Annotated in this window: 51 protein-coding genes (2 of these 51 only partly in view); 33 read left to right on the top strand and 18 right to left on the bottom strand. The window is 72.7% G+C overall.

Annotation, left to right across the window (positions count from 1 at the left end):
* The 10 genes from AOA12_RS20495 to AOA12_RS20450 all read left to right on the top strand — a co-directional run.
* On the top strand, positions 1-523 hold the 3' end of the coding sequence (locus tag AOA12_RS20495) for an amidohydrolase family protein (protein ID WP_054686601.1). 740 nt of this gene lie to the left of the window's left edge; only the last 523 of its 1263 coding nucleotides appear in the window; the start codon falls outside the window, past its left edge; its stop codon occupies positions 521-523.
* The gene (locus AOA12_RS20490) at positions 520-1299 is read left to right on the top strand and encodes an ABC transporter ATP-binding protein (protein WP_054686600.1); all 780 of its coding nucleotides are present in this window, start codon (positions 520-522) and stop codon (positions 1297-1299) included. The genes AOA12_RS20495 and AOA12_RS20490 overlap by 4 nt, the downstream gene beginning before the upstream one ends.
* The gene (locus AOA12_RS20485) at positions 1299-2180 is read left to right on the top strand and encodes an ABC transporter permease (RefSeq protein WP_054686599.1); all 882 of its coding nucleotides are present in this window, start codon (positions 1299-1301) and stop codon (positions 2178-2180) included. The genes AOA12_RS20490 and AOA12_RS20485 overlap by 1 nt, the downstream gene beginning before the upstream one ends.
* Positions 2181-2230: 50 nt before the next feature.
* Positions 2231-3415 carry a DUF1806 family protein gene (locus tag AOA12_RS20480; protein WP_054686598.1) on the top strand — a complete coding sequence of 395 codons (1185 nt, stop codon included), beginning with the start codon at positions 2231-2233 and terminating at the stop codon, positions 3413-3415.
* A 64-nt stretch (positions 3416-3479) separates the two neighbouring features.
* Complete coding sequence (locus AOA12_RS20475; protein ID WP_054686597.1) at positions 3480-4241, top strand: SDR family NAD(P)-dependent oxidoreductase; 762 nt, start codon at positions 3480-3482, stop codon at positions 4239-4241.
* Between the two features lie 462 nt (positions 4242-4703).
* The gene (locus AOA12_RS20470; protein WP_054686596.1) at positions 4704-6035 is read left to right on the top strand and encodes an FAD-binding oxidoreductase; all 1332 of its coding nucleotides are present in this window, start codon (positions 4704-4706) and stop codon (positions 6033-6035) included.
* Positions 6032-6820: a creatininase family protein gene (locus AOA12_RS20465; RefSeq protein ID WP_054686595.1), complete on the top strand. Its 789-nt coding sequence runs from the start codon at positions 6032-6034 to the stop codon at positions 6818-6820. Before AOA12_RS20470 ends, AOA12_RS20465 begins: the two co-directional genes overlap by 4 nt.
* 127 nt (positions 6821-6947) lie before the next feature.
* Positions 6948-7529 (top strand): pyridoxamine 5'-phosphate oxidase family protein, encoded by a 582-nt coding sequence (locus tag AOA12_RS20460; RefSeq protein WP_054686594.1) that lies wholly within the window; start codon positions 6948-6950, stop codon positions 7527-7529.
* Positions 7530-7757: 228 nt separating this feature from the next.
* Complete coding sequence (locus AOA12_RS20455; protein WP_082406427.1) at positions 7758-8813, top strand: methylenetetrahydrofolate reductase C-terminal domain-containing protein; 1056 nt, start codon at positions 7758-7760, stop codon at positions 8811-8813.
* Between the two features lie 235 nt (positions 8814-9048).
* Positions 9049-10347: an amidohydrolase family protein gene (locus tag AOA12_RS20450; protein ID WP_054686593.1), complete on the top strand. Its 1299-nt coding sequence runs from the start codon at positions 9049-9051 to the stop codon at positions 10345-10347.
* 174 nt (positions 10348-10521) lie between these two features.
* Here the strand turns inward: AOA12_RS20450 and AOA12_RS20445 are convergent, their stop codons facing one another.
* From AOA12_RS20445 to AOA12_RS20435, 3 genes are read right to left on the bottom strand one after another with little or no spacing between them, the layout of a single operon-like run.
* The gene (locus tag AOA12_RS20445; RefSeq protein ID WP_054686592.1) at positions 10522-10977 is read right to left on the bottom strand and encodes a nucleoside deaminase; all 456 of its coding nucleotides are present in this window, start codon (positions 10975-10977) and stop codon (positions 10522-10524) included.
* Complete coding sequence (locus AOA12_RS20440) at positions 10974-11903, bottom strand: isopenicillin N synthase family dioxygenase (RefSeq protein WP_054686591.1); 930 nt, start codon at positions 11901-11903, stop codon at positions 10974-10976. The genes AOA12_RS20445 and AOA12_RS20440 overlap by 4 nt, the downstream gene beginning before the upstream one ends.
* A gap of 59 nt (positions 11904-11962) precedes the next feature.
* Complete coding sequence (locus AOA12_RS20435; RefSeq protein WP_054686590.1) at positions 11963-13141, bottom strand: glycerol-3-phosphate dehydrogenase/oxidase; 1179 nt, start codon at positions 13139-13141, stop codon at positions 11963-11965.
* A 153-nt stretch (positions 13142-13294) separates the two neighbouring features.
* Here AOA12_RS20435 and AOA12_RS20430 point away from each other — a divergent pair, with 153 nt between their 5' ends.
* Positions 13295-13873 carry a helix-turn-helix domain-containing protein gene (locus AOA12_RS20430; protein ID WP_054686589.1) on the top strand — a complete coding sequence of 193 codons (579 nt, stop codon included), beginning with the start codon at positions 13295-13297 and terminating at the stop codon, positions 13871-13873.
* A gap of 10 nt (positions 13874-13883) precedes the next feature.
* On the opposite strand, the gene AOA12_RS20425 is transcribed toward AOA12_RS20430, so the two are convergent.
* The 5 genes from AOA12_RS20425 to AOA12_RS20405 all read right to left on the bottom strand — a co-directional run bounded on the left by AOA12_RS20425 (position 13884) and on the right by AOA12_RS20405 (position 20533).
* Positions 13884-15260: a sensor histidine kinase gene (locus AOA12_RS20425; RefSeq protein WP_197281006.1), complete on the bottom strand. Its 1377-nt coding sequence runs from the start codon at positions 15258-15260 to the stop codon at positions 13884-13886.
* Between the two features lie 2 nt (positions 15261-15262).
* The gene (locus AOA12_RS20420) at positions 15263-15952 is read right to left on the bottom strand and encodes a response regulator transcription factor (RefSeq protein WP_054686587.1); all 690 of its coding nucleotides are present in this window, start codon (positions 15950-15952) and stop codon (positions 15263-15265) included.
* A 72-nt stretch (positions 15953-16024) separates the two neighbouring features.
* On the bottom strand, positions 16025-16639 hold the full coding sequence (locus AOA12_RS20415; RefSeq protein WP_082406424.1) for a GNAT family N-acetyltransferase: 615 nt from the start codon (positions 16637-16639) through the stop codon (positions 16025-16027).
* Between the two features lie 283 nt (positions 16640-16922).
* Positions 16923-19688 (bottom strand): molybdopterin-dependent oxidoreductase, encoded by a 2766-nt coding sequence (locus tag AOA12_RS20410; protein ID WP_054686586.1) that lies wholly within the window; start codon positions 19686-19688, stop codon positions 16923-16925.
* Complete coding sequence (locus AOA12_RS20405) at positions 19685-20533, bottom strand: FAD binding domain-containing protein (protein ID WP_054686585.1); 849 nt, start codon at positions 20531-20533, stop codon at positions 19685-19687. Before AOA12_RS20405 ends, AOA12_RS20410 begins: the two co-directional genes overlap by 4 nt.
* A gap of 123 nt (positions 20534-20656) precedes the next feature.
* Between AOA12_RS20405 and AOA12_RS20400 the strand changes: the two genes are divergently transcribed.
* Together AOA12_RS20400 and AOA12_RS20395 are read left to right on the top strand one after the other, a co-directional pair.
* Entirely contained in the window at positions 20657-21898 is a 1242-nt protein-coding gene (locus AOA12_RS20400; protein WP_054686584.1) for an XdhC family protein, read from the top strand.
* On the top strand, positions 21895-22455 hold the full coding sequence (locus AOA12_RS20395; protein ID WP_054686583.1) for a nucleotidyltransferase family protein: 561 nt from the start codon (positions 21895-21897) through the stop codon (positions 22453-22455). Before AOA12_RS20400 ends, AOA12_RS20395 begins: the two co-directional genes overlap by 4 nt.
* 430 nt (positions 22456-22885) lie before the next feature.
* On the opposite strand, the gene AOA12_RS20390 is transcribed toward AOA12_RS20395, so the two are convergent.
* The 3 genes from AOA12_RS20390 to AOA12_RS20380 all read right to left on the bottom strand — a co-directional run bounded on the left by AOA12_RS20390 (position 22886) and on the right by AOA12_RS20380 (position 25950).
* Positions 22886-24082, bottom strand: coding sequence for a Bcr/CflA family efflux MFS transporter (locus tag AOA12_RS20390; RefSeq protein ID WP_054686582.1), 1197 nt, complete (start codon positions 24080-24082; stop codon positions 22886-22888).
* Entirely contained in the window at positions 24079-25152 is a 1074-nt protein-coding gene (locus tag AOA12_RS20385; RefSeq protein ID WP_054686581.1) for an NAD(P)H-dependent flavin oxidoreductase, read from the bottom strand. Before AOA12_RS20385 ends, AOA12_RS20390 begins: the two co-directional genes overlap by 4 nt.
* Before the next feature lie 102 nt (positions 25153-25254).
* Positions 25255-25950, bottom strand: a complete 696-nt coding sequence (locus AOA12_RS20380; RefSeq protein WP_054686580.1) for a GntR family transcriptional regulator — start codon at positions 25948-25950, stop codon at positions 25255-25257.
* Positions 25951-26154: 204 nt separating this feature from the next.
* Between AOA12_RS20380 and AOA12_RS20375 the strand changes: the two genes are divergently transcribed.
* Genes AOA12_RS20375 through AOA12_RS20355 form a run of 5 tightly spaced genes read left to right on the top strand, consistent with a single transcriptional unit; the run spans position 26155 to position 31468 of the window.
* A complete protein-coding gene (locus AOA12_RS20375; protein WP_054686579.1) occupies positions 26155-27498 on the top strand; it encodes a phenylacetate--CoA ligase family protein in 1344 nt (447 codons plus the stop codon).
* A gap of 47 nt (positions 27499-27545) precedes the next feature.
* Positions 27546-28781 carry a thiolase family protein gene (locus tag AOA12_RS20370; RefSeq protein ID WP_054686578.1) on the top strand — a complete coding sequence of 412 codons (1236 nt, stop codon included), beginning with the start codon at positions 27546-27548 and terminating at the stop codon, positions 28779-28781.
* On the top strand, positions 28781-29206 hold the full coding sequence (locus AOA12_RS20365; RefSeq protein WP_054686577.1) for a Zn-ribbon domain-containing OB-fold protein: 426 nt from the start codon (positions 28781-28783) through the stop codon (positions 29204-29206). Before AOA12_RS20370 ends, AOA12_RS20365 begins: the two co-directional genes overlap by 1 nt.
* A gap of 2 nt (positions 29207-29208) precedes the next feature.
* Positions 29209-30678, top strand: a complete 1470-nt coding sequence (locus tag AOA12_RS20360; RefSeq protein ID WP_054686576.1) for an aldehyde dehydrogenase family protein — start codon at positions 29209-29211, stop codon at positions 30676-30678.
* A gap of 19 nt (positions 30679-30697) precedes the next feature.
* The gene (locus AOA12_RS20355) at positions 30698-31468 is read left to right on the top strand and encodes an SDR family NAD(P)-dependent oxidoreductase (RefSeq protein WP_054686575.1); all 771 of its coding nucleotides are present in this window, start codon (positions 30698-30700) and stop codon (positions 31466-31468) included.
* Between the two features lie 115 nt (positions 31469-31583).
* On the opposite strand, the gene purQ is transcribed toward AOA12_RS20355, so the two are convergent.
* Positions 31584-32291: a phosphoribosylformylglycinamidine synthase subunit PurQ gene (gene purQ, locus AOA12_RS20350; protein ID WP_054686574.1), complete on the bottom strand. Its 708-nt coding sequence runs from the start codon at positions 32289-32291 to the stop codon at positions 31584-31586.
* On the bottom strand, positions 32288-32533 hold the full coding sequence (gene purS / locus AOA12_RS20345) for a phosphoribosylformylglycinamidine synthase subunit PurS (protein WP_054686573.1): 246 nt from the start codon (positions 32531-32533) through the stop codon (positions 32288-32290). Before purS ends, purQ begins: the two co-directional genes overlap by 4 nt.
* A gap of 132 nt (positions 32534-32665) precedes the next feature.
* On the opposite strand from purS, the gene AOA12_RS20340 reads away from it, so the two are divergent.
* Positions 32666-34099 (top strand): GH1 family beta-glucosidase, encoded by a 1434-nt coding sequence (locus tag AOA12_RS20340; protein WP_054686572.1) that lies wholly within the window; start codon positions 32666-32668, stop codon positions 34097-34099.
* 171 nt (positions 34100-34270) lie between these two features.
* Here the strand turns inward: AOA12_RS20340 and AOA12_RS20335 are convergent, their stop codons facing one another.
* Both AOA12_RS20335 and AOA12_RS20330 read right to left on the bottom strand, forming a co-directional pair.
* On the bottom strand, positions 34271-35617 hold the full coding sequence (locus tag AOA12_RS20335; protein WP_054686571.1) for a uracil-xanthine permease family protein: 1347 nt from the start codon (positions 35615-35617) through the stop codon (positions 34271-34273).
* Between the two features lie 248 nt (positions 35618-35865).
* Entirely contained in the window at positions 35866-36744 is an 879-nt protein-coding gene (locus tag AOA12_RS20330; RefSeq protein WP_054686570.1) for a phosphoribosylaminoimidazolesuccinocarboxamide synthase, read from the bottom strand.
* Positions 36745-36972: 228 nt separating this feature from the next.
* On the opposite strand from AOA12_RS20330, the gene AOA12_RS20325 reads away from it, so the two are divergent.
* The 3 genes from AOA12_RS20325 (at position 36973) to AOA12_RS20315 (ending at position 39631) form a co-directional block, all read left to right on the top strand.
* Positions 36973-37602: a PadR family transcriptional regulator gene (locus AOA12_RS20325; protein WP_054686569.1), complete on the top strand. Its 630-nt coding sequence runs from the start codon at positions 36973-36975 to the stop codon at positions 37600-37602.
* A 122-nt stretch (positions 37603-37724) separates the two neighbouring features.
* Positions 37725-39116, top strand: a complete 1392-nt coding sequence (locus tag AOA12_RS20320; RefSeq protein ID WP_231637264.1) for a DHA2 family efflux MFS transporter permease subunit — start codon at positions 37725-37727, stop codon at positions 39114-39116.
* A 158-nt stretch (positions 39117-39274) separates the two neighbouring features.
* Positions 39275-39631: a hypothetical protein gene (locus AOA12_RS20315; RefSeq protein ID WP_054686568.1), complete on the top strand. Its 357-nt coding sequence runs from the start codon at positions 39275-39277 to the stop codon at positions 39629-39631.
* Positions 39632-40100: 469 nt separating this feature from the next.
* On the opposite strand, the gene AOA12_RS20310 is transcribed toward AOA12_RS20315, so the two are convergent.
* Complete coding sequence (locus tag AOA12_RS20310) at positions 40101-41303, bottom strand: ROK family protein (protein ID WP_054686567.1); 1203 nt, start codon at positions 41301-41303, stop codon at positions 40101-40103.
* A gap of 114 nt (positions 41304-41417) precedes the next feature.
* Here AOA12_RS20310 and AOA12_RS20305 point away from each other — a divergent pair, with 114 nt between their 5' ends.
* From AOA12_RS20305 to AOA12_RS20290, 4 genes are read left to right on the top strand one after another with little or no spacing between them, the layout of a single operon-like run.
* Positions 41418-42704: an ABC transporter substrate-binding protein gene (locus tag AOA12_RS20305; RefSeq protein WP_054686566.1), complete on the top strand. Its 1287-nt coding sequence runs from the start codon at positions 41418-41420 to the stop codon at positions 42702-42704.
* A 20-nt stretch (positions 42705-42724) separates the two neighbouring features.
* Positions 42725-43630, top strand: a complete 906-nt coding sequence (locus AOA12_RS20300; protein ID WP_054686565.1) for a carbohydrate ABC transporter permease — start codon at positions 42725-42727, stop codon at positions 43628-43630.
* Positions 43630-44520 carry a carbohydrate ABC transporter permease gene (locus AOA12_RS20295; protein ID WP_054686564.1) on the top strand — a complete coding sequence of 297 codons (891 nt, stop codon included), beginning with the start codon at positions 43630-43632 and terminating at the stop codon, positions 44518-44520. Before AOA12_RS20300 ends, AOA12_RS20295 begins: the two co-directional genes overlap by 1 nt.
* A 1-nt stretch (position 44521) precedes the next feature.
* Complete coding sequence (locus AOA12_RS20290; RefSeq protein WP_054686563.1) at positions 44522-46177, top strand: glycoside hydrolase family 13 protein; 1656 nt, start codon at positions 44522-44524, stop codon at positions 46175-46177.
* Positions 46178-46591: 414 nt separating this feature from the next.
* On the opposite strand, the gene purD is transcribed toward AOA12_RS20290, so the two are convergent.
* On the bottom strand, positions 46592-47863 hold the full coding sequence (gene purD, locus AOA12_RS20285; RefSeq protein ID WP_054686562.1) for a phosphoribosylamine--glycine ligase: 1272 nt from the start codon (positions 47861-47863) through the stop codon (positions 46592-46594).
* A 274-nt stretch (positions 47864-48137) separates the two neighbouring features.
* Positions 48138-48797 carry an NUDIX hydrolase gene (locus tag AOA12_RS20280; protein ID WP_054686561.1) on the bottom strand — a complete coding sequence of 220 codons (660 nt, stop codon included), beginning with the start codon at positions 48795-48797 and terminating at the stop codon, positions 48138-48140.
* A 339-nt stretch (positions 48798-49136) separates the two neighbouring features.
* Here AOA12_RS20280 and AOA12_RS20275 point away from each other — a divergent pair, with 339 nt between their 5' ends.
* From AOA12_RS20275 to AOA12_RS23745, 7 genes are all read left to right on the top strand, one after another.
* On the top strand, positions 49137-49715 hold the full coding sequence (locus AOA12_RS20275; protein WP_156366618.1) for a hypothetical protein: 579 nt from the start codon (positions 49137-49139) through the stop codon (positions 49713-49715).
* A 437-nt stretch (positions 49716-50152) separates the two neighbouring features.
* Positions 50153-50509 (top strand): sterol carrier family protein, encoded by a 357-nt coding sequence (locus AOA12_RS20270; protein ID WP_054686559.1) that lies wholly within the window; start codon positions 50153-50155, stop codon positions 50507-50509.
* Positions 50510-50611: 102 nt separating this feature from the next.
* Positions 50612-51508, top strand: coding sequence for an HtaA domain-containing protein (locus tag AOA12_RS20265; protein ID WP_082406421.1), 897 nt, complete (start codon positions 50612-50614; stop codon positions 51506-51508).
* Entirely contained in the window at positions 51508-52629 is a 1122-nt protein-coding gene (locus AOA12_RS20260) for a heme/hemin ABC transporter substrate-binding protein (protein WP_054686557.1), read from the top strand. Before AOA12_RS20265 ends, AOA12_RS20260 begins: the two co-directional genes overlap by 1 nt.
* A gap of 43 nt (positions 52630-52672) precedes the next feature.
* A complete protein-coding gene (locus AOA12_RS20255; protein ID WP_054686556.1) occupies positions 52673-53725 on the top strand; it encodes a FecCD family ABC transporter permease in 1053 nt (350 codons plus the stop codon).
* On the top strand, positions 53722-54495 hold the full coding sequence (locus AOA12_RS20250; protein ID WP_054686555.1) for a heme ABC transporter ATP-binding protein: 774 nt from the start codon (positions 53722-53724) through the stop codon (positions 54493-54495). The genes AOA12_RS20255 and AOA12_RS20250 overlap by 4 nt, the downstream gene beginning before the upstream one ends.
* Before the next feature lie 218 nt (positions 54496-54713).
* Positions 54714-57041: the 5' portion of an HtaA domain-containing protein gene (locus AOA12_RS23745; protein WP_054686554.1), read on the top strand. Its footprint extends 1842 nt past the window's final position; only the first 2328 of its 4170 coding nucleotides appear in the window; it begins with the start codon at positions 54714-54716; its stop codon lies off the right edge, out of view.

Raw genomic sequence — 57041 nt, 5'->3', positions numbered from 1 at the left:
CCTGGGCACGCTGCCCGCGGAGGAGCGGGATGCCGCGATCTCCGACGTTCTCGCGGCCGATCTCGGCATCATCACCCTGCCGATCACGAACCTCTACCTGCAGGGCTGGGGGCACCCCGTCTCCACGCCCCGCGGGCTCACCGCCGTGCGCGCGCTGCTCGACGCGGGCGCACGGCTGGGCGCGGGCGCCGACAACGTGCGCGACCCGTTCAACCCGCTCGGCCGCTGCGACCCGTTCGAGACGGTGTCGCTGCTCGTCACCGCGGCGCACACGACCGTCGACGAGGCCTATCGGCTCGTCAGCACGGGCGCCCGCGACGTCATGCGGCTGCCCGCGGCCGGCCCCGTCGTGGGCGGTCGCGCCGAGCTGCTCGCCGTGCGCGGCAGCTCCCTCCACGACGTCGCGGCGACGGCCGACCCGAGCCGCCACGTCATCCATCGCGGGCGCCTCGTCGCCTCGACGGTCTGCACCGTCAGCGTCGCCGCGCCCGCACCCGCCCCGACAGATCGGGTTCTCGCATGACCACTCCCACCACCGCCTCCGCGGCCCGCGCGTCTGCGGCCACGGGCACCCTGCTCGACTTCCGCAACGTCGAGATGACCTTTCCCGGCGGCACCGTCGCGCTGCGCGGCGTCGACCTCACGGTCGACCGCGGCGAGTTCGTCACGGTCGTCGGCCCCTCGGGCTGCGGCAAGTCGACGCTGCTGCGCATCGCCTCGGGGCTGGAGACGGCGAGCGACGGCGTCGCCACCATGGCGACCGACCGCATCGGCTACGTCTTCCAGGACGCCACGCTGCTGCCCTGGCGCACCGTGCAGGAGAACGTCGAGCTGCTCGCCGAGCTCAACTGGCAGACCAAGGCGCAGCGGCGCAAGAAGGCGAGCGAGACGATCGAGCTCGTCGGCCTGAAGGGCTTCGAGAGCCACCTGCCCCGGCAGCTCTCGGGCGGCATGCGCATGCGCGCCTCGCTCGCCCGCTCGCTGACGCTCGAGCCCGAGCTGTTCCTGTTCGACGAGCCGTTCGGGGCACTCGACGAGATCACCCGGGAGAACCTCAACGACGAGCTGATCCGGCTCTTCGCCGCGACCCGGTTCGCGGGCCTGTTCATCACCCACTCGGTCTCGGAGGCCGTCTACATCTCCACCAAGGTCGTCGTGATGTCGGGCCGCCCGGGCCGCATCGTCGACCAGTTCGAGGTGCCGTTCGACATGCCCCGTGACCCCGAGATCCGCTACACGGGCGAGTTCGCCCGCCTCGTCGGCGAGGTCTCCCACGCCCTGCGGGAAGGACACCACTGATGACCTCCACCGAGCCGGCCGCGACCGGCACCCCGATCGCGGGCGCCGCGTCGCCGGCATCCGCGCCCCCGCCGGTCGAGCCGCCGCCCGCGGCATCCCGGCCCCGTCCGAAGTGGATGCGGCCGAGCCTGTGGATCCCGCCGATCGCGCTGCTCGCGGTCATCGTCGCCGCCGTCTACGTCATCAACGCGGCCCTCGGCACGCGCGGGTTCCTCATGCCGCGGCCCGAGCAGGTGCTCGCGGTCTACTTCGACCCGAAGACCGGCCCCGAGATCTTCGCGGCGCTCTGGGTCTCGGCCCAGGTCGCGCTCGTCGGCCTCGTCTTCGCGATCATCCTCGGCGTGCTGTGGGCGATCACGATGAACCTCGCCAAGTGGGTCGAGCGCACCACCTTCCCGTACGCCGTGATCCTGCAGTCCATCCCGATCCTCGCGGTCGTGCCGCTCATCGGCTTCTGGTTCGGCTACGACTTCTTCGCCCGCGTCGTCGTGTGCGTGCTCATCGCCCTGTTCCCGATGGTGTCGACGACGCTGTTCGGCCTGCAGTCGGTCGACCGCGGCATGCGCGAGCTGTTCCAGCTGCAGAAGGCGTCGCGCTGGATCGTGCTGAGCAAGCTCGAGCTGCCCGCCGCGCTGCCCTCGATGTTCCTCGGCATGCGCACCTCGGCGGGCCTCGCGGTGGTCGGCGCCGTCGTCGGCGACTTCTTCTTCCAGCGCGGCGAGCGCGGCATCGGCGGCCTCATCGCGACCTACCAGTCGCGGCTGCAGGCGCCCGAGCTGTTCGCCTCGATCCTCGTGGCGTCGCTGTTCGGCGTCGTCATCTTCCTGTTCTTCGGCTGGCTCGGTCGCCGGGCCGTCGGCAAGTGGTACGACTTCGGCTGAGCCGCGGCGTTCCGACCCACAGCATCCATCCCACACACCAAGGAGACCCCATGCGCAGCTACCGCAAGGCCAGCGCCGTCGGCGTGGTCGCGATCGGCGCCCTCGCCCTCGCCGCGTGCTCGTCGAGCACCCCCGCCGCACCGTCCGAGTCCGCCGAGTCGAGCACGGCGGATGCCGGTGTCGAGATCGGCGCCGTCGACCTCGCCGCGGCGGGCTGCCCCGCCGACATCCGCATCCAGACCGACTGGAACCCCGAGTCGGAGCACGGCCACCTCTACGCGCTGCTCGGCGACGACTACGAGGTCGACGGGCAGAACAAGTCGGTGACCGGGCCGCTCCTGGCATCCGGCGAGTACACCGGCGTCGACGTGACGATCCTCTCGGGCGGCCCGGCGACCGGCTTCACGCAGCCGAACGCCCAGATGTACAACGACCCGTCGATCTTCCTCGCCTACGTCGGCACCGACGAGGCGATCGCGCACTCGGGCGACCTGCCCACCGTCAGCGTCTTCGCGCCGCTGCAGAAGGACCCGCAGATGATCATGTGGGATCCGACCGTCTACCCGAACGCGAAGACGATCGCCGACCTCGGCACCGAGGGCGTCTCGATCCGCGTCTTCCCCGGCGGCACCTACATGGACTACTTCGTCGGCAGCGGCGTGCTCACCGCCGACCAGGTGGATGCCACCTACGATGGCACGCCGGCCGTGTTCGTCTCGGAGCAGGGCAAGATCGCGCAGCAGGGCTTCGCGTCGGCCGAGCCCTACATCTACGAGAACGAGATCGCCGAGTGGGGCAAGCCCGTCGCCTACCAGCTGATCAACGACGCCGGCTACCCGAAGTACGCGGCGATGATGAGCGTCATCCCCGAGAATGTCGAGAAGTACCGCGACTGCCTCACCGAGCTCGTGCCCGTGCTGCAGCAGGCGACCGTCGACTTCTACGCGTCGCCCGCCGCGACGATCGACCTCATCCTCGAGCTCGTCGAGGCGTACAACACCGGCTGGGTCTACAGCCAGGGCGTCGCCGAGTTCTCGGTCGACAAGCAGCTCGAGGAGGGCCTCGCCGGCAACGACGCGAACGGCCAGATGGGCGTGGCCGACGACGCGCGGGTGCAGGAGCTGTTCGACATCGTCGAGCCGATCTACCGCGAGCAGGGCCTGCCCGTGAAGGACGGCCTGAAGCCGACCGACCTGTACACGAACGAGTTCATCGACACGACGATCACGTTCTGACCCCCGCGCCGCGCCGGCCGGCCCGGCGCGGCGACCCCCTTGACACCGAGACGGAGAACCGACGATGACCACCGCCCCTCCCTTGATCCGCACCCGTCGCTTGCACGGCGTGCGTGCCATCGTCACGGGAGGGGCGCGGGGCATCGGCGAGGCGATCGCGCGGCGGATGACCGCCGACGGAGCGATCGTCGCGATCCTCGACCGGCTGCAGGCCGAGGGCATCAGCGTGGCCTCCGAGCTCGGCGGGCCGTACGTGCGCGTCGACCTCGCCGACCCCGACGACACCCGCGCGCAGATCGCCGCGGCGGCGTCGACGCTCGGCGGGGTCGACGTGCTCGTCAACTCGGCGGGGGTGTTCCGGCTCGTCGACCTGCTCGACATCGAGATCGACGAGTGGGACCGGATGATGGACATCAACGCCCGCGCGATCCTCGTCACGATGCAGGCCGTCGCCCCGGCGATGATCGCGCAGGGGCGGGGCCGCATCATCAACATCTCCAGCATGGCGGCCAAGGCCGGCGGCGCGCACGAGGGGCACTACGCGGCGTCGAAGGCGGCCGTCGTGGCGCTCACCCGCGCTGCGGCGCTGGAGTGGGGAGGGCACGGCATCACCGTGAACGCCGTGTGCCCCGGCTACGTGCTCACCGACATGGGCGAGGACTCCCGCACGCCCGAGCAGATCGCCGAGTGGTCGGCGCGGTCGCCGCTCGGCCGGCTCGCGACGCCGCAGGACGTCGCCGCGGTCGTCTCGCACCTCGCCTCGTCCGACGCCGCGTACGTCACCGGCGAGGCCCTCAACGTGACGGGCGGCATGATCATGCACTGAGCTCTGGCATCCGCCCCCGTCGGTCGGACCGCCCGCGGGCACCCGCCCCCGCCGGTTTCGCCCTCCGCTGGTCGAGCAGCCGCCGCAGGCGGCGTGACCTCCGCTGGTTGAGCAGCCGCCGTAGGCGGCGTATCGAAACCCGTGTATCGGTCCGTTACCCGGATCTCGATACACCCGCGGCTCCGCCGCGGGCACTCGATCAGCGGGGGTGATACACCCACCCGCTCGATCGGCGGGGGTGACACCCGCCCCGCAGGTTTCACCATCCGCTGGTTGAGTAGCCGCCGCAGGCGGCGTATCGAAACCCATCCCACGGTCCGTTACCCGGATCTCGATACACCCGCGGCTCCGCCGCGGGCACTCGATCAGCGGGGGTGACATCCACCCGCTCGATCAGCGGGGTGACACCCACCCGCTCGATCGGCGGGATCGTCTCCGCAACACCCCGAAAGGACCCCTCCCATGTCTGTCACCGTCGTCGACCCGGCGCGCATCGACGCGTTCACCCTCGAGCTGCGGGAGCTCCTTCCCGACGCGGTGAGCACCGACGACGGCGACCTCGAGCGCGCCTCGACCGACGGCTCGCACCTCTCGCCCGTGATCGCGGCGCAGCTGCCGCTCGGCCGGGCGCAGGTCGTCGTGACCCCGGCATCCGTCGACGACATCCCCGCGATCGTGCGCGCCGCGGTGCGCCACGGCGTGCCGATCACCCCGCGCGGCAAGGGCACCGCGAACTACGGCCAGACCCTGCCGATGGCGGGCGGCGCCGTGCTCGACCTGTCGCGGCTGCGCCGGGTCGTCGAGGTCGGCGACGGATGGCTCACCGCCGAGGCCGGGGCGCCCATGATCGCCGTGGAGCAGGCGGCGAACCGCGCGGGCCAGCAGGTGCTGATGTACCCGTCGACGGCCCAGTCGTCCATCGGCGGCTTCGTCTCGGGCGGGTCGGGCGGCACCGGCTCGATCAAGCACGGCATGCTGCACACGGGCTTCGTCACGGCGCTCGACGTCGTGCACGCGACGGAGGACGCCGAGCTCGTGCGCGTCGAGGGCGCGGACACCGAGAAGTACCTGCACAAGTACGGCACCGTCGCGATCATCGCGCGGGTGACCGTGCGGCTCGAGCCGCTGCAGGACTGGCGCGCGTTCTTCGCGAGCTTCGACGACTACCACGACCTGCTCGGCGTCATCCGGCAGATCGGCCGGCTCGAGCCGACGCCGCGCCTCGTCTCGGGCGACGGCCCCGTGCTCGCGGGCGCGCTGCCCGCCGACCCCGCCATCCTGCCCGGAAAGGCGAGCCTGCGGGCGATCCTCGACGAGGCGTCGGTGGCCGAGGCCACGGCGCTCGTCGAGGCCGCGGGCGGCACCGTCGTCGACGTGCGCACGGGGGCGCCGGCGTGCATCAAGCTGTCGATGACGAGCTACAACCACCCCATCGAATGGCTGCAGAAGGCCTATCCGAACACGTACTTCCACGTCGAGGTCATCGGCGACGGCCTCGTCGAGCGCATCGACGAGCTCGAGGCGGTCTACCCCGGCGGGATGCTGCACGTCGAGGCGCAGCAGGGCCGGCCGATCGGCATGCTCGCGGGCCGCTACTCGTCGCCCGAGGAGGTCTACGCCGGCTTCCCGCGCATCGAGGCGCTCGGCGTCGGCTACCACAACCCGCACCAGTGGTTCGTCGACTACGAGCCCGAGGCGACGCGCGAGCTCGCCGCGCAGACCGACCCCACCGGCATCCTGAACCCCGGAAAACTCGACGTCGCCGCCACGGTCGACACGGGCAGCCAGCTATGAGGCGTCTCGACCACCTCAGCGGGCCCGAGGCCGGGCGGGTACTGGACGCCTCGTCGATCCTCGTGCTGCCGACCGGCGCGATCGAGCACCACGGCGAGCATCTGCCGCTCGCGACGGATGCGATCATGGCCGAGCGCATCGCGGCGCGCATCGTGGATGCCGCGGCCGCCGACGGGCACGACGTGTGGCTGCTGCCGACCCTCGCCTACACGAAGTCGGACGAGCACGCGTGGGCGCCCGGCACGATGACGCTGTCGAGCGCGACGTTCCTCGCGACGCTCGTCGATCTGGGGAGATCGATCGCGCGCACGCCCGCGCGCACCGTGCTCTTCTACAACGGGCACGGCGGCAACGTCGCGCCGCTCGGCGTCGCGCTGCGCGAGTTGCGCCGCCGGTTCGGTCTGCGCACGTTCGCCGAGGGGATCCGGGTGCCCGTCGGCGACGGCGCCGAAGGACCGGACGAACGCGGGTTCGGCATCCACGGCGGGCACGGCGAGACCTCGCTCATGCTGCACCTCGCCCCCGAGCTCGTGTCGCTGTCGCGCGGCGTGCGAGCCGTGCCCGACGCGCTCGCGGCGTTCTCGCGCATCGGCTTCGCGGGCGCGCCTGTGCAGTTCGGCTGGCTGTCCGACGACTTCGGCACCGGCGGTGTGCTCGGCGACCCGACGGCGGCGACGGCGGCGGAGGGTGAGCGGCTCGCCGCCGAGCTCGTCGAGGCCGGCCGCGCGTCGATCGCCGAGATCGCCCGCTGGCCGATCGGCCCGCGCGAGGGAGACGACTGGTGAGCGGGGTGAGGTCGCCCATGGCTCGCATCCCCCATTCCGTTCAACCGCGGCGAAGTGCGGGTACGGGGCGTGAGGACCCACACTTCACCGCGGTTGAACGGGCGTGGGGTGGGGAGGTGATGACGTGATGGAGTTGATCGCGGGGGCACCGGCCGATCCGTTCGTGCTGGCGCGGGAGTGGATTCCGGCATCCGCGCATCCGGGGCCGCTGATGACGCTCGCGACGATCGACGAGGGCGGGCTGCCCGACGCGCGGTCGGTGCTGCTGAGCGAGCTGGATGCCACGGGCTTCCACTTCCACACCGACGTCGCGTCGCGCAAGGTCGCGCAGCTGCGCGCGGGCGCGGGCGTCGCGCTGTGCATCCCGCTCGTCGACGACGCGCGGCAGCTCACGGTGCAGGGCTGGGCGCGCGAGGCCGACGCCGAGGAGCTGGCGCGCGCGTACGCGGCGCGGTCGCCCTACCTGCAGGAGCTCGCGTGGCTCAACACGCACGAGTTCGCCGCGCTGCCGCAGGCCGAGCGCATCGTGCGCTGGTCGTCGTTCGCGGCGGCGCGGGCCGACGGCTTCGCGCAGGCGCCGAGCTGGACCGGGTTCGTCGTCGAACCGGTGCGCATGACGTTCTGGTTCGGCAGCACCCAGACCGCGAGCCGCCGCCTGGAGTACCGTCGCGTCGGCGATGGATGGGACCGCCATGTCCGCGCCGGCTGAGGCACCGGGCGGTGGCGGGTTCGGCGTGCGAGGCGGGTTCGGCGCCCGCGGGTGGGCTCGGCGCCGAGATGGTGGGTTCTGTGCCGAGATGGTGGGTTTCTCGGCGAGATGGCGGGGCACATTCTCGGCGAGAAACCCACCGTCTCGGCGAGGAGGGTACCCGGTCGGCGAGAAACCCACCGGCTCGGCGCCGAGGGCATCCGGTCGGCGAGTGGGGGCGGTGAGGGCATGAGCGACGTGGCGGTGCGGGAGTCCGTGTGGGCGGCGGCGACGGCGCAGTGCCCCAAGCACATGGAGTACGGGCCGTGCGGCGGCGTCGGCTTCGACGGGTCGTGCGAGGTGGATGCCGCACTGCCGTGCGCGTTCGCGGCATCCGCCCCCCGGGAATGGCGCGGAGGAGAGGCATCGGCCGCGCGCGAGAGCGCTGGTGCCGTCGCCATGCGCGCGCTGCTGGCGACGCGTGCCGTCGTCGTCGCCGACTTCCCCGCGCGGGCGCTCGACGCGCGCTCGATCGCGGAGTGCGCCGAGGCGCTGCGCGGCAGCGTGGATGCCGTGCTCGCCGGCGACCACGGCTCGGCGCGCGTGCAGTTCTCGCCGACGTACCGTGCGCACCTGATCGCGCGTGAGGGGATCGCGCCGATGATCGGGCTGAACTGCCGCGACCGCAACCGCGTCGCGCTGGAGGGCGAGCTGGCGGGACTCGCCGACGTCGGGGTCGCGGCCGTGCACTGCATCACGGGAGATCACACGCAGACCGGTTCGCGACCCGACGCCCAGCCCGTGTTCGACCTCGACAGCACGGAGCTGGCCGCGCTCGCGCGCGCCACAGGGCATCTCGTCACGGTCGCCGAGGCGCCCACGACGCCGCCCGTCGCGCACCGTCCCGCACGGCTCGTGCAGAAGGAGCGCGCGGGCGCCGAGCTGTGCTTCGTGAACCACTGCGGCGGGGCGGAGCCCGTGCGCAGGTTCATCGCGGCGGCGCGGGCGCTCGGGTCGCGGGCGGGGTTCGTCCCGTGCCTGCCGATCGTGCTCGACGAGGGGAGTGCGGCGCTGCTGCGCTCGTTCACGACGCTGGCGCTGCCGCCGGGATACGTCGACGGCATCCTCTCGCAGCGCGACGTGCGGTCGGCCGGCATCGCCGCGGCCGTCGCGCTGGGACGTGAGCTGCTCGCGGTCGACGGCGTCGTGGGCGTCGACCTCTCGGGCGGCGCCGCCCCCGGCGAGGAGTGCGCCTACGCCGGCGCCGTCGCCGAGATCGGCCGCGAGCTCGGCGGTGCCCGGTGACCCCGCGCAGCGCGGCCTCCCTCGCCCGGACGGTGGGTTTCTCGCCGAGCACGCCCCTTTCCCGTCGAGATGGCGGGTTTCTCGCCGAAAGGGTGGGGCACCGTGTCGGCGAGAAACCCACCATCTCGCTGCAGAAGGCACCGTCTCGGCGAGAAACCCGCCGTCTCGGGGCGGGCGCCGGGGCGGGGCGGGAGCCGAGCGGCGAGGGGGATGAGGGCGTGAAGGGGGCGCGGGGATGAGCGGGATCAGGCTGGTGGGCGCGCGGGCGGTCGTGCGGCCCGGGGGGCTCGAGGACGGTGCCGATCTGGTGCTGCGCGACGGGGTGATCGCGGAGGCCGCGCGCGGCGACGAGCGGGTGCTCGACGTCTCGGGCTGCGTCGTGACCGCGGGGCTCGTCAACGCCCACCATCACCTGCTGCAGTCCGCGTTCCGCACGCTGCCGGGCACGCGCAGCGTGCCGATGTCGCAGTGGCTGCCGACGATGGCGGCGGCCTACTCCCGGGTCGGCGTGGATGCCGAGCTGGCGGGCACCGCGGCATCCGTCGGGCTCGCGGAATCGCTGCTGAGCGGCGTCACGACCGTCGCCGACCACCATCTCACGTGGCCGTCCGGCGACGGCGTCGACATCGTGCGCGCCGTCGTCGACGCCGCGGCCGGGCTCGGCGCACGGCTCGTGTTCGTGCGCGGCTCGGCGCGCGACGACCCGCAGGAGGCCGCGGCGAGCGCCGACGCGATCGCGCGGGCCTTCGTGCCGCGCGGCGGGGTCACGCACGGCGGCATGCTGCAGATCGCGGTCGGTCCCGCGGGCGTGCACTCCGATGCGCCGGAGACGTTCGCGCTGATGGCGGAGGTCGCGGAGCGGCACGGCCTGCGCCGCCGCACGCAGTCGAACGAGCAGGTCGACGTCGCGATCGCGGCGGAGAAGTACGGGCGCCGTCCGCTCGACCTGCTCGACGAGTGGGGATGGCTCGCACCCGACGTCACGCTCGCGCACCTGTGCGAGCTCGTGCCGGGCGAGATCGAGCGGATCGCTCGGGCCGGCGTCACCGCGACCCACGCCCCCGGGTGCGACGTGCCGATGGGCTGGGGCATCGCCCCCGTCGCCGAGCTGCGGGATGCCGGGATCGCCGTCGGCCTCGGCACGAGCGGCGGCGGCTCGAACGACGCGGGGCATCTGCTCGCCGATGCGCGGCTCGCGATGCAGGTGTCGGGCCTGCGCGGGCCGGCGCTCGCCGCCCGCACGGTGCTGGAGATGGCGACCGCGGGATCGGCGCGCGGCCTCGGCCGCCCCGAGCTGGGCACGCTCGCGGTCGGCGCCGCGGCCGACGTGTGCGTGTGGGACGTGTCGGGCGTCGCCGACGCCGGCGTCACCGATCCCGTCGCGGGTCTGCTGTGGGCCTCGCCCGGGCGCCGCCCGCGTCACGTCTTCGTCGCGGGCGAGCCGGTCGTGATCGGCGGCCGCCTCGCCGCCGCCGACGAGCACGGCCTCGCCGACGCCCTCACCGCCCTGCTCGCCGCCCGCACGGCGGAGTGACCTGGCGGGTGCCCGGCCCGAACTCCTCCGATCCGGTGGGGTCGGCGCGCTGCACCCGCGCCGTTCCGCGGCTGCGGCGACGCGCACCCGGCAGATTGGAGGAGTTCGGGCGCCTGCCCCGCGGCGCCCCGCCCACAGTCGCCGCCCTACGAACCGCTCGCCGGGTCGTCCGGCCTACCCCCGCCACCCGCCGAGCACGGCGGCCGCGGCGTCGAGGGGGACGAGCGTGCGGGTGAGGGGGAGGCGGGCCCAGTCGACGCTCTCCGGCGGGAAGAGCCCGTCGATCGGATAACGGGTGAGCGCGGTGATCGGGGCCGCGTAGACGACCTCGTCGATGCCCGCCCAGATCGCCGCGGACGCGCACATCAGGCACGGCTCGCACGAGGAGTAGAGGAGGGCGCCCGACAGGTCGGGCGTGCCCAGCGCGCGGCAGGCCCGGCGGATGGCGCACACCTCGGCGTGCGCCGTCGGGTCGCCCGTGCGGCCCACCTGGTTCGCCGTCAGCGCGACGACGACGTCGTCGCGCACGACCGCCGCGCCGAAGGGGGCGTTCCCCTCCGCCGCGGCGGCCGTGGCGAGCGCGACCGTGTCGCGCAGGACCTCCAGGCCCCGGTGCGCTCTCGCGCTCACGCAGGGACCCTCATCGCCTCGATCTTCGCGACGAAGTGCTCCCCCGAGGTGATGGGCCCGTATTTCGCGGGCGAGACCGCGTCGAGCGACTCGATCAGCGCGTCGGCGTTCGGCTGGTGGAAGAACGCGACCGACAGGCGGTCCTCGTCCCAGGCGCCGTCGACGGGGTTCGCGACGCGGTGCAGCGTGGAGTTCCAGACGTCGTTCGTCCACCGCTGGAGCAGGTCGCCGAGATTGATGACGAAGGTGCCCTCCACGACGGGCACGGGCTCCCAGCCCTCGCCCGTCCAGACCTCCAGACCCTCGACCGACGGCGTGGCGTAGAGCACCGTGACGCCGCCGAAGTCGGTGTGCGCGCCCCCGCGCAGCTGTCCGGGGAGCGGCGCGCTCTGCATCGGCGGGTAGTGGAAGACGCCGAGGTTGCTGTCGTGCCGGTGGGTGAACTGCTCGAAGTAGCGCCGTTCTCGTCCGAGGGCGACGGCGAAGATCTGCATGAGCGTGTCGGCGACGCCGTTCATCGCGAAGTAGTAGTCGACGAGGGCCAGGCGGAAGGCCGGGTCGGCGGGATCGCCGCCCCAGACGGGCGACGCGGCGTCGAGCAGGTCGCTCCTGTTGACCGTGAACCCCTCGCGCAGGTCGGCGGGCACGGCGTCGCCCAGCGACTGCCCGAGGGACATGTTGGCGAACTCGTGGTATCCGCCCGAGTGCCCCTCGCCGTGGTGACGTGACTTCTCGTCGGTCGGCTGGGCGAAGAAGGCGGACATCGCGGCGACCCCGCGGTCGAGGATGTGCTGCGGGACGCCGTGTCCGGTGATCACGAGGAATCCCAGGTCGCGGCAGGCCGCGTCGATCTCGGCGACGACGCGGTCGGGGTCGGTGCCGTCGATGAACGGCGCGATGTCGATGACGGGTACGGAGCGTGGCATGGCTCTCTCCTTCTGAACGGGCTGATGAGCGGGCTGATGAACGGGCTGGACGGGAGGCGTCATTCGGCGGGCAGACCGATGGCGGGGTCGATGTAGGCGTTGGTGTAGAGGTCCGCCGCGGTGAGGCCCTCGGCCGGGGTGAGCCCCGCGTCGACGGCGATCGGCCGCACGATGCCGAGGAGCTCTTCGACCCGGGCCGGGTCGAAGTCGCCCACGGCGTCGTCGGCGCCGTTGGACACGACGCCGTCCTCGATCACGCTGCTCACGCCGAACTCGGCGCTGCCGCGGGTGTAGACGATCCCGTTGTCGTAGGCCTCGACGGCCTCGAGGATCAGGTCGATGACGGGCTCGGGCTGCGCGTAGAAGTCGACGAGCGCCTGCTGCATGACGGGGACGAGCAGGGTGAGGCAGGCGTCCAGCTCCGCGAGCGCGTCGGCCCGCACGGCGAGCGCCGCCGTGTAGTTCGGGTAGCCGGCATCCGCGACGAGCTGATACGCCACCGGACGCGCCCACTGCGCGATCTCGTGCTCGTAGATGTACGGCTCGCTGCTGGAGAAGCCCTGCTGGGCGTCGGCGCCGCCGCTCGCGACGAACGTCGCGGGGGTGCCGTCGTAGCCGCCGTCGGTCCTGTCCCGCTGCAGCAGGCCGGCGCCGATGAGGTACTCCATGTAGGGCGAGCCCGCGTAGTACCGCACGACGGCGTCGGTCTTGCCGATGTCGGCGATGGTCGTCGCGTCGGGATAGGTCTCGGGATCCCACATGATGATCTGCGGGCTCACCTCCAGCGGCGCCATCACGGCGACCGTGGGCAGGGTCGCGGATGCCACGATCTGGCCGTCGGTCTGGACGTACCCCAGGGTGATGTCCTGGTCCTGGTACATCTGGCTCGACACGGTCTGGAAGCCGATGGCGGGGCCGCCCGCGCGGATCTCCAGCTCGACGCCCGTGTAGCCGCCCGCGGCGACCAGCGGGCCGGTGACGGCCTTCTTGCGGGTGTCGATCGCCGGGTCGTCGCCGAGCATCTGATAGAGATGTCCGTGCTCCGACGTGGGGTTCCAGTCGGTCTGCACGACGATGGGCGAGGGACAGACGGACGACAGGTCGATCGGCCCGATCCGCCCGGTCGCGGGCTCGGTCGTCGTCGGCGGCTCGGGGGCCGGTGACGAGCATCCGGCTGCGAGCAGTCCGAGGACGATCGCGCCGGCCGTCGCCGTCGTGATGCGGGTGTTCTTGTGCATGAGCGCTCCCTTGGTCAGGGTCTCGGCCGTGCGGCGTGGGAGAATGCCGTGAGGGCCGCGAGGGGAATATAACCAATAGGAATATTGAAAGGGCAGGCCGTTTCGGCGTCGTTTCGCTGGGATTGCCGTGTTGTACCAAACGTGGAGAAGCGAGTGACCGACGCTGCCGAGGCCGACGAGGCGGCGCTCGGACGGACGGTCGGGGAACGCATCCGGGCGGCCCGCCGCAGCCGGCGGCTGTCGATGGTGGAGCTCGCGGCGCGCGCGGAGATCAGCCAGCCGTTCCTCAGCAAGGTCGAGCGGGGGATCACGACGCCGTCGCTGCACACGCTGTACCGGTTGGGGAGCGCGCTGGGCGTCATGCCCTCCGAGCTCATGCCGCAGCCCGAGCCGGCCGCCGTGACCGTCGTCCGCGCGGCCGCGGGTGCCGCGGTGACCGCGGTGGACGATCCCGGCTCGCCGACCGGCCGGCTGCTGCGCGGCGGCGAGGGAAGCCGGATCGAGCTCTTCGACTATCGCGTCGACGCGCACCGCAACGTCGACGAGTGGTTCGAGTACACGGGCGAGGCGGCGCTGGTGCTGCTCTCGGGCCGGCTCGACGTCGAGGTCGAGGAGCGCGGCACCTGGAGCCTCGAGGAGCGTGACGTCCTGTTCCTCCGCGGGCGTTTCCGCACGCGCTGGACGGCGACGGGCACCGAGCAGGCGTCCGTCCTGCTCTTCTCGGCGCAGTAGCCGGTTCCGGCTATCCGCCGCCCGCCGGCAGGGTGATGGTGGCGGCGAGGCCGCCGAGCGCGCTCTCCCCGAGCGTGAGGGTGCCGCCGTGCAGCGCGGCCTGCTGCTGCACGAGGGCGAGGCCGAGGCCCGAGCCCTCGCCGACCGCGCCGGGTCCGCGCACGAACCGCTCCGTCGCGCGCTCGCGCTGGTCGGCCGCGATGCCGGGCCCGTCGTCGGAGACCACGATCCGCAGCGTGTCGTCGGTGCACGACAGGTCGACGCGCACGTGGCCCCGGGCGCCGCCGTGCGTCGCGGCGTTCGTGAGCAGGTTGTCCACCGCGAGGCGCAGGCCCTCGGGCCAGCCGTCGATCGTCCCCTCGCTGTCGAGCACGGTGCTGTGCAGGGTGAGCTCGAGCGACGGATGCCGGCGCCGCGCCCGCGCGACGGCGTCGCTCACGAGGTCGACGAGGTCGACGGCATCCTTCGCCGGCAGGGACGCCGCGTCGCCGCGCGCGAGGGTCTGCAGTCCCTCGAGCAGCCGCACGATGCGCTGATGCTCGGCGCCGGCCGAGCCGAGCAGCTCCGCGCGGCGGGCCGGATCGAGGGCGGGATTGCGCTCCAGGATCTCCAGATAGGTGCCGAGGCTCGCGAGCGGCGTGCGCAGCTCGTGTCCGGCATCCGCCGTGAACCGCCGCGTCGCGAGCATGCTGCGCTGCAGCCGCTCGAGCATGTCGTTGAGGGTGTCGGACAGCTGCGCGACCTCGCGGGGCGTCGTCACGGCGGGCAGGCGGAACTCTGCCGGATGGTCGGCGCGGATCGTCGCCGCGCCGTGCGACAGGCGTGCCACCGGCTGCAGCACGAAACGCGCGATCAGCCACGCCCCGAGCGTCGCGATCGCGACGGCGACGAGCGTGACGAGCGAGACCAGCAGCACGTTCGACTCGAAGCGCTGCTGGATGGGCGCGAGGCTCTGCAGCACCTCGACGCGGATGCCGGTGGCGGGATCGGTGCCGGCCAGCGAGCGCCACGGCTCGTCGTCGATCGTCACGGTGGAGAAGCCGTCGGCCGTGGGCAGCGGCGGCTGCTCGAGCGGGAGCTCGCCCTTGAGTGCGATCACCTCGGTGCCGTCGATGAGCCGGAAGAACGTCTCGCTGCCGCTCCACGGCCCGCCGAACACGCCACCGGTGTCGAGACGCGGGTCGCGCGGAGAGTTCTCCGACGAGCGCTCGAGCGTCTTGGGGATGTCGTCGAGCTCGCGCGAGAGGCGCCCCTGCAGCTTGCCGTCGAGCGTCTCGCGGTCGTGGGCATCCATCTGCAGCACGATGATGAGCCCCGAGAGGGCGGAGATGATGAGGATCAGCACCGCGGATGCCACCGCGAGCTGCGACCGGAGACTGCGCAACATCCTCACGTCCTCAGCACGAACCCGACGCCGCGCACGGTGTGGATGATCCGGGGCTCGCCGTCGGCCTCGAGCTTCTTGCGCAGGTAGCCCACGAACACGTCGACGACGTTGCTGTCGACCTCCCACGTGTAGCCCCAGACCTGCTCGAGCAGCTGGTCGCGGCTGAGGATCTGGTTCGGATGCCGGGCGAACGACGCCGCGAGCTCGAACTCGCGCGTCGTCACGCCGATGTCGCGCGTGCCGCGGCGCACCGTGCGGCGCTCGAAGTCGACGGTGAGGTCGCCGACACGCAACGGCCGGTCGAACCGGGCGCGGTGCAGGCGCACGAGCGCGTGCAGGCGCGCGGCGAGCTCGCCGATCGAGAACGGCTTGACGACGTAGTCGTCGGCACCCGCGGCGAGGCCCTCGACCCGGTCGTCGACGTCGTCGCGCGCGGAGAGGATGCACACGGGCAGGGCGCGGCCGGTGCGGCGCAGCTCGTGCACGACGTCCACCCCGCTCATCCCGGGGAGGCCCACGTCGAGCAGCAGCACGTCGGGCGAGGCCCGGTCGAGGGCGTCGAGGGCCGCCTCGCCCGTGCCGACCTCGTGCACCGTGAACCCCTCCAGGCTGAGGCCCTGCACGAGCGCGTCGCGCACGCCCGGGTCGTCGTCGACGATGAGCACGTCGGGGATGCTGAGCTGACCGTCCATCCTCCGCGACCTCCTCTCTCGCCCGGGTTCCCGCGTCTGTGCCGGCATCGGTGCGCGTCGGCGGGCGCGCGCCTACGCGGACTGCCGGCGGCGGTACTGCGAGGATCTCATGTCGGCGTGTGCCTGCGCCGTGAGCACGAGCACGGTGGACTCCTCGCCGCGCGACGCGGGAACGAACGACAGCCGCTCGGCGAGGGCGATCGACGGCGTGTTGCGGTTGTTGGCGACCGCCATCACGAGCTTCGCGCGCAGCGCCCCGAAGGCGAGGTCGAGCATCGCGTTCGCGGCCTCCGACGTGTAGCCGTTGTGGCCGTAGGCCGGGTCGACGACCCAGCCGATCTCGGCCGTGCGGCTGTCGGGGTAGGCGGTGCGCAGGTGCAGGGAGACGTCGCCGATGAGCGTGCCGTCGAGCTCGATCGCGAGCGCGAGGAAGTCGTTCTCCTGCCACAGCCGCGTGTGCCGGGTGCGGTCGCGCAGGTGCCGGCGCGACGCGCGGCGGTCGCGCTCCGGCCAGCGCAGGTAGCGGATCACCTGCGGATCGGACTGCAGCCGGTACCACTGCTCGGCGTCGTCGAGCCGGTGCGGTCGCAGCACGAGGCGCTTCGTGCGCAGGGTCGGCGCGTCGACCGGTTCGTCGATGTAGATCCCGCGCAAGGCGCGGGGGCGGCGTCCGATCGTGAGAGGCATGTCACCAGCGTGCTCCCCGATTTTGTGGCGCGATTAAGAGACACCCGGATGCGGCACATCCCGCCACCCACCCCGCGAGGGTGCCTGCAGTTCTCGCGAAGGTGCCACTTGTCTTCGCGAGGGTGCCTGCAGTTCTCGCGAGGGTGCCACTTGTCTTCGCGAGGGTGCCACTTATTCTCGCGAGATCAATTGGCACCCTCGCGGAAATAACGGGCACCCTCGCGAAGACCAACCGGCACCCTCGGCGACGGCGCACCGGCTCTGCACGACACCGGCCCGGCGGTCAGCGCTGCAGCAGGCGCCAGACGCGGTCGCGGGAGAACGGCTGCTCGAACGGGCGGCGGCCGATCGCCCGGGCGATCGCGTTGCCGATCGCGGGGGCGACCGGGTTGTAGGGCGACTCGCTCATCGACTTCGCGCCGAACGGCCCGAGGTCGTCGGCCGTGTCGGCGAAGTACACCTCGGTCTCGGGCACGTCGGCGAACTGCGGCACCCGGTACGTGCGGAACACCGGCGTCTCCACGGCGCCCTCCGGCCCCACCATGACCTCCTCGTACAGGGCGCTGCCGATGCCCTGCGCGACGCCGCCCTCCACCTGGCCGCGGCACTGCGCGGGGTTCATCACGAAGCCCGCGTCGGCCGACTGCACCGACTGCAGCACCCGCACGGCGCCCGTCTCGGGATCGACCGCGACGCGCACGGCGTGCACGTTGAACGCGAGCGAGCGCTGGTCGCCGTACTCGGCCCCGTCGGCCGTGAGCCCCTCGCCGTCGCCCGCCGCGGCGACGATCTCGTCGAAGCCCACGCGCCGCGCCGGGGTGAGCACGCCGCCGGCGGCGACCTCGGCATCCTCGGCCGACGTGCCGGTGAGGGATGCCGCGGTCTCGCGCATCCGCTGCCGCAGCGCGAGGCACGCGGCGTGCAGCGCCTTGCCCGCGACGGTGATCCCCGCCGACGCGAACGCGCCCGTGTCGTGCGCGACGAGGTCGGTGTCGGACGTGCGCAGGTCGAGCCGGTCGTGCCCCACCCCGAACACGGTCGCGGCGATCTGCCGGTGCACCGTCGAGGTGCCGTTGCCGAACTCGGCCGTGCCGACGCGCAGCTCGTACCGTCCGTTCGGCCGCAGCGTCGCCCGGGTGTGCGCGACGTGCCCGAACGGCGCCATCGTCGCGATCATCGCGGCCGCCATGCCCTCGCCGACGAGCCATCCCGCCGGCGCCTCGGCGCCGTTGCCGCGCCGCAGCGCGGCCTGCGCGAGGTCGAGGCACTGGTCGAACCCGTACGACCCCCACACGAGGCCGGGGTCGTCGTCGGGATGCAGCGGCGCCTCGGGCGTCACGGCGTTGCGCCGCCGCAGCTCGAACGGGTCGATGCCCAGCCGCTGCGACAGCATGTCCATCGCCGACTCCACGGCGAGCACGACCTGCCCCAGGCCGTAGCCGCGGAACGCGCCCGACGGCACGTTGTTGGTGTACACGACCTCCGCGTCGAGGCGCCGCGCAGGGCAGCGGTAGATCGTGGTCGACTCCGCGAGCGCGTGGAACATGACGCCGCGGGAGTGGTTGCCGTAGGCGCCCGTGTCGCTGAGCAGGTCGACCGACATCGCGGTCAGGATGCCGTCGGCATCCGCCCCCAGCGTCACGTCCACGCGCATGGGATGCCGCACCGACGCCCGCTGGAACTGGTCGGTGCGCGTGAACTCGTACGCCACGGGGCGGCCGGTGCGCAGCACCGCGAGGGTCACGAGGTCCTCCGTGAAGATCTCCTGCTTGCCGCCGAAGCCGCCGCCCACCCGCGGGGCGAAGACCCGCACGCGCTCGGGGTCGAGGCCGAAGACGTGGCACAGCTCGTCGCGGGTGAGGAACGGCACCTGCGTCGACGAGCGGATGACGAGCCGGCCCTCGGCGTCGAGCCATCCGATCGCGCCGTGCGTCTCGAGCTGCGCGTGCGACACGCGCTGCGTCTGCCAGGTGCCCGACACCGTCACGTGGCTGCCGTGCAGTGCGGCATCCACATCGCCGTGCTCGTCGTGCAGCGCCGCGATGACGTTGCGGTGCGCCTGGTCGACGCGCTCGGCGGGCGTGCGGTCGGGATGCAGCAGCGGCGCGCCCGGATGCCGGGCCTCGTCGGGGGCGAACACGGCGGGCAGCACGTCGTAGTCGACCTCGACGAGGCGCACCGCCAGGTCGGCGGCCTCGGCCGTCTCGGCGACGACGGCCGCGACCCGCTGCCCCACGTGCCGCACGACGTCGTCGAGCAGGCGCGTGTCGTCGGGGTCGTCGGTGCGGTGCTCGTGGCGTGCCGACGAGTACCGCACGTCGGGCGCGTCGTCGTGCGTGAAGACGGCGACGACGCCGGGCACCGCGAGCGCGCGCGCCGTGTCGATGGCGCGGATGCGCGCGTGCGCGTGCGGGCTCGTGACGACGCGCAGCACGAGCGGCGGCTCGGGCAGCTCGTCGGGCGGCAGGTCGAACGTGTACGGCTCGAGGCCCTGCACGACGCGCCGCCCCGCCTCGGGCCGCGCCGACGTGCCGACCGTGCCGGCCGCGCTCGCCGAGCCGCCCCCGGCCGCACTCGCCGACGTGCTCCCGGCTCCGCCCCCGGTCTTGCGCACGGGACCGAGCACGGCCTCGGCGATCGCGGCCCGGATGGGACGGTATCCCGTGCACCGGCAGAGATTGCCCTTCATGCGCCGGTCGAGGTCGTCGAGGTCGCTCTCGCAGAGCGTGGATGCCGTGATGCTCATGCCCGGCGTGCAGAACCCGCACTGGAATCCGAAGTTCGCGACGAGCGCCTCCTGCACGGGGTGCAGGTCGGCCCCGGGGGCGAGCCCCGCCGCGGTCGTGACCGCGCGTCCCTCGGCCCGCGCGGCCGGCACGATGCACGAGTGCACGGGCACGCCGTCGAGCAGCACGCCGCACGCCCCGCAGTCGCCCGCGTCGCAGCCCTTCTTCACCTCGGTGTGCCCGTTCTCGCGCAGCAGGGTGCGCAGGCACTGACCGGCGCGGGCCTCGGTCTCGACGGCGTCGCCGTTGATCTCCAGTCTCATGCCGCCTCCGGCATGAGCATGTCGTCGTGCAGCTCCCGGCGGATGCGCTCCGCGAGCACCGCGCTCGTCGCGCGCCGCCAGTCGGCCGCGCCGAGCGGATCGGTGTAGTAGCCCTTGGCGTCGTGCACGGCGGCGGTGAGCGTCGCGGCATCCGGCAGGTCGGCGAAGCGCAGCACCTGCGGTGTGAGCGTCGCGGCGGTGACCGTGAACACCGCGCCGCCGTCGCGGTCGACGCGCCCCGTCACGACGGAGCCCGAGCGGCCGTGCTCGGCGAGGGCGATCTTGCGCAGGCGCGCACGCGAGCGCAGGGCGTATGCCGGCACGCGTATGGATCGCAGCACCTCGCCGCGCGCGAGGGCGTTGCGGCCGTTTCCGGTGATGAGCTGCGCGACGGGCAGGTGGCGCTCGCCGCCGTCGGGACCCCAGATCTCCGCGATGCCGTCGAGGGCGACGGCGAGCGAGGTCATCGAGCCCGCCGCGAACGAGCGGCAGACGTTGCCGCCGACCGTCGCGGTGTTCCAGATCTTGAACGAGGCGAGCAGCGCGTTCGCGGCGGCGTCGACGATCGGCAGCGCGGTCCACTCGCGCGGCGCGGAGTCCGACGCCGCCCATGCGACGAGCTCGGCGATCGTGCAGGTGGCCGCGATGCGCAGGCCGCCGGCATCGGTGGCATCCGTCTCGAGCGGAGCCCAGCCCATGGTCGAGAGGTCGACGAAGCCCGTCGTGTGCGGTTGCGGCTCGCTCATGAGCCAGGTGCCGCCCGCGAGCACGACCTCGCCGGGGCCGAGCGCGAGGTCGGCGCGGGTGCGGGCGAATCGATACGACGAGACGGCCGTGATGTCCACTTCGCCCCCCTTTCGGCGTCGTCAACGAACCGGTCGATTCAAACAGCCGTCCGTTTCACATTCGTTTCGCGGGCGTGTGAGATGTGAAATGCCCCGGCAACAGGCGCGACGTAGCGTGCGGGCATGCGTGAGATTCTGAGCGTCGCCGCCGAGTGGGCGCGGGCGGGGGAGGCCTTCGCGGTCGCGACCCTCGTGGGCGTGCGCGGGAGCGGGCCGCGCGAGCTCGGCGCGAGCATGATCGTCTCGGCCGACGGGCGCGCGTTCGGCAACGTGTCGGGCGGATGCGTGGAGGGCGCCGTGTTCACGGAGTGCCAGGAGGCGCTCGAGACGGGCCGCGCGTCGCTGCAAACGTACGGCATCAGCGACGGCGACGCGCTCGCGGTCGGCCTCACGTGCGGCGGCATCGTCGACGTGCTCGTGCGTCCCGTGCTCCCCGGCTCCGACGCGGCTCGCGACCTGCTGCTCGTCGCCGAGCGCGACCGCGCCGGCCTGCCCGTGGCCGTCGTGCTGGAGATCCCCCCGGGGCCGGGGGCGGGGCCTCGCTTCGACCGCGGCGATATGTGGGTGATGACGCCCGATACCCGCAATCTGCCGCGGTCGAACTGTGGGCCCGAGGGGCTCGAGGAGCCCCCTGAGCCCGCTGAGCCCGCTGGGCTCTCTCAGTTCAACCGCGGCGAAGTGTCAATGGCGGGGCGCGCAACCCGCGATTTGCCGCGGTTGAAGGGATGGGGCGAGGACAGGGGAGGGGGCGAGGCCAAGGGATGGGGTGAGGATGCTGCGGTGTTGAGTGGCGAGGATGGCGGGTCGTACCTCGTCATCCCGTTCGGCTCCGCGCCGCGGCTCATCGTCGTCGGCGCGGTCGAGTTCTCGGTCGCGCTCGCCCGGCTCGGGGCGGCGCTGGGGTTCGCCGTCACGGTCGTCGACCCGCGCGACGTGTTCGCGTCGCCCGAGCGCTTTCCGCAGGCCGAGGTCGTCGTCGACTGGCCCGACCGGTACCTGCGGCGCACGCGCATCGACGCGCACACCGCGATCTGCGTGCTGAGCCACGACCCGCGCTTCGACGTGCCCGCGCTGCGGCTCGCGCTCGCGAGCCCCGCGGGCTACGTCGGCGCGATGGGCAGCCGGCGCACGCACGACGACCGGCTGCGGCGGCTCGGCGAGGCGGGCGTCGCGGCATCCGCGATCGACCGGCTGCGCTCGCCGATCGGCCTCGACCTCGGCGGGCGCACGCCCGACGAGACGGCCCTGTCGATCCTCGCCGAGATCGTCGCGGTGCGGCACGGCGCGTCGGGGCGTCCCCTGCGCGAGCGCGACGGACCCGTGCACGCGCCCGTGTCGTCCGCCGCGTCCCTCTCCGCGCGATGACGGGCGCGACCGCCGGGATCGTGCTCGCCGCGGGAGCGGGCACGCGCTACGGGCGCCCCAAGGCGCTCGCGCGCGAGCCCGACGGCACGCCGTGGGTGCAGCGGGTCGCCGGAGCGCTGACGGATGCCGGCTGCGCCCCCGTGCTCGTCGCCCTCGGCGCCGCAGGACAGGAGGCCGCGCCGCTCGTGCCCGCGGGCGTGCGCGTCGTGCCGGTCGCCGACTGGGCCGACGGCCTGGGGGTGACGCTGCGGGCGGCGCTCGCCGCGGTCGCCGACACGAGCGCCGCAGCCGCGCTCGTCGTGCCCGTCGACGTGCCGGAGCTTCCGGCATCCGTGTGCCGACGGCTGCTCGCCCACGCGTCGCGCACCGCGCTCGTGCGCGCGGTGTACGACGGCGAGCCCGGGCATCCCGTGCTCATCGGCCGCGACCACTGGGCCGTGCTCGCCCGCACCGCGCAGGGCGACCGCGGCGCCGCCGACTACCTGCGCGCGCACGCGGCGCTCACGGTCGAGTGCGCCGACCTCTGGCACGGCGCCGACGTCGACCGCCCGCGCTGACCCCGCGGCCGCGGGTCCCGGGTCCCGGGCATCCGTGCTCCGGGCATCCGCGCCGGGCATCCACGAGAAGTGGGCACTCGTGGTCGCCTCAGACCGCGGCATCCGGCCACGATCGCCCACTTCTCCGGCCCCGCCGAAAGCGGTGGGCACTCGTGGCCGGGTGCTGCGCCGCGAGGCGGCCAGGACTGCCCACGATCGTGCGACCGTGCCCCCCGGATGCCGGATGCCGGATGCCGGATGCCGCGCCGCCCACCTACACCCGCGCCGCCCGCCCGCCCGCACTCGCGCCGCCCACCCACACCCGCGCCGCCCGCCCGCCCGCACTCGCGCCGCCGACCCACATCCGCGCCGCCCGCCCGCACCCGCCCGCCCTCGCACCCGCCCGCCCGCACCCGCCCGCCCTCGCACCCGCCCGCCCGCCCCCCGCGCCTCATCCCCCCGACCGGCGCAGCAGCGCGGCGCTCGTGAGGGCGAGGGCCGCGCCCGACAGGCACACGACGGCGAGCGGCACGGCGGAGTGCTCGCCCAGGGCGCCGACGAGCGGGGTGAGCGCGCCGCCGAGGGCGAACTGCGATGTGCCGAGCAGTGCGGCTCCGGCGCCGCGGGCGGCGCTCGCGCGTCCGAGGGCGAGCGCGGTGGCGTTGGCCGATGTCAGCCCCGTGCCGAAGTACAGCGCGGCCGTGCACGCGACGAACACGGGCACCGACAGCACCGGCGCGAGGGCGAACAGCGTCGCGGATGCCGTGAGCGTGATCGTGCCGCCGACGATGAGCATGCGCAGCGGCGAGGTGCGGGTCGCGATGCCCGCGTTGAGCGATGACGACGCGATCGTGCCGACGGCGCCGACGGCGAGCACGAGTCCCAGCTGGATCGGCGTGAGTCCCAGCACGTTCTGCGCGACGAGGGGCGCGCCCGCGACGAACGAGACGTACACGGTCGACCCGAACGCGAACGCGAGCATCGCCCAGAGGTAGCGCCGGTCGCGCACGAGCAGCGCGATGCCGCGGAACGTGACGCGCAGGCCGCCCGTCTGACGCGCGTGCCGCGGCAGCGACTCGGGCACGACGAAGAGGGTGAGCAGCGTCATCGCGACGCCGACGGCGCCGAGCACCCAGAACACGCCGCGCCAGCCGACGTGCTCGCTCACGACGCCGCCGATGAGCGGCGCGAGCAGGGGGCCGAGGGCGACGAAGGTCACGATGAGGCTCAGCGCGCGCACCGCGGCGGGGCCGCGCGTGAGGTCGGCGACGATCGCGCGCGGCACGGCCGATCCGGCGGCGCCCGCGAACCCCTGCACGAATCGCAGCGCGAGGATCGCCGTGACGTCGGAGGTCAGCGCGATCGCGATGGCCGAGGCGCCGTACGCGGCGACGGCGGGGGCGAGCACCCGCTTGCGACCGAAGCGGTCGGAGAGCGGGCCGAGCACGAGCTGTCCCGCCGCGAGGCCGATGAGGCACGCGGCGATCGTGAGCTGCACGGTCGCCGCCGGCACCTGCAGCTGCGCCGACATGTCGGCGAGCGCCGGCAGGTGCATGTTGATCGAGATCGATCCCGTCAGCGCGATGAACCCGAGCACCGGCAGAACGCCGCGGCGCAGGCCCGGCGCACCGGGCTGCGCGTCGCTCACACGACGCGCGCGGCGTTCACCGCCTCGATGCGCTCGACGGCCTGCCGCACCGTGCGCTCGACGAGCTCGGCGCACGTGGGGATGTCGTGGATGGCGCCCACGACCTGGCCCGACGCGAGGATGCCCTTGTCGGTGTCGCTCTCGTGCAGGCCGATCCGCATGAGCATGGGCGTGTTGGCGGCGCTCATCGTCTGGGTGATGCTGCGACCGCCCTGGAACTTCATCGAGATGCCGTCGCGCACGAGGCGGAACCACGACGTGCCCGACTCGCGCTTGAGGTCGAGCACGTTGCGCACGCGCGTGCCGAGGCCGACCGACGCGCCCTTGCTCTCGATGCGCTCCGCGAAGCCGGTGCGCAGGATGCGGATGGGCACGCCGTCGATCGCGCGCGTGACGACCGTGTCGTCGAGGCCGTGCGACAGGTAGACCTGCTTGGTGGCCTCGGGCACCGTGCACTCCTGGGTCATCAGGAAGCGCGTGCCCATGCCGACGCCGACGGCGCCGTAGGCGAGCGCGGCGGCGAGGCCGCGGCCGTCGTAGTAGCCGCCCGCGGCGATCACGGGGATGTCGACGGCGTCGATGACAGCGGGCAGCAGCAGCGACGTCGCGACGCCGCCCGTGTGGCCGCCGCCCTCGCCGCCCTGCACCATGACCATGTCGGCGCCCCAGCCAGCGACCTTCTCGGCGTGACGCGCGGCGCCGACCGAGGGCACGACGAGCACGTCGTGGCTCTTCAGCTTCTCGATGAGCTCGCGCTTGGGCGCCATGGCGAAGCCCGCGACCCGCACCTTGTGCTTGATCAGCAGCGCGGAGCGCTCGGCGGCGTCGGTCGCGTCGGCGCGCAGGTTCACGCCGAACGGCTTGTCGGTGCGCTCCTTGACCGCGACGATCGCCTCTTCGAGCTCGCGCAGCGACATCATGGCCGAGGCGATGAAGCCGAGGGCCCCGGCCTCGGCGGCCGCGACGACGAGGCTGGTGTCGGAGACCCAGCCCATCGCGGTCTGGACGACCGGATGGGTCACGCCCGTCAGCTCGGTCAGCGGGGTGGTCAGACGAGGGGCGGTGGTCATGGGTGAGCTCCTGTGCTTCAGCTGCAGGCCGACGAATATAGTCAATATTGTGCGGTCGGCCGAAAGTCTAGTGGATGCCTGAGCACCGAGCCCCCGGTCGCGCTACGCCTCGTCGCTCCACAGCCCGCGCTCCTCGAGCAGCGCGACGACGTGATCGGCGTGCGACGTGAGGTGCGCGGCCGCGGCGCGACGGGCGCGCTCGCTGTCGCGCGCGACGATGCCCTCGAAGATGTCGTGGTGGTCGCGGGACGCCGTGCGCACGTTCGACTCGATCGACGAGTAGAAGCTCGTGGGGAACTGCTTGACCATGCCGGCGAGCACCTGCGCGAGCCGCGGCGAGTCCGCCGCGTTGTTCACGATGCGGTGGAACTGGTGGCCGAGCGCGCCGACGGTGACCCCGTCGCCGCGGGCGGCCGCGTCGTCGCACTCGCGCATGATCGTCTCGAGGCGCTCGATGTCGGCATCCGACATCTCCACCGCCGCGCGGGCGGCCAGCTCGCCCGCGAGCTGGCTCTGCGCCCAGAACAGGTCGCGCACGTCCTGGCGGCTGAACCGCGCGGCGACGAAGCCGCGGCGCGGCACCGCGATGACGTAGCCGTCGGCGGCGAGCGAGACGAGCGCCTCGCGCACGGGCGTCGTGCTCACGTTCTTGGCCTCGGTGATGCGCTCGAGTCGCACGAACTCGCCGGGGCGGATGGTGCCCGACATGATGAGCTCGCGGATGTAGACGGCGATCTCGTCCGACAGCGAGGCGCGCTTGGGGGTGCGCCGGACCGGCGTGTGCGTTTTCAGTTCCATGGGCGGCGGATCCTTCGTGTCCCCGCGCCTCGTGCGGTCGCGGGCGGATCGACGAGGCCAAACGGCTTCCGTCCAGTATCCACGGAGAGACCCGTTCCGCACGCAGTCTCACAAAATATATTTTGCGCCGATAGCGGTCTCGAGGCTAGCATCGGGGTGACCGGGCCCGGCGACGGGCGCCCGCGCCGACAAAGGAGTAGCGACATGGCCGTGCCGTTTTCTGATCGCGTGTGGAGCGAGATCGAGACGATCGACCCCGCCGACGCGCGACGGATCCAGGACGAGCGGCTGCAGCAGCAGGTGGCCTACCTCGCCGCACGCAGTGCGCTCTACCGGGAGAAGTTCGCCGCGCACGGCGTCGACCCGGCCCGCGTGCGCACGGTCGAGGACCTCGCCGATCTGCCCTTCACCGAGAAGCACGAGCTGCGCGAGAGCCTCGCCTCGACCCCGCCGCTCGGCGCGCACCTCGCCGCCGACCGCTCCGAGGTCGTGCAGGTGCAGGCCTCGTCGGGAACCACCGGCAGCCCGTCGTACGTCGGGCTGACGCCCTCCGACATCCAGCAGTGGTGCGAGATGGGCGCCCGCGCGCTCTACGCCAACGGCTTCCGCCCGGGCGACTGGATGCTGCACGCCCTCGGCATGAGCAAGGGCTTCGTCGGCGGCCTGCCGGTCGTGCAGATCGCGCAGTACATGGGCATCGTCGACATCCCGGTCGGCGCCGAGGCCGGCGCCGACCGCCTGCTGCGCGTGCTGGCCGACCAGCGCCCCGACATCCTCATCGGCACGCCCTACTTCCTCGCCTACCTCGCCGAGCAGACCCCCGAGGTGCTCGGCGCGGCGGCCTCGACCTTCGGCGTGCGCGCCCTCAGCGTGGGCGGCGAGCCCGGCGGCGGCCTGCCGGCGGTGCGCGACAAGCTGCAGGGACTGTGGGGCGCGACCTCGCGCGAGATGCTCGGCGGCACCGACTTCGGCGTCATGTACTGGGGCGAGTGCGAGGCCCAGGACGGCATGCACTTCCACTCGCCCGACCTGCTCGTCGCCGAGATCATCGACCCCGAGACGGGCGAGGTGCTCGCTCCGACCGACGGCGCCGAGGGCGAGCTCGTCTACACGGCGCTCGGCCGCCAGGCCTCGCCGCTGCTGCGGTTCCGCTCGCGCGACAACGTCGTCGTGACCGGCACCGACTGCGCGTGCGGCCGCACCGGCTACAAGATCCGCTGCGTCGGCCGCACCGACGACATGCTCATCGTGCGCGGCATCAACCTCTTCCCCTCGGCCGTCAAGCAGCTCGTCTCGGAGTTCGTGCCCGTGACCACCGGCGAGATGCGCATCCGCGCCGACTTCGAGGGCCACACGACGCAGAAGCCGCTGCACGTCGTCGTCGAGGCCGCCGACGACCTCGACGAGGCCGGCCGCGCCGCGCTCGTGGCGGGTGTCGAGGGCCGCGTGCGCTCGGCGCTCAACGTCAAGGTCACGGTCGAGCTGCTACCGGCCTTCTCGCTCAAGCGACCCGACCACGTCAAGGTGCAGCTCGTCGAGCGCGTCTAGCGCCGGCATCCGTCCGTCCCATCCAGAACACGACAGATAAGAGGATCATGTCCGCCGTCAGGAATACACCCGTCGCCGCGATCGTCGGCATGGGGGATGCGTTCGCGACTCGCGAGAATCGCAAGGATCCCCTGCAGCTGGCCGCCGAGGCGACCCTGAACGCGCTGGCGGACGCCGGCGTCACGAAGTCGCAGATCGGCGCGATCTACACGGGCCGCTCGCCGTGGGCCGACAAGCGCTCGCAGTGGAGCAACATCTTCGCGTCGTACATGCAGATGCCGCTCACGTTCACGTCGGAGATGACGCTGCACGGCGCGGGACTCACGTCGACGCTCGCCATCGCGTCGCAGATGATCGCCGCGGGCAAGGCCGAGTACGTGCTGTGCGTGCAGAGCGACGCGACCGAGCTGTTCGTCGACGCCCTCGCGATGGGCGCGTCGGCCGACGCCGACCCGCAGTTCGAGGTGCCCTACGGTCCCACCATCCCCACGCTCTACGGCATGGCCGCGCACCGCTACCTGCACGAGTACGACCTCACCGAGGCCGATCTGGCCGACGTCGCCGTCGCCAACCAGCGCTGGGGCGCGTATCACCCGCACGCCGTCAAAGCCCGTTACGGCGAGATCGACCGCGAGACCGTGCTCGCCTCGCCCTACATCGCCTCGCCGCTGCGGCTGTGGATGTGCTCGCGCTGGGGCGGCGGCACGGGCGGCGCCGTGGTCGTGACCTCGGTCGAGAACGCCCGCAAGCACACCAACCCCGTCTACCTCATCGGCTACGGCTCGGCGACGACGCACGAATACCTCACCGACCGCATGAACATGCGCACGGCGCCGTTCCCGTCGATGGGCGGCGTCGAGTACCCGTCGCTCACCCGCACGGCCACGGCCGAGGCGGCGCGCCAGGCGTTCGAGATGTCGGGCCTCGACCGCAGCGACATCAACCTCGTGCAGATCTCGGCGAACTTCGCGCACATGGGCCCGATGATCATGGAGGACCTCGGCTTCGCCGAGCACGGCAAGGGCGTGGACCTCTACCGCTCGGGCCGCACGGGCGTCGACGGCGACCTGCCGCTCGACACCAACGGCGGCTGGCTCTCGTACGGCCAGCCGGGCATCTCGTGCAACATGGACTCGATCATCGAGGCCGTGCGCCAGCTGCAGGGGCGGCCGCTCGGCCTCGCTCCGAAGAACAAGCCCACGACGGCCCTCGTGCAGGGCTCGGGCGGCATGCTCGCCGCGGGCGCCGCGCTCGTGCTGACCAACGAAGGGGGTGCGCTCTGATGGCGCCCGAGACCGAATCCTGGCCCCAGCCCTACCGTCTGCTCGACGCCGAGCCCTACTGGGCGGCGCTGCAGGAACGGCGGCTCACCTATCAGCGCTGTGACGCGTGCGCGCAGGCCGTGTGGCCGCCGCACCGCTACTGCCCCTACTGCGACAGCCCCGACCTCACGTGGAACGAGTCGACCGGCCGCGGCCAGGTGTACACCTACAGCGCCGTCGGCCGTGGCGCGACGCCGATCTGGGAGGCCATCGCCCCCTACACGGTCGGCTTCGTGACGATGGACGACGGCTACGCGCTGTTCGGCCAGATCCTCGGCGAGCCCGACGACATCCGCATCGGCATGGACGTCGCGGTCGAGTTCGTCGAGCGGGGGGAGCAGACCCTGCCGGTCTTCGCACCGGTGCCCACGAACGAAGAAGGATGACGATGTCCGAACCGCTCTCGTATGACCTGTGGATCGACGGCGCCTGGCGCCCCTCGACCGGCGATGCCCGGCTGGAGATCCTGAACCCCGTCTCGGGCGACGTCGTGCACACCGTGCCGAACGCGACGGCCGACGACGTGGATGCCGCGGTCGCCGCCGCTCGCGCCGCGGGCGCCGGCGCGTGGCGCGACGACGCCGTGCTGCGCTCCGAGGTGCTGTTCGCGATGTCGCGACTGCTGGTGGAGCGCGCCCCGCAGCTGGCGGAGCTCGACTCGGCCGACAGCGGGCGACTGCCGCACCAGGCCGTCGGGCAGATCAAGAACATCGCGCGCTGGTACCGCTACTTCGGCGGCCTCACCGACAAGATCCACGGCGAGACGATCCCGATCGAGAGCCCCACGATGTTCACGTACACGCTGCGCGAGCCGCTCGGCGTGATCGCGGCGATCACGGCGTGGAACGCGCCGTTGCTGCTCGCGGGGCTCAAGCTCGCGCCCGCCCTCGCGGCGGGCAACACCGTCGTGCTGAAGCCGAGCGAGTTCTCGTCGGCGTCGACGCTCGAGCTCGCGAAGCTGTTCACCGAGGCGGGCGCGCCCGCGGGCGTCGTCAACGTCGTCACGGGCGACGGCGCCGGCACGGGGGCGGCGCTCGTCGCGCACACCGACGTCGCGCACGTGACCTTCACGGGCAGCGTCGAGGGCGGACGCCGGGTCGCCGCCGCGGCGGGCCAGCACCTCAAGGGGGTCACGCTCGAGCTGGGCGGCAAGTCGCCGAACATCGTCTTCGACGATGCCGACCTCGACGCCGTGACCGTCGGCGTGCTCGCCGGCATCCTCACGCTGTCGGGCCAGAGCTGCATCGGCGGCTCGCGCGTGCTCGTGCAGCGCGGCGTGTACGAGGAGGTCATCGCGCGGCTCAAGGCGCGCGTCGACTCGATCGTCGTCGGCTCGGCCGACGAGCCCGACGCCGAGGTCGGCCCCATCGCCAACGCACCGCAGTTCGAGCGCGTGAAGCACCTCGCGGCGGGTGCGGAGCGCGACGGCGCGCGGCTCGTGTCGGGCGGTCGTCCCGCCGACCGCGAGGGCTGCTTCTTCCTGCCCACGATCTTCGCCGACGTCTCGAACGACTCCGAGATCGCGCGTGAGGAGGTCTTCGGACCCGTCATGGCGGTCATGCCGTTCGACACCGAGGAGGAGGCGCTCGCGATCGCCAACGACACGTCGTTCGGGCTCGCCTCGGGCGTGTGGACGAACGACCTGTCGCGCGCGCACCGCATGGCCCGCGGCATCCAGGCGGGGTCGGTGTACATCAACAACTACCGCGGACTCGGCCCCCACGTGCCGTTCGGCGGGTACAAGAACAGCGGCGTCGGCCGGGAGAACGGCATCGAGGCGCTGCACGACTTCACACAGGTCAAGGGTGTGTGGCTCGAGACGTCGCCGTCGACCGTCGACAGCCTGCGCCGCAGCTGAGAACAACGAAGGAGAAGACATGGGATTCGCAGGATCTGTCGCCGTCGTCACGGGCGCCGCGAGCGGCATCGGCCGGGCCACGGCACGCCGTCTGGCCGAGGAGGGCGCGTCGGTCGTCGTGCTCGACCGCGACCCCGACGCGGCGCAGCAGGTGGTCGACGAGCTCGGCGCCGACGCGGCGCTCGCGATCGGCCTCGACGTGACCGACTCGGCCGCGGTGGATGCCGCGTTCGCGACCGCGATCGAGCGGTTCGGCGCCGTCGACTACCTCGTCAACGCGGCCGGCATCGCGGGCCGCGGCGGCGTCGAGGACACGAGCGACGAGCTGTGGCAGCGCATCATGGCCGTCAACGTCGACGGGTCGTTCCACACGAGCCGCGCGTTCGCGCAGCAGCTGCACATCGAGCGGCCGGCCCGCGCGATCGTCAACATCTCGTCGCAGGCGGGCCTCACGGGCCTGTCGGCGCGCGTGTCGTACGTCACGTCGAAGCATGCGATCGTGGGCCTCACGCGCTCGTCGGCGATGGACCTCGCGCCGCACGGTGTGCGCGTCAACGCCGTGGCGCCCGGGATCACGCGCTCGGCGTTCACCGCGTCGCTGTTCGAGGACCCTGCGGTCGCGCACCGCATGAACTCGATGCACCCGATCGGCCGTGTCGCCGAGCCGGAGGAGATCGCCGCGGTGATCGTCTTCCTGCTCTCCGACCAGGCGAGCTTCGTCACGGGCGCCATCGTGCCGGTCGACGGCGGGCTCACCGCCGGCGAGAAGGCCGTCACCGACAACAGCTGAGGGACACGCGCATTTCCTCATCCGGCCCGTGGTGTCGCCAGCTGCGGCGATGCCGACACCACGGGCCGGATGAACCGGGCGCCTGTCACCCCGTGGATGTCGACCCGTCGGCCGGTCAGGCCGCGGCGCCGACGACGGCGGCGATCGCCGAGGTGAAGAAGGCGAGGCCGTCGACGCCCGAGCGCATCGCCTCGGGCATGTTCGGACCGAAGCCGGGCTCGACGGCGTGCTCGGGGTGAGGCATGAGGCCCACGACGTTGCCGCGCTCGTTCGCGATGCCCGCGATGTCGCGCAGCGACCCGTTCGGGTTCACGCCGAGGTAGCGGAACGCGACGAGGCCCTCGCCCTCGAGGCGGTCGAGCTCGTCCTCCGAGGCGATGTAGCCGCCGTCGGCGTTCTTGAGGGGGATGACGATCTCCTGGCCCGCCTCGTAGTCGCTCGTCCACGCGGTCGACGCGTTCTCGACCCGCAGGCGCTGGTCGCGGCGGATGAACTGCTGGTGCGCGTTGCGGATGAGCCCGCCGGGCAGCAGGTGCGCCTCGACGAGCATCTGGAAGCCGTTGCAGATGCCGAGCACGGGCATGCCCCGCTCCGCGGCATCCTTCACCTCCGCCATGATCGGCGCGTGCGCGGCGATCGCGCCGGCGCGCAGGTAGTCGCCGTAGCTGAAGCCGCCCGGCAGCACGAGCGCGTCGACGCCGTCGAGGTCGTGCGATCCGTGCCACAGCGCCACGGGCTCGGCGCCCGCGATGCGGATGGCGCGGCGCGCGTCGCCGTCGTCGAGCGAGCCCGGGAAGGTGATGACCCCGACGCGCGCGGTCACTCGACGACCTCGATGCCCACGACGTCCTCGATCACGCTGTTGGAGAGGATCTCGCCCGCGATCTCGGTGACCGCGGCCAGCGTGGCCTCGTCGGCGGCATCCACGGTCAGCTCGAAGCGCTTGCCGATGCGCACGCCCGAGATGCCCTCGTGGCCCAGGCGCGAGAGGGCGCCCGCGACCGCCTTGCCCTGCGGGTCCAGCAGCTCGGCCTTGGGCATGACGTCGACGACGATGGTGGGCATGGCGCGGCTCCGAGGTAGGGGAAGGGGTGCGGGTACCAGTTTAGGCGGAGCGTGGGGCGGGCATGTCCGGGTGTTCCCTGCGTCGGGGCCCTCGCATACGCTGGCACGAGCCGATTCACGAAGGGGTGCACGATGACCGGGCGATCGTTTCCGCAGGGGTTTCTGTTCGGGGCCGCGACGGCCGCGTACCAGATCGAGGGTGCCGCGTTCGAGGACGGGCGCACGGCATCCATCTGGGACCGTTTCAGCAGGGTCCCGGATGCCGTGATCAACGCCGACAACGGCGACGTGGCGTGCGACCACTACCACCGCTATCGCGACGACGTCGCCCTCATGAAGGACCTCGGGCTCGACACCTACCGGTTCTCGGTCTCGTGGTCGCGCGTGCGGCCCGACGGCGGGCCGATCAACCAGAAGGGGCTCGACTTCTACCGGCGGCTCGTCGACGAGCTGCGCGGCGCGGGCATCATCCCGTGGCTCACGCTCTATCACTGGGACCTGCCGCAGGCGCTGCAGGAGCGCGGCGGCTGGACCGCACGCGCGACGAGCGACCTGTTCACGGAGTACGCGCTCGACGTGCACGACGCGCTCGGCGACCGCGTCGACATCTGGACCACCCTCAACGAGCCGTGGTGCTCGTCGTTCCTCAGCCACACGGCCGGCATCCACGCGCCCGGCCACTACTCCGTCGCCGAGGGCCTGCTCTCGGCGCACCACCTGCTGCTCGGCCACGGCCAGACCGTGCGCGCGCTGCGCGGGCGCGACGCGTCGCTGAGCCTCGGGCTCACGCTCAACCTCACGGTCGCCGACGCGGTCGACCCGGGCGATCCCGCCGACGTCGACGCCGCGCGCCGCATCGACGGGCAGTACAACCGGTGGTTCCTCGACCCGGTGTTCCGCGGGGCGTACCCCGCCGACATCCTCGACGACCTGCGACGAGTGGATGCCGATGCCGTGCGCGCGCTCGAAGACGCGGTGCACGACGGCGACCTCGACGCGATCTCGACGCCGATCGACGCGCTCGGCGTCAACTACTACCACGGCGAGTACGTCGGCGGCCGGCCTGCCGAGAACCCGCCGCCGCCGACCGACGCCCCGACCGCGCGGCCGCAGGGCTCGCCGTTCCCCTCGCACGACGGCATCCACTGGCACGAGCGCGGGCTGGAGCGCACGGCGATGAACTGGGAGATCCAGCCCGAAGGCCTCACGCGCCTCCTGCGCCGCGTGTCGGACGAGTACGTGGCACCCGCGGGCACCGCGCTGTACGTCACCGAGAACGGCGCCGCCTTCGACGACGAGGTCGTTGTCGAAGGCGGCGAGACCCGCGTGCACGACGACGGACGCGTCGCGTTCCTGCGCGGCCATCTCGACGCCGTGCTCGACGCCGTGGATGCCGGCGTCGACGTGCGCGGCTACTTCTACTGGTCGCTGCTCGACAACTACGAGTGGGCCTGGGGCTACGCCAAGCGCTTCGGCATCGTGCGCGTCGACTACGACACCCAGCAGCGCACCCTCAAAGACAGCGCCCGCGAATACCGCCGCATCATCGCCGCCCGGGCGCTGTAGCGCGTCGGCGCGTCCGGGGCTCCGGCATCCGCGGCTCCGGGGCTCCGGCATCTGCGGCTCCGGCATCCCCTTCCGCGAAAGTGCATCCGGCGGACGAGAGTGCAGTCGCCGCGTGCACTCTCGTCCGCCGGATGCGTTCTCGTCCGCGGTATGCGGTCTCGGCGGGCCTGGCTACTGCGCGTCGCCGCCGAGGGGGCCGATCGGTGAGATCGGGCCGCCGTCGTCGGCGCCGGTGCTGCGCCAGCGGGCGATCGCGTTGCCGCCGTGGTAGATCGCGAGCGCCGCGACGGTGCCGAGCACGATCGCACCGAACTGGATGCCGCCGACCGTCCACGAGTAGCCCGCGATCGCGACGACGAACGACACGGCGACCGTGAACTGGTTCACCGGCCGCGAGAAGTCCACGCGGTTGTCGACCCAGATCTTCATGCCGATCACGCCGATCAGCCCGTACAGCGCCGTCGTCACGCCGCCGAGCACGCCCGCCGGGATCGAGAAGATGAGCGCGCCGATCTTGGGCGAGAAGGCGAGCAGGATCGCGAGGATGCCGGCGACCCAGTACGCCGCGGTCGAGTACACGCGCGTCGCGGCCATGACCCCGATGTTCTCGCCGTACGTGGTCGTGCCCGAGCCGCCCAGGCCGCCCGCGATCGTCGTCGCGAGGCCGTCGGCGACGAGGGCGCGGCCCGTGTGCCGGTTGATGCCGGCATCCCCCGTCATCGTCGCCACGCCGCGCACGTGCCCCACGTTCTCGGCGATCAGCACGAGCACGACGGGGATGAACATGGGCAGCGCGCCCCACGCGACGGGATCGCCGAACGCCGGGACGTGGAACTGCGGCAGGCCGAACAGCGGTGCGTCGGCGAACGACGTGAGATCGAGCTGGCCCAGGATCGCGGCCGCGACGTAGCCGACGACCACGCCCAGGAAGATCGCGATGCGGCCGAGGAAGCCGCGGAACAGCACGGCGAACACGATGCAGGCGACGAGCGTGATCGTCGCGAGCACGGGCTGCGCGCCGTAGTTCTGCCACGCGACGGGGGCGAGGTTCAGGCCGATGAGCGCGACGATCGCGCCCGAGACGACCGGCGGCATGAGCCGCTCGATCCAGCGTGTGCCGACCGCCTGCACGAGGAATCCGACGCCCGCGAGCAGGATGCCGGCGACGAACACGCCGAGCAGCGCGCGACCGTACTGCTCGGGGGTCTCGAGGGGCGCGCCGTCACCGGGACCGAGCGCGAGGATCGGCGCGATGAACGCGAACGACGACCCGAGATAGCTGGGCAGCCGGTTGGCCGTGAGCACGAGGAAGAGCAGGGTGCCGAGGCCCGAGAACAGCAGCGTCGTCGAGACCGGGAAGCCGGTGAGCAGTGGCACCAGGAACGTCGCGCCGAACATCGCGACGACGTGCTGCGCGCCGATCGCGATCGTCGCAGGCCAGCTCAGCCGCTCGCCGGGGGCGACGACGGCGCCGCGCTCGACGCGACGGCCGTCTCCGTGCAGGGTCCAGATGGGCATGGGTCTCCTTCGACGCGGGGGTTCGACGCTGGGGCCGCCGTCAGCCTACCTGGGAGTCTCCTGAGAGCGCGATGCCGTGCGGCATCCGGTGGTCTCCGCCGCGTCTCCGCCGCAACTCCGCGAGAGTGCATCCGGCGGCCGAGGATGCAGGCGATGACCGCACTCTCGGCCGCCGGATGCACTTTCGGCCGCGAGATGCATTTTCGGCCGCGGGATGCGCTGTGGGGCGGATGCGGGGGTGGGGCGGGTCAGGTGGTGAGGAGGTCGAGCAGTTCGCGGTACTTGGCGCCCGTGCGGGTGACGATGTCGGCGGGGAGCTCGGGCGGCGTGCCCGTCTTGTCCCAGTTGGCGGCGAGCCAGTCGCGCACGATCTGCTTGTCGAAGCTCGCCATCCGCTCCTCGGGCGTCGTGCCCGACCGCCACGCGGCGGCGTCCCAGTAGCGCGACGAGTCGCTCGTGAGCACCTCGTCGGCGAGGGTGAGCACACCGGCATCCAGCCCGAACTCGAACTTCGTGTCGGCGAGGATCAGGCCCTTGGCCTCGGCCGTGCGGGCGGCGCGCTCGTAGATCTCCAGCGACGTGTCGCGCAGTGCCTCCGCGCGCGGGGCGCCCACGAGCTCGACGGTGCGCTCGAAGGAGATGTTCTCGTCGTGCTCGCCGAGGGGCGCCTTGTAGGCGGGCGTGAAGATCGGCGCGGGCAGGCGGTCGCCGTTGCTCAGGCCCTCGGGCAGGCGGATGCCGCACACCGTGCCCTCGGCGCGGTACTCGGCCCAGCCGGAGCCCGTGAGGTATCCGCGCACGACGCATTCCACGGGAAGCATATGCAGTTCGGTCACGATCATGGCACGCCCGGCCACGGCATCCGGCACCGGCTCGCCCGTGAGGTGGTTCGGGATCGGCCGGCCGCCGTCGGCGCCCGCAAGGCGCGCGAACCACCACAGGCTGAGCGTCGTGAGCAGCGCGCCCTTGTCGGGGATGCCGGGCGACAGCACGTGGTCGAACGCGCTCACGCGATCGCTCGCGACCACGAGCATCCGTCCGGGGTCACCGGTCTCGGGGCGATACAGATCGCGCACCTTTCCCGAGTACACGTGGGTCCAGCCGGGCAGGTCGAGGGGTTCGCTCACCCGCTCATTATCCCGGACCGCGCCGCCGCCGCGCCGGTGCCCCGGCCTCCCGACGCCGTCCGCCCCCGAGCATCGTTCACCATTCAGGAGAACGGGCCGGGCGGCCCGCGATCCGGCCGTCCGGGCGGCATTCTTCCTGAGTTGTGAACGGCGAGGGCGCCTGAAGGGGATGCCATGAGCGGATTCCGGGGGTATAGTCCATGTGGACTAGTCGAGAAGGAGTATGTCGTGCCGGATGCCGTCGCCCGCCTGACCCCGCTCGGGATCGTCGTGCTCGGGCTGCTGCGCGAGGACGACATGCATCCCTACGAGATGATGCGGCTCATCCGCCATCGCCGCGACGACCGCCTCGTGCGCGTCTCGCACGGCGCCCTCTATCACACGGTCGCCCGGCTCGGCGGGGCGGGCCTGATCACCGAGGTCGGCACGGAGCGCGACGGCAATCGCCCCGAGCGCACGACGTACGCGCTGAACGAGGCCGGGCGCGCCGCCGCGGAGGCATGGGTGCGGCGCGAGCTGGGTCGCATCGACCGGGGCACGGAGTTCCGGGTCGCCCTGGCGGAGGCGCACGTGCTGCCGCGCGACGAGGTCGCCGCTCTCCTCCGCACGCGCCGGGACGCGCTCGCCGAACAGCTGGAGCAGCTGCGCGCCGGTCTCGCCCGGGCGGGCGCCCGCGGCATCCCCTACCAGTTCCTCGTCGAGGGCGATCGCGATCGCGCGCTCCTCGACGCCGATCTCCGCTGGACCGACGGCCTGCTCGCCGCCCTCGCCGACCCCGCCCTGCCGTGGGGCGCGCGAGAGCTGCCCGAGCAGACGCTGCGGCTCCTCGCCGACCATCGAAAGAGCACCTCGCAATGAACCAGACCACTGGGAACCAGGCCACCGGAAATCCGGCCACCGGAACCACGGCCGCCCGGAAGAGGACCGACGCCCCGCGCAGCCCGTGGCCCGCCCTGTGGGCGCTCGTCATCGGGTTCTTCATGATCCTCGTCGACACCACGATCGTGTCGGTGGCGAACCCCGCGATCAAGGCGGCCCTCGACCCCGGCACGAACAACCTCGACAACGTCGTGTGGGTGACATCCGCCTACCTCCTCACCTATGCCGTGCCGCTGCTCATCACGGGGCGCCTCGGCGACCGCTTCGGCCCGAAGCGCATCTATCTCGTGGGGCTCGCGATCTTCACGATCGCCTCGCTCGGCTGCGGCCTGTCGTCCACCCTCGGGATGCTGGTCGCGATGCGCGCCGTGCAGGGCGTCGGCGCCGCGCTGATGACGCCGCAGACGATGGCCGTCATCACGCGCACGTTCCCCGCCGAGCGGCGCGGCGCGGCCATGGGACTGTGGGGGGCGACGGCCGGCGTCGCGACCCTCGTCGGGCCGCTCGCGGGCGGCCTGCTCGTCGACGCGTTCGGCTGGGAGTGGATCTTCTTCATCAACCTGCCGGTCGGCGTCGTCGGCTTCGTGCTGGCATGGATGCTGGTGCCGAACCTTGGCACGCATCCGCACCGCTTCGACATCGTGGGAGTCGTGCTCAGCGCGATCGCGCTGTTCCTGATCGTGTTCGGCCTGCAGGAGGGCGAGCACTACGACTGGGCGCCGTGGGTGTGGGCGATGATCGCCGGCGGGGTCGTCGTGCTCGCGGTGTTCGTGTGGACGCAGGCGCGCACGCGCAGCGAGCCGCTCGTGCCGTTGGAGCTGTTCCGCGACCGCAACTTCTCGGTCGCGAACATCGCGATCACGACGGTCGGGTTCACCGTGACGAGCATGGCGCTGCCGCTCATGTTCTTCATCCAGCTCGCGCGCGGTCTCACGCCGACGGAGTCCGCGCTGCTCATGGTGCCGATGGCGGTCGTCTCGGGCGCGCTCGCGGCGCCTGCCGGACGGCTGCTCGACCGCGTGGATCCGCGGATGCTGCTCGTGCCGGGCCTCGCGCTCGTCGCGGTGTCGCTGTTCTGGTACGCGGCGCTCATGAACGTCGACACGCCGGTGTGGATGTTCCTGCTGCCGTCGGCGGTCATGGGCCTCGGGAACGCCGGCATGTGGGGACCGCTCGCGACGACCGCGACGCGCAACCTGTCGCCGCGGCAGGCGGGCGCGGGTGCGGGCATCTACAACACGACCCGCACGATCGGCTCGGTCGTCGGCTCGGCGTCGATCGCTGCGTTCATGCAGAGCCGGCTCGAGGCCAACCTGCCCGGCTCCGCCGACGCGCAGGGCGGCTTCGGCGAGGGCGCCCTGCCGCCCTTCGTGGTCGACGGCTTCTCCGCCGCGATGGCGCAGTCGGTGCTGCTCCCCGCCGCCGTCATCCTCGTCGGCCTCGTCGCCGTGCTCTTCCTCCGCCGCCCCGCCGCCCTGCCCGCCCCGCGCTGACCGCGCTCCTCGCGCCGGCGGGCCCCGCGCCCAGCTGGCGGGTTCTGCGCCGAGATGGTGGGTTTCTCACCGAGATGGTGCCCACGAGGTCGGCGAGAAACCCACCATCTCGGCGAGAAGGGCACCGTGTCGGGGGCGGGCGCGGGTAGCGTGGGGGCGTGACGAGCGACTGGATCGAGCATCGGCGGGGCCTCGACGGCGAACTGCTCGGGTGGATGCGGCCCGAGGGCGACGGGTTCGTCGTCGTCGACCTGCTCGGACGCGACCGCACGGACGCGGTGGACTGGCTGGACGCCGAGGACGCCCTCGATGCGCTCGGCATCGGCTACCTCGCCGACATCTACGAGCTGCAGCTCGACGACGGCTCATGGCTGCGCGTGCGCATCGCGGAGGTCTCGCCCGCCCGCATCCGCGTGAAGAAGGACGACTGGGGTGCCGTCGGCGCCCCGCAGATCTATCACGACCTCCCGTTCCCGGCCCCGGCCACCCTGCGCCCCGCACAGCCTGTGCGCTGACGCCCTCCGCGGAGTGGGGTGGGCGAGTGCGTCCATTCCCGCTGGTCGAGTGCTCGCGGCGGGGCCGCGGGTGTGTCGAGACCCTTCCCGCGGACCGTTACCTGGGTTTCGATACGCCGCCTCCGGCGGCTACTCAACCAGCGGGGGTGGGGGGTCGGGTGTGCGGGTGCGAGGGGTCTATTCCCGCTGGTCGAGTGCTCGCGGCGGAGCCGCGAGTGTATCGAGACCCTTGTAACGGACCGTTAGACGGGTTTCGATACGCCGCCTGCGGCGGCTACTCAACCAGCGGGAGTGTGCGGGGGTGAGGGTGTGCGGGGGTGTGCCGGGGCGCCTGGTCCCGCTGGTCGAGTGCTCGCGGCGGAGCCGCGAGTGTATCGAGACCCTTCTCACGGTGCGCTACGCGGGTTTCGATACGCCGCCTGCGGCGGCTACTCAACCAGCGGGAGCGCGGGCGAGGGGAGGGATTCGCTCATGCCGCGGGGCGGGTCCAGACGTCGAGCAGGCGGTCGCGGGCGAGGGCGGCGGCGGCGGCGACGGCACCGGTGACGACGACGTCGGCGCCGAGCTGCGAGATCGCGAGATCAGGCGCGGGCAGGTCCATGCCGGTGGGCAGCGCCTCGCGCGCGGCGGCGACGACCTCGGCGACGCCGGCGGCGATCGCGCCCGTGACGACCACCCGCTCGGGGTCGAACATGCTCCCGAGCGTCGCGACGATGCGGGCGAGCACGACGCCGACCCGGTGCACGATGCGCTGCGCGTCGGGGTCGCCCTGCGATGCGAGCTCGATCACGGCCTGCCCGTCGAGCCGGTCGCGCGGGATCGCCGCGAGGGGCCCCGTGACGTCCCCGCGCTCGATCGCCTCGAGGGCCCACTCGGCGGCGCGCGTGCCGAGGCCGCGTGCGGTGCCGACGCCCTCGACGTGGTCGAACGCCACCATCTCGCCGACGCCCCCGTGCGCCCCGCGCAGCAGGTTCCCGTCGATCACGACGCCCGAGCCGAGGCGCTCGCCGGCGAGCAGCGCGATGTAGCTGCGGCATCCGACGGCCGCGCCGACGCTCCCCTCGGCGACGGCGGCGAGCGAGGCGTCGTTGTCCACGCGCACGAGCGGCGCCCACGCGCGGAACACGTCGGCGAGCCCCGGGTTCATGCGGTCCCAGAACAGGTGGCGGTGGTGCGGCGACCGCCCCGACTCGTCGACCGGCGCGGGAACCCCCACGCACAGCGCGAGCACGTCGGCGCGCGTGCGTCCGGCGGCGCGCAGCGCGTCGTCGACGAGGTCGGCGATCGCGGCGCGCCGGTCGGCCGCGTCGTCGCGGTCGACCTGGCGCGTCGTGCGGCGGATGCCGAGCCGCTGCGAGCGCAGGTCGGTGACGACCGCCGTCAGGTGCGCGTGCCCCGCGTCGACGCCGACGAGCACGCCGGCGTCCTCGCGCAGCTCGAAGCGCCGCGCCGGCCGTCCCTTGCGGTAGTCGCCCACGGCGCGCGCGTTGGGCAGCTCGCGCAGCAGGCCCAGCTCGACGAGCGTGTCCATCGCCTCGATCGTCGTCGAGCGGGTGAGGCCCGTGGATGCCATCGCGTCGGCGGCCGTGAACCCGCCGGCCGCCCACGCGTGCGCGAACACCGCGTCGAGGCTCGGCGGCCTCGTGCTCTTGCCTGCGGGCACCGTCGTCACAGGTCTTGACCTCCCCAACTACGTCCTGCCATACTGCCCCTAGATATTGATTCGATCAACGAATCAAATCACTGGCGAACACCCCCTCGCACTGCCGCGACGGAAAGGACGACAATGCCCCTCGCCTCGAAACCTCGAATCAGGCTGCTCGCCGCGCTGCTCGGCACCGCGGTGGCGGCGACGTCTCTCGCGGGCTGCTCCTCCGACGGCGCCGAGACGATCCGCTTCGCGTTCAGCAAGCGCGAGGCGATCCCGTGGATCACCGACCTCGTGAACGAGTACAACGCCTCGCAGGACGACGTGCACGTCGTGCTCGACACGTCGGGCGTCGACCCCGTCGCGGCGAGCTTCGTGCGCGGCAACCCGCCCGACATCGCGCTCGCCAACTACAACATGGAGACCTCGCGCTTCGTGCAGCGCTGCGTGCTCAGCGACCTCTCCGAGACGACGGCGGCCTCGAGCATCATGGACGGCCTCGACGTGCTGATGGACCAGTACGGGCACTGCGAGGGCCGCACGAGCGCCCTGCCGTACTCGGTCATGGCATCCGCCGTGATCTACAACAAGGAGATCTTCGCGCAGTACGACCTCGAGGTCCCCACCACGTGGGACGAGCTCATCGAGGTGTGCGAGACGCTCAAGGCGAACGGCGTCGACCCGTTCTACGGCACGTTCAAGGACGGCTGGACCATCGGGCAGGGCTGGTTCGACTTCACGACGGGCGGCATGGTCGACACCGTCTCGTTCTTCGACCAGCTCGCCCAGCAGGGCACCGACATCGGCCCCGACTCGCCGGTCTCGTTCCAGAGCGACTTCCTCGCCCCCGTCGAGCGGATGCGCGAGCTCGGCCACACGTACACGAACAAGGATGCCAACAACAAGGCCTACAACGACGGCAACTACGACTTCGCGAACGGCAAGGGCGCGATGTACCTGCAGGGGCCGTGGGCGATCGTCGAGATCTCCAAGATCCTCGAGGACGGGGGCATCGACCCCGCCGAGCGCATCGGCACGTTCCCGCTGCCGATGAGCGACGACCCCGACGCCAACGCCGTGCGCGTGAACATGGACCTCGCCGCCTGGATCCCCGAGGCGTCGCGGCACAAGGAGGCGGCCACGGCGTTCCTCGAGTACCTCTACCAGCCCGAGGTCATCGAGGCCTACAACGAGTCGCAGCTCGGATTCACCCCCACCAAGGGATCGCCCGCCGTGGACGACCCCCGCATGGAGGGCGCCTACGCCGCCTACGAGGCGGGCAAGGTCTACCAGGGGGCGTCGGTGCTCGTGCACCGCTCGGTTCCGATCATGAACTACATGCAGAACCTGATGAACGACGGCGACCCGTCGCGCATGCTCCGCACCATCGACGCCGACATCGCGCGCATCGCGTTCCGCCAGTAGAGACGAAGGAGTTTCTCACCATGTCTTCGACAACGAACGTCGTCACGCAGGGGAAGGCGCGGCACGCGAAGCGCCGCATCGAGCCGGTCTACTGGTGGATGCTGGTGCCGACGCTGGTCATCTTCACGCTGGCGATCACGATCCCGGGCATCATCGGCATCTTCTACAGCTTCACCGACTCCATCGGCATCGGCGACTGGGAGTTCATCGGCCTGACGAACTACGTCGCGCTGTTCAGCGACCCCGCCGTGCTGCAGAGCTATCTGTTCACGATCGGCTTCTCGCTCGTGACGGTGATCGTGGTCAACGTGCTCGCGTTCCTGCTCGCGGTCGGCCTGACCTCCCGCATCCGCTTCAAGACGGGCCTCCGCGCGATCTTCGTGATCCCGATGGTGATCTCGGGCATCATCATCGCCTACGTCTTCAACTTCCTGTTCTCCAACTCCTTCACCTCGCCCGACGGCCTGCTGGGCCTGCCGTGGCCCGAGGTGAGCATCCTCGCCAACCCCGACCTCGCGTGGATCGCGATCGTCATCGTGACGGCGTGGCAGGCGATCCCGGGCACGCTGCTCATCTACATCGCCGGGCTGCTGTCGATCCCGGGCGACGTGTACGAGGCGGCCGACCTCGACGGCGCCAGCAAGACCCAGACCCTGCTGCGCATCACCGTGCCGCTCGTCTTCGGCTACGTCGTGATCAACTTCATCCTCGGGTTCAAGGGCTTCCTGAACGCCTACGACATCATCAAGGGCCTCACCGACGGCGGACCGGGCACCGCCACCCGCAGCATCGCCATGACCATCATCGGCGGGTTCACGAACGGCGACTTCGCCTACCAGATGGCCAACGCGACGGTCTTCTTCATCATCGCGGTGCTCATCTCCATCCTGCAGCTCTCGCTGACGCGCGGAAGGAACGCACTCTGATGACCGCTCAACCCATCATGACGACGTCGACGATCGCGACCGAGGGCGTCAAGCCGCGCTTCAAGATGGAGCGGGTCAACTGGTCGGGCACGATCGTGCTCATCCTGTGCGCCGTCACGGTGCTGCTGCCCCTGTACGTCACGATCTCGATGGCGTTCAAGACGCAGGAGCAGGCGCGCGACACGAGCCAGGCGTTCGCGCTCCCCGCCCCGTTCAGCATCGACGGGTTCGTGGCGGCGTGGAACCTGACCAACTTCCCCGTCGGCGCCGCGATCTCGCTGTTCGTCACGGCCGGCACCGTGGCCGCGACGATCTTCCTCGCCGCGTTCGCGTCGTACGCGATCGTGCGCAACTGGGACAACCGGTTCTTCCGCTACTCGTTCTTCTACCTGCTCGCGGCGATGTTCATCCCCTTCCCCGTCGTGGCGCTGCCGCAGATCCAGCTGACGGGACAGTTCGGCCTCGACAACCCCGTGGGCGTCGTGATCCTCGCGACGATGTTCCAGCTGAGCTTCTCGGTGCTGCTGTTCACGGCGTTCCTGCGCTCGATCCCGCTCGAGCTGGAGGAGAGCGCGCGCATCGACGGCGCGACGACGTGGCAGACGTTCTGGAAGCTCATCTTCCCGCTGCTCGCGCCGATGAGCGCGACGGTCGGCATCTTCGCGTTCCTGTATGCGTGGAACGACTTCATGATGCCGTCGCTCATCATCTCCGACCCGGCGCTCACGACCCTGCCGGTGCGCGCGAACATCTTCCAGACGCAGTTCAGCAACAACTACAACATCTCGTTCGCGTCGTACCTGATGGCGATGGCGCCGGCGATCATCGCCTACCTGTTCACGCAGCGCTGGGTGATGGAGGGCGTGACGCAGGGCGCGGTGAAGGGCTGACATGAGCGCTCCGTGGTGGCGCCAGGCCGTCGTCTATCAGGTCTACCCGCGCAGCTTCGCCGACTCCGACGGCGACGGCCTGGGCGACATCCGCGGCATCCTCTCGCGCGTCGACTACCTCGCCGAGCTGGGCGTGGATGCCGTCTGGCTCAGCCCCTTCTACCCCTCCGCCCTCGCGGACGGGGGGTACGACGTGGCCGACTACCGCGACGTCGACCCGCGGCTGGGCACGCTCGACGACATGGACGCGCTCATCGCGGCGCTGCACGCCGCCGGCATCCGCATCGTCGTCGACATCGTGCCGAACCACACGTCCGACCAGCACGAGTGGTTCCAGGAGGCGCTCGCCGCGGGGCGCGGCTCGGCCGCACGCGACCGGTACATCTTTCGCGAGGGGACGGGAGAAGGGGGAGCCGAGCCGCCGACCGACTGGGTGTCGATGTTCGGCGGCTCGGCCTGGGAGCGCGTCGCCGACGGGCAGTGGTACCTGCACTCGTTCGCCGTCGAGCAGCCCGACCTCAACTGGGGCGACCCCGACGTGCGCGCCGACTTCGTGCGCACGCTGCGGTTCTGGTCGGACCGCGGCGTCGACGGGTTCCGCATCGACGTCGCGCACATGCTCACGAAGGACCTCACCGAGCCGCTGCCGTCGCGCGACGAGCTCGCGCTGATCCCCGTCGACGGCCGGCATCCGCTGCTCGATCGCGACGACGTGCACGACGTCTACGCGGAGTGGCGGGCCGTGTTCGACGCGTACGACCCGCCGCGCACGGCGGTCGCCGAGGCGTGGGTCGCCTCCGACCGGGTGCCGCTGTACGCCCGCCCCGAGAGCCTGGGGCAGTCGTTCAACTTCGACCTGCTGCTCGCCGACTTCGATGCGGCGCAGTACAGGCGCATCGTCACCGACAACCTCGCGCTCGCCGCGCGGTCGGGCTCGTCGAGCACGTGGGTGCTCTCGAACCACGACGTCGTGCGGCACGCGACCCGCTACGGCCTGCCCGCGCCCGCGCGCGGGGCCGACGGCACGCCGCTGCGCAAGCACGGCACCGAGTGGGTGCTCGCGGGCGGGCCCGAGCACGAGCTCGATCGCGAGGGCGGCGAGCGGCGCGCCCGCGCGGCGAGCCTGCTGCTGCTCGCCCTGCCCGGCTCGGCCTACCTCTACCAGGGCGAGGAGCTGGGACTGCACGAGGTCGCCGACATCCCCGACGAGCACCGGCAGGACCCGACGTTCTTCCGCAGCCCCGGCGTCGACCGCGGACGCGACGGATGCCGGGTGCCGCTGCCCTGGACCGCGTCCGGCCCGTCGTTCGGGTTCGGCGAGGGCGGATCGCACCTGCCGCAGCCGGCCTGGTTCGCGCGGCACGCGGTGTCGGCGCTCGCGGAGGACCCGGCATCCACGCTCGCGCTGTACCGGCGCGCGCTCGCGCTGCGCCGCGAGCTGCAGACGGGGGAGCAGCTGGAGTGGATCGACGCCGGCCGCGCCGACGTGCTGCGCTTCCGCCGGCCGAACGGCTGGGAGGTCGTCACGAACTTCGGCACCGAGCCGTACGAGCTCGACGAGGTGGAGGTGCTGCTCGCGAGCACGCCCTCACCCGTCGGCGTCGTCCCTCCCGAGACCACCGTCTGGCTCGCCCCCGCCCCCACCCTCGCTGGTTAAGTAGCGCGCGCAGCGCGCGTATCGAAACCCTTCCCGCGTTCCGATGCGCCGGGGTGCCTTGCCTCGGCCCATGGGAGGGGTCTCGATACGCCCGCGGCTTCGCCGCGGGCACTCGACCAGCGGAGTGTGGCGCCCGCCCCGCCCGCCACCGCCGGGGTGTTCTCACTCCTGCTGGTTGAGTAGCGCGCGGAGCGCGCGTATCGAAACCGTTCCCGCGGTCCGATGCGCCGGGTGCCTTGCCTCGGCCCATGGGAGGGGTCTCGATACGCCCGCGGCTTCGCCGCGGGCACTCGACCAGCGGAGCGTGGCGCCCGCCCCGCCCGCCATCGCCGGGGTGTTCTCACCCCCGCTGGTTGAGTAGCGCGCGGAGCGCGCGTATCGAAACCCCTCCCGCGTTCCGATACGCCGCCCCCGCTATTCCGCGACGCGGGCCGCGATGTCGCGGCGGTAGTGCGCCCCCTCGAGGGTGATGTGCGACAGGGCGTGGTAGGCGCGGTCGCGGGCGGCGCCGAAGGTGTCGGCGACCGCGACGACGTTCAGCACGCGGCCGCCCGTCGCGACGAGGCCGCCGTCGGCCGCGCGGGTCGCGGCGTGCGCGAGGTGCACGCCGTCGGTCGCCGCCGCGGCATCCAACCCGCCGAGCGCACGGCCCGTGACGGGCGACTCCGGGTAGCCCTCGCTCGCGAGCACCACGGTCACCGCGACGTCGTCCGAGAACTCCGGGGCCGGCTGGTCCTCGAGGGTGCCGCTGGCCGCCGCCATCAGCAGCGCCGACAGCGGCGTGCGCAGCCGGGGCAGCACGACCTGCGTCTCGGGGTCGCCGAAGCGCGCGTTGAACTCGATGACCTTCACGCCCGCGTCGGTGAGAATGAGGCCCGCGTAGAGCAGGCCGATGAACGGCGTGCCCTCGGCATCCAGCTGTCGGATGACGGGCTCGGCGACCTCGCGCGTCACGAGCTCCACGAACGCCTGCTCGCCGCCGAACCGCTCGGCGAGCCACGGCAGCGGCGAGTAGGCGCCCATGCCGCCGGTGTTCGGCCCCGCGTCGCCGTCGAGCGCGCGCTTGAAGTCCTGTGCGGGGCTGAGCGCGCGCACGGTGTCGCCGTCCGACACGAAGAACAGCGACACCTCGGGGCCCGAGAGGAACTCCTCGACGAGCACGGCGCCGTCGCCGAGGTACCGGTCGGCGTGCGCGAGCGCGGCCTCGCGGTCGTCGGTGACGACGACGCCCTTGCCGGCGGCGAGGCCGTCGGCCTTGACGACGTGCGGGGCGCCGTAGGCGTCGAGCGCGGCGGCGACCTCGTCGCGCGTCTGCGCGCGCGTCGCGCGTCCGGTGGGCACGCCCGCGGCATCCATGATGCGCTTCGCGAAGGCCTTCGAGCCCTCCAGCTGCGCGGCCGCCCGGCTCGGGCCGAACACGGGGATGCCGCGCTCGCGCAGCGCGTCGGCGACGCCCGCGACGAGCGGCGCCTCGGGACCGATGACGACGAGGTCGATGCGCTCGTCGTTCGCGAAGAGCGTCACGGCGGCCGGATCGTCGGGGTTCAGCGTCGTGACGAGCGTCGCGTCGGCGCCGATGCCGGCGTTGCCGGGCGCCGCGAACAGCTCGTGACCGGCGCTCTCGGCGGCGAGAGCGAGGATGATGGCGTGCTCGCGCGCACCCGATCCGAGGACGAGGATTCTCATCCGTCCAGCCTACCCAGCGCCGCCCCGGCACGCCCCGCGAGGCGGGCCCGCGGGGTGTCTGGGATTCGACCGCGGCATCCTGCGGGTGCGGGCTGCCTCAGCGCACACTTTGCCGCGGTTGAGCGGGGGGTGTTGCCGCGGTTGAGCGGGGCGTGTGGAGTTCGACCGCGGCAAAGTGTGGGTGCGCGCGACCGCGATGCGCACTTTGCCGCGGTTGAAGGCAGGACCGGGTGGGGGATGGGCGGGGCGCCGGGGCAGCCGGGGGGCGCCGGGGTCAGACGGGGTGCTCGCGATCCTGGTCCCAGGGCAGGGTCCAGCGTGCGTGCTCGAACACGGTGTCGAGGATGAACGCCGTGAAGCCCCACACGAGCACGTCGTCGACGATGAACGCCGGCCCCCGGTAGCGCGCGTCGCGGCGGTCGTGCACGGCCATGACGCGGTTCGCGGGGTCGAGCAGATCGGCGACGGGGATGCGGAAGACGTCGACGGTCTCGGCGTGGTCGACCGCGGCGACCTGCGTCGGCCGCTCCCACCAGCCGAGCACGGGCGTCACGCGGTTGTTGCTCACGAACAGCGGGATCGTCGGCAGGGCGCCGAGCACGTCGACCCCGGATGCCGTGAGCCCGACCTCCTCGTTCGCCTCGCGCAGGGCGGTGGCCACGGCATCCGCGTCGCCGGGCTCGGCGCGTCCGCCGGGGAACGACACCTGGCCGGGGTGCGACGAGAGCGTCGACGCGCGCCGCTGCAGCAGCACGTCGAGGTCGCGGGCGACAGCGGCGTCGTGGGTGTCGGCGAGCACGCCGTCGAGCACGCCGAACAGCACGAGCACCGAGGCGTCGCGCGCGACGCCGTTCACCGCGGGAAGCGCGGGCCAGCGCAGCGTCGACACGAGCGAGCGCAACTGCTCGCGGGCGCCGGAGGATGGGCTGGTCACCCTTCCGAGCTTAGGCTCCGGCGCGGCGTCGCGGGTCGGGACCCGTGATCGCCGGCTGTGCGCACTTCTGGGGACACGTCGCGCGCCATGCATCCCGGATCTCCGCGGAAACACCCGGTCGAGGGCATATCCCGCGGCCCGGGAGGTGTGCGACGTTGGCCGGTTCCAGGAATGTTCCGGGGCGCCGTCCCCCGCTTGAATGAAGGAGGTCCGGCTCGTTCGGCGGGAGAGTCGATGCTCCCCCTGCCACGCGATCCCGTCGAGCGATGCCGACCGGCCGGAGCGCCGCCGGGGAGGGGGCGGCGCTCCATGTCGAGGAAGGTCACGCAGGGGGAGGCCATGTCCAGGAAGGCCACGTCGAGGAGAGGGGGCGTCGACCCGAACGGCGCGTCGCGGATCGACAGACGCGGGCTCGTGCGGGGCTCGGCCTGGTCCATGCCGGCCGTCACGGCGACGGCCGTGATCCCGATGAGCACGGCGACCGAGCCGTCGCCCACGTGTCGTCCGGGCCATCTGAAGGTGGAGGCGGCGCACGGATCCCTCGACAGGACAGAGGCCCCCGTCGCGATCCCCGCGTGCATGACGAACGTGCGGTTCGTCATGCACGGCGGCGGCGGTCCCCCCGGCGACGCCGTGCACGGCCCCGGCTCGGTCGTGGAGGGCGAGCTCGAGCTCGCGGCGGGCAGGACGGGGGACATCCTGCTCACGCTCGTCGCCGACGGCACCGGGTCGGCGATCCTCGTCGCGGGCGTTCCGGTCGTCGTCGCCGGGGCCGGCGGGGGCGATGCCGGCTCGAGCTTCGCCGGCGGCTCCGCCGACGTCGCGGTCGCCTCGGTCACGATCACGGCCGGATCGTCGCAGGCGCCCGGTCCCTCGGGGGCGGCCGGGCCCGGAACGGTCGAGGTGTGGTGGAGCTGATGCTCTTCCGGGGCCCGGGGCGCGGGGCCCGGGGCCCGGGGCCCGGGGCGGTCGGCCGGGGCGGCCCACCGTCCCCCGCTGGTTGAGACCCGCCGTCCCCCGCTGGCCGGGGCGCCTCGCCGTCCCTCGCTGGCCGGGGAGCCCCGCCGTCCCCCGCTGGTTGAGTAGCGCGCGCAGCGCGCGTATCGAAACCCGTGTATCGGACCGTTACACGGGTTTCGATACGCCGCCTGCGGCGGCTACTCAACCAGCAGGGGTTGTTACTCAATCGGCGGGGGTTGTCACTCAACCAGCAGGGGCATTCACTCAACCAGCGGGGGTGGTGGGCCGGGGCCGGGGGGAGACGAGGCGGCGGGTGCCTTCGCGGGGGGAAACCCGGAGGCACCCGCCGTCGCGGCGCGTGCGGCGAATGCGGGGGCGCCGCGTACGGTGGAGGCATGCCCCCGCGCATCCCCACCGACGCCGGCCGTGCCGCGCTCGCCGCCGTCGCGCAGGCCGAGACGCCCGCGCGCGCCGACCTCGCGACCGCCGTGCGCTACCTGCTGCAGCTGCTCGCCGAGAAGGCGCCGGGCAACACGGTGGAGGTGCGCGTGCCCCCGTTCGGCGCCGTGCAGGTGGTCGAGGGTCCGCGGCACACCCGCGGCACGCCGCCGAACGTCGTCGAGACGGACGCCCGCACGTGGATCGCGATCGCGACGGGCGCCGAGGCGTGGGCGGATGCCGTGGCGGCCGGCCGCATCGCGGCATCCGGCACTCGCGCCGATCTCGCCCCGCTGCTGCCGCTGCGCCCGTAGGCGCTTCGGCCCTCTGCTCCGCGCCGAGGCTTCGGACCTCCGCTCCGCGCCGAGTAAGCTAAGGCGGGCCTAACTGCGCGCTCCGCGCGCGACCATCGACCGTTGGCGGCTACCTTGCGCTTCTCCCGTGGACTTCTCCTTGCCGGGGCGACGATCGCCCTCGTCGTCACGCCGGCCGTCGCCGCGACCGCGAGCGAGGCGCCGACCGTGCGCGACGCCGCGGTCGGCGCGGCGGGGGCCTGCGAGGTCACGTCGGCCGAGCTCGCGTGGGGGTTCAAGGAGTCGTTCCGCTCCTACGTCTCCGGGTCGATCGCGCACGGAGGATGGGAGACGGTCGACGGCGCCGGCTACGAGACGCCGCAGTTCCGCTTCACGGGCGGCACGGGCGAGACCGGCCCCGACGCCGCGGCGGGCGAGGTGGCCTTCCCCGGCGGCATCGTGTTCACGGGTCACGACGGCCTGCTGAACACGACGATCGCGAACCCCACGCTGCGCTGGACGGATGCCGGAGCCGTGCTGCTCCTCGACATCTCGGGCGTCTCGATGGAGGACGCGCTCGCCGGCGAGACCGAGGCCACCACGACGCCGCAGGTGCCGTTCGTGGAGATCGACCTCTCCGGAGCGGTGCGCGCCGGCGGCGGCTCGCTGGAGGCGGTCGACGCGCCCGCCGCCATCACAGAGGAGGGCTTCGCCGCCTTCCCCAACTACGAGGCGGGCACGGCCTTCGACCCCGTGACGATCTCGATCGCCGCGGACTGCGCCGCCCCCGCCCCGGCCGAGACGGAGGCGCCGACCGAGACGTCGTCGCCCGCCGAGTCCCCGGCCGCGGCCGAGACGGAGGCCGCCGCCGGCGCGGAGTCGTCGGACGGGTCGGGCGGATCGGCGCTCCCCATCGTGATCGCCGGTGCCGCGGCGGCCGTGGCCGGTGCCGTGGCGGCCGCGGTGGCGACGGCGCGCGGCCGGCGGAAGAAGGCCGCCGACGCGGCCGGCAGCGCGTGATGGTCGCGTCGCGCCGTCGCGTGCGCCGCGCGCTCGCCGCGGCGCTCGCCGCCGTCGTGCTCGCCGTGACGGCGTGCGCCCCGGCGTCGCCGCACGGGACGGAGGCGCCGGCGTCGGCGGCGTCGCGCGTGCCGCTGTCGCAGCTGACGGCGCCGGCCGACCCCGCGTCGCTGTCGGGGCCGTCGACGGCGACGCTGACGACGGCCGAGATCGTCCCGGTCGTCGCCGAGCCGTCGCCGCGACTGCCCGTGACGGTGGTCTCGCGCGACCTCGACGGCGAGCGGGAGGTCACCGTGACCGACGTCTCCAGGATCATCGCGATGGACCTGTCGGGGTCGCTCGCCGCCACGGTGTGGGGCCTCGGGCTCGGCGATCGCCTCGTGGGCCGCGACGTGTCCACGACCTTCCCGGGCACCGAGGAGCTGCCCGTCATCACGTCGAACGGGCACTCCGTGAACGCCGAGGCGGTCATCGCGCAGCGGCCCACGCTCGTGCTCACCGACGGCTCGATCGGCCCGCTCGACGTCGTGCAGCAGCTGCGCGACGTCGGGATCACCGTCGTGTTCGTCGACACGGCGTCCTCGTTCGACGGGGCCGCCGACCGGGCGCGCGCGGTCGCCGCGGCGCTCGGCGTCGACGAGGCGGGCGAGACGCTCGCCGCGCGCATCCACGCCGACGTCGATCGCGTGCGCGCCGAGATCGCGGCGCTCGCGCCGGCCGACGACGCGCGCCGGCTGCGCATCGTGTTCCTCTACATCCGCGGCGCGTCGGGCGTCTACTACCTGTTCGGCTCCGAGTCGGGGGCCGACGACCTCATCACGAGCCTCTCGGCGATCGACGTCGCGGGCGAGCTCGGCTGGAAGGGGATGCAGCCCCTCACCGACGAGGCGATGGTCGCGGCCAACCCCGATCTCATCCTGGTGATGACGGCGGGCCTCGCCTCGGCCGGGGGCGTCGACCGCCTCATCGCCGACAAGCCCGCGATCGCGCTCACGAACGCGGGCAGGAACCGCCGTTTCGTCGACATGGCCGACGGCCAGATCCTCTCGTTCGGCCCCCGCTCCGCCGACGTGCTCGACGCGCTCGCGCGCGCGATCTACGTGCCGGAGGCCGCCGAATGATCGTGGATGCCGGAGACGCCGTCGACGGCGCGGGGATCCTCCGGTGACCGTGGGCGCGCGCACGGCCGGGCGGCGGATCGCGTTCTTCGCGGGCGCCGCGGTGCTGCTGCTGATCGGCGTCGTGCTCTCCGCCGGCATCGGGCAGCTGCCGATCGGGCCGGCGGAGGTCGTGGGGTCGCTGCTGCGCGCCGTGGGCGTGCCGAACGCGTGGGCGCCGTCGGACGCGCTCGTCGAGCAGACGCTGTGGCAGATCCGGTTCCCGCGCGTCGTGATGTCCCTGCTCGTGGGCGCCCTGCTGGCGATCGCCGGCGCGGTGATGCAGGCGATCTTCGCCAATCCGCTCGCCGAGCCGGGCGTCGTCGGCGTCTCGTCGGGCTCGGCCGTAGGGGCCGCGCTGGCGATCACCTTCGGCGTGACCGCGATCGGCTCGTGGGCGACGGCCGCCTTCGCCTTCGCGTTCGGGCTCGTCACGACCCTCGTCGTCTACGCGACGGCCCGGGCGCAGGGGCGCACCGAGACGGTGACGCTGCTGCTGACCGGCATCGCGGTCAACGCCTTCGCGGGCGCGGCGCTCGCGCTGCTGATGTTCGTCGGCGACTCGTCGTCGCGCGAGCAGATCGTGTTCTGGCAGCTCGGCTCGATGAACGGGTCGCGCTGGCCGGAGGCCCTGGTCGTGTGCGTCGTCGGAGTCGTGTGCGCGGCCGGCGCGATCGCGCTCGGGCGGCAGTACGACCTGCTCGCGCTCGGCGACCGCACGGCGGCGCACCTGGGGGTGCGCGTCGAGCGGCTGCGGATCGCGTCGATCGTGTTCGTCGCCCTGCTGACCGCGGTGTCCGTCGCGTTCGCCGGCATCATCGCCTTCGTCGGCCTCGTCGTGCCGCACATCGTCCGCATGCTGCTGGGCCCCTCGGCGCGCACGCTGCTGCCCGCCTCGCTGCTGGGCGGCGCGATCATGCTCGTCTACGCCGATCTGCTCGCGCGCACGCTGATCGTCTCGGCCGACCTGCCCATCGGCATCCTCACGTCGCTGGTCGGCGGGCCGTTCTTCTACTGGCTGATCCGCCGCAATCGCCGGCGCTCGGGAGGCTGGGCATGAACGCGTACACGCTGCGCGGGGTCGGCCTGCGCGTCGGCGCCGCGACGATCCTCGACGACGTCTCCCTCGAGGTCGGCTACGGGCGCGTGCTGGCCCTCGTCGGCCCGAACGGCGCGGGCAAGTCGTCGCTGCTCGGGGTGCTCACGGGCGACGTGCGGCCGACGGCGGGCGAGGTGCTGCTCGACGACCGCGCGCTCGACGCCTGGTCGGCGAGCGAGCTGTCGCGCGCCCGCGCGGTGCTGCTGCAGTCCAACCAGGTCGCGTTCTCGTTCACGGTCGCCGAGGTGGTCGAGATGGGCCGCGCGCCGTGGACCGGGAGCGCGCACGTCGCCGACGACGAGGGGATCATCGCGGACGCCGTGCGCCGGACCGACGTCGAGGGCCTGCTCGATCGCGACTACGCGTCGCTGTCGGGCGGCGAGAAGGCGCGCGCGTCGCTCGCCCGCGTGCTCGCGCAGGACACGCGGATCGTCATGCTCGACGAGCCGACCGCGGCGCTCGACCTGCGCCACCAGGAGGACGTGCTGCGCATCGCCCGCGAGCTGGCCGGCCGCGGCCGTGCCGTGATCGTGGTGCTGCACGACCTGTCGCTCGCCGCCGCCTACGCGGACGAGGTCGCGATCATCGACCGGGGTCGTCTCGAGGTGCGCGGCGATCCCCACCGGGTGATGACGCAGGAGCGCATCGAGCGCGTGTACGGCACGCCCGTCCGCATCGTGCCCGATCCGGACACGGGGCGTCCGATGGTGCTGCCGCGCCGCGGTCTCTGAGCCCGGGCGGCGTGCGGGGCTGAGCGGGGCGACGGCGTCGCCGTGGCCGTGATGGTGGCGGTGGCGGTGGCGGTGCAGCGAAACATCGCGGCAATGAGCCGAGGCTAACCTACATGAGGCTTGCCTTAGCTTGTTTAGGCTAAGCTAAACGCAAACTGTGTGTTACCTGAGCGCACAGACCCTGACCGACACCGGGAGGCTTCGTCGTGGAAAGCGTCGTGGAGAGAACCAGAAGGCCGTCGCTGCGACGGGCCCTCGCAACACTGCTGTCGGGCGCGCTCGTCGCGTCCGCAGCGCTGATCGGCGTCGCAGCGCCGGCCCAGGCGGCATCCACCGCATCCCTGGACGTCAGCGTCACCGAGATCCCGAACGACAGCATCGTGGTCGACATCACCGGTGACGGCTTCGAAGACGCACCGCAGTACCCGGGTCAGACCACCAAGCACGTCTACGTCGCGCTCGTCGAGGCGGGCAGCCTCTCCGTCGACCAGGGCTCGACGCCGAACGCGGCCCCCGACGTCGACGCGAACGGCTCGATCCAGGCGACCCTGACCGAGAGCGCGGCCAACCTCGACCGCGAGTCGTCGTACGAGATCATCGCCTGGCCGTCGCGATCGAACCCCGAGGCGGGCAACATCATGGCGCGCACGCCCGTGCCGATCGACTGGGACGCGCTGTATCCGCCTGCGCCGACGCCCACGCCGACCCCCACGCCGACGGCTACTCCGACTCCGACGGCTACTCCGACGCCGACGGCGACGCCTACTCCGACGGCCACGCCTACTCCCACGGCGACTCCGACGCCGACCGCGACTCCGACGCCCACGGCGACGCCTACTCCGACGGCGACTCCGACGCCGACGGCCACTCCCACGCCGACGGCCACCCCGACCCCCACGGCGACTCCGACGCCGACCGTGACCCCCACCCCCACGCCGAACCCCGACGTGCCGGAGGTGACGGTCGCGCTCGACAAGAAGACGGGCCTGAACCCGGCCGGTGACACGATCACGGTGACCGGCACGGGCTTCGTGCCGAACCCGCCCGGCACGAACGGCACGCGTGCTCCGCTCTCGGGCAAGTTCGGCGGCTCGTATGTCGCGTTCGGGTACTACGACGGCACGACCTGGAAGGCCGCCGGCCGCGGTGCCGATTACACGAAGTGGGCGCTGGATGCCAGCGGTGCCGCGACGGTCGGCGGTGCGGACGCCGGTGCGGTCGTGATCGACGATCAGGGTGGCTTCACGCTGCAGATCGGGGCGCTGGAGATGGACGGCGCTCCCGAGGATGCGCGCTACGGCGTGCGCACCTACGCGGGCAGCGGTTCCACCTACGCGGCGTTCTCGACGTTCACCGAGGTGACCTTCGCCCCCGCGCCGAAGGTGTTCACGCCCGCGATCGACGTGTTCCTCGCCGACGGCGTGACGCCCTACACGGGTCAGCCGATGGCCGAGGGCGACGCGCTCGTCGTGCGCGGCACCGGGTTCGACCCCGCGGCCAACGTCGGCGGTCAGGGCGTGCCGATCCCGGCCGATCTGCCGCAGGGCACGTTCGTGGTGTTCGGCAGCTTCGCCGACACCTGGCAGCCGTCGACGGGCGCCGAATCGAGCCAGCGCACCATGAACTCCGGCTCGCGCGTGTGGGCACTGGCGGAGAGCGTGCTCGAGCAGGTGCCGCCGCAGTTCCGCTACATCATCCAGGACGCGTGGGCGCCGCTGGACGAGGACGGCGCCTTCGAGGCGACGGTCACGCTGCTGAGCCCCGCGGCCCCGCTCGACGGCGGCAACTGGGGCATCTACACCTACCCCGGTGGCGTGGGAACGCCGCCGAACGCGGCCCAGGAGCTGGCGGTCCCCGTGGCCTTCACGCCGGCCGCGCCGACGCCGACCGCGACGCCGACTCCCACGGCGACGCCGACGCCGACGCCCGAGGTGCCGGAGGTGACGGTCGCGCTCGACAAGAAGACGGGCCTGAACCCGGTCGGTGACACGATCACGGTGACGGGCACGGGCTTCGTGCCGAACCCGCCGGCCACCGATGGCACGCGTGCTCCGCTCTCGGGCAAGTTCGGCGGCTCGTACGTCGCGTTCGGGTACTACGACGGCACGACCTGGAAGGCCGCCGGCCGCGGTGCCGACTACACGAAGTGGGCGCTGGATGCCAGCGGTGCCGCGACGGTCGGCGGTGCGGACGCGGGAGCGGTCGTGATCGACGACGAGGGTGGCTTCACGCTGCAGATCGGTGCCCTGGAGATGGACGGCGCTCCCGAGGATGCGCGCTACGGCGTGCGCACCTACGCGGGCAGCGGTTCCACCTACGCGGCGTTCTCGACGTTCACCGAGGTGACCTTCGCCCCCGCGCCGACCGTGACGCCGACACCCACGGTGACGCCGACTCCGACGGTGACGCCGACGCCCACGGTGACGCCGACGCCCACGGTGACGCCCACGCCCACGGTGACGCCCACGCCCACCGTGACGCCGACGCCCACGGTGACCCCGACGGTCACTCCGACGCCCACCCCGACCGTGACGCCGGCGCCGAAC

The organism is Microbacterium sp. No. 7 (genome assembly GCF_001314225.1).
Lineage (GTDB): Bacteria > Actinomycetota > Actinomycetes > Actinomycetales > Microbacteriaceae > Microbacterium.
This window is presented reverse-complemented; position numbering and strand designations above follow the sequence as displayed.

What these genes read in the sequence shown, in the direction of transcription:
- AOA12_RS20465 (WP_054686595.1), top strand. Translation starts at nt 6,032, where the DNA reads ATGAGGCGTCTCGACCACCTCAGCGGGCCCGAGGCCGGGCGGGTACTG.
- AOA12_RS20290 (WP_054686563.1), top strand. Translation starts at nt 44,522, where the DNA reads ATGAGCGCTCCGTGGTGGCGCCAGGCCGTCGTCTATCAGGTCTACCCG.
- AOA12_RS20455 (WP_082406427.1), top strand. Translation starts at nt 7,758, where the DNA reads ATGAGCGACGTGGCGGTGCGGGAGTCCGTGTGGGCGGCGGCGACGGCG.
- AOA12_RS20275 (WP_156366618.1), top strand. Translation starts at nt 49,137, where the DNA reads ATGTCCAGGAAGGCCACGTCGAGGAGAGGGGGCGTCGACCCGAACGGC.
- AOA12_RS20305 (WP_054686566.1), top strand. Translation starts at nt 41,418, where the DNA reads ATGCCCCTCGCCTCGAAACCTCGAATCAGGCTGCTCGCCGCGCTGCTC.
- AOA12_RS20250 (WP_054686555.1), top strand. Translation starts at nt 53,722, where the DNA reads ATGAACGCGTACACGCTGCGCGGGGTCGGCCTGCGCGTCGGCGCCGCG.
- AOA12_RS20490 (WP_054686600.1), top strand. Translation starts at nt 520, where the DNA reads ATGACCACTCCCACCACCGCCTCCGCGGCCCGCGCGTCTGCGGCCACG.
- AOA12_RS20320 (WP_231637264.1), top strand. Translation starts at nt 37,725, where the DNA reads ATGATCCTCGTCGACACCACGATCGTGTCGGTGGCGAACCCCGCGATC.
- AOA12_RS20385 (WP_054686581.1), bottom strand. Translation starts at nt 25,152, where the DNA reads ATGACCACCGCCCCTCGTCTGACCACCCCGCTGACCGAGCTGACGGGC.
- AOA12_RS20480 (WP_054686598.1), top strand. Translation starts at nt 2,231, where the DNA reads ATGCGCAGCTACCGCAAGGCCAGCGCCGTCGGCGTGGTCGCGATCGGC.
- AOA12_RS20260 (WP_054686557.1), top strand. Translation starts at nt 51,508, where the DNA reads ATGGTCGCGTCGCGCCGTCGCGTGCGCCGCGCGCTCGCCGCGGCGCTC.
- AOA12_RS20420 (WP_054686587.1), bottom strand. Translation starts at nt 15,952, where the DNA reads ATGGACGGTCAGCTCAGCATCCCCGACGTGCTCATCGTCGACGACGAC.
- AOA12_RS20340 (WP_054686572.1), top strand. Translation starts at nt 32,666, where the DNA reads ATGACCGGGCGATCGTTTCCGCAGGGGTTTCTGTTCGGGGCCGCGACG.
- AOA12_RS20415 (WP_082406424.1), bottom strand. Translation starts at nt 16,639, where the DNA reads ATGCCTCTCACGATCGGACGCCGCCCCCGCGCCTTGCGCGGGATCTAC.
- AOA12_RS20460 (WP_054686594.1), top strand. Translation starts at nt 6,948, where the DNA reads ATGGAGTTGATCGCGGGGGCACCGGCCGATCCGTTCGTGCTGGCGCGG.
- AOA12_RS20410 (WP_054686586.1), bottom strand. Translation starts at nt 19,688, where the DNA reads ATGAGACTGGAGATCAACGGCGACGCCGTCGAGACCGAGGCCCGCGCC.
- AOA12_RS20450 (WP_054686593.1), top strand. Translation starts at nt 9,049, where the DNA reads ATGAGCGGGATCAGGCTGGTGGGCGCGCGGGCGGTCGTGCGGCCCGGG.
- AOA12_RS20270 (WP_054686559.1), top strand. Translation starts at nt 50,153, where the DNA reads ATGCCCCCGCGCATCCCCACCGACGCCGGCCGTGCCGCGCTCGCCGCC.
- AOA12_RS20295 (WP_054686564.1), top strand. Translation starts at nt 43,630, where the DNA reads ATGACCGCTCAACCCATCATGACGACGTCGACGATCGCGACCGAGGGC.
- AOA12_RS20470 (WP_054686596.1), top strand. Translation starts at nt 4,704, where the DNA reads ATGTCTGTCACCGTCGTCGACCCGGCGCGCATCGACGCGTTCACCCTC.
- AOA12_RS20475 (WP_054686597.1), top strand. Translation starts at nt 3,480, where the DNA reads ATGACCACCGCCCCTCCCTTGATCCGCACCCGTCGCTTGCACGGCGTG.
- AOA12_RS20425 (WP_197281006.1), bottom strand. Translation starts at nt 15,260, where the DNA reads ATGTTGCGCAGTCTCCGGTCGCAGCTCGCGGTGGCATCCGCGGTGCTG.
- AOA12_RS20380 (WP_054686580.1), bottom strand. Translation starts at nt 25,950, where the DNA reads ATGGAACTGAAAACGCACACGCCGGTCCGGCGCACCCCCAAGCGCGCC.
- purS (WP_054686573.1), bottom strand. Translation starts at nt 32,533, where the DNA reads ATGCCCACCATCGTCGTCGACGTCATGCCCAAGGCCGAGCTGCTGGAC.
- AOA12_RS20395 (WP_054686583.1), top strand. Translation starts at nt 21,895, where the DNA reads ATGACGGGCGCGACCGCCGGGATCGTGCTCGCCGCGGGAGCGGGCACG.
- AOA12_RS20435 (WP_054686590.1), bottom strand. Translation starts at nt 13,141, where the DNA reads ATGCACAAGAACACCCGCATCACGACGGCGACGGCCGGCGCGATCGTC.
- AOA12_RS20300 (WP_054686565.1), top strand. Translation starts at nt 42,725, where the DNA reads ATGTCTTCGACAACGAACGTCGTCACGCAGGGGAAGGCGCGGCACGCG.
- AOA12_RS20375 (WP_054686579.1), top strand. Translation starts at nt 26,155, where the DNA reads ATGGCCGTGCCGTTTTCTGATCGCGTGTGGAGCGAGATCGAGACGATC.
- AOA12_RS20360 (WP_054686576.1), top strand. Translation starts at nt 29,209, where the DNA reads ATGTCCGAACCGCTCTCGTATGACCTGTGGATCGACGGCGCCTGGCGC.
- AOA12_RS20365 (WP_054686577.1), top strand. Translation starts at nt 28,781, where the DNA reads ATGGCGCCCGAGACCGAATCCTGGCCCCAGCCCTACCGTCTGCTCGAC.
- AOA12_RS20440 (WP_054686591.1), bottom strand. Translation starts at nt 11,903, where the DNA reads ATGCCACGCTCCGTACCCGTCATCGACATCGCGCCGTTCATCGACGGC.
- AOA12_RS20485 (WP_054686599.1), top strand. Translation starts at nt 1,299, where the DNA reads ATGACCTCCACCGAGCCGGCCGCGACCGGCACCCCGATCGCGGGCGCC.
- purD (WP_054686562.1), bottom strand. Translation starts at nt 47,863, where the DNA reads ATGAGAATCCTCGTCCTCGGATCGGGTGCGCGCGAGCACGCCATCATC.
- AOA12_RS20355 (WP_054686575.1), top strand. Translation starts at nt 30,698, where the DNA reads ATGGGATTCGCAGGATCTGTCGCCGTCGTCACGGGCGCCGCGAGCGGC.
- AOA12_RS20400 (WP_054686584.1), top strand. Translation starts at nt 20,657, where the DNA reads ATGCGTGAGATTCTGAGCGTCGCCGCCGAGTGGGCGCGGGCGGGGGAG.
- AOA12_RS20335 (WP_054686571.1), bottom strand. Translation starts at nt 35,617, where the DNA reads ATGCCCATCTGGACCCTGCACGGAGACGGCCGTCGCGTCGAGCGCGGC.
- AOA12_RS20370 (WP_054686578.1), top strand. Translation starts at nt 27,546, where the DNA reads ATGTCCGCCGTCAGGAATACACCCGTCGCCGCGATCGTCGGCATGGGG.